Source organism: Paenalcaligenes sp. Me52, from assembly GCF_050487965.1.
Classification (GTDB): domain Bacteria; phylum Pseudomonadota; class Gammaproteobacteria; order Burkholderiales; family Burkholderiaceae_B; genus Paenalcaligenes.
Genome location: NZ_JBKQFO010000001.1, coordinates 2015425 through 2071569, shown reverse-complemented (window position 1 = coordinate 2071569; position 56145 = coordinate 2015425). Strand labels below are relative to the sequence as shown.

The following is a 56145-nucleotide window of genomic DNA, read 5'->3' as shown; positions in this document are numbered from 1 at the left end:
CCAACAACCAGAATTTTCTTTAATTCAGGACTTAAGGCTTCTACTTGTTCGGCGCTTAAGCCAAATTTTTCATTAATTTTCGGCAGTATTTGCAGCAATAGGGCAACGTCGGTACTAACGTCTAATCCAGGTATGGGAACGACGGCAGCAGCGGCTGAGATCAAGGCACGTTGACTCACCAACCTACGGCAGTCAGCACGTATTTGTTCGAGTTCGGCAAGGGAAGTGGCGGCCATAAGAGTTCACTATATAAGGGCGCAGAAGGCCTGCACGTCTTAATAATGCTAGCAGAAATAGCTAGGTGATGGCGGTGGTTTTGTGGGGAGGGGTAGGGTGAGGCTGCCCCTCCTGTAGGGGATTAGCGTTGTACGCCCAATGCGTGCAAACACTGCTCTAAAGAGCGTTGTGCGGTTTGTGCGTAGAGCTGCTGTTCATCAATCACGCTTTGACCCAATTGGGATTCAAAGATTTCTTGATTGGACAGTTGAGCGTAGCTGCTGTTGCTACCATCACCCAAATTGGATTGGAAAATACCGGCTGCACTGACGGGTAAAAAGTCTTCATAAACAATGGGGGACAAACGTACGTCGCCATTTTGTATCAGTTGAGCAATAGAGGTATTGGCTTCGTAATTGCCTGCTTTAGCCAACCCTTGGGTAGTGGGCAGATAGTTGAAATACACCAAGTCGTTGTTGAACATCTGTTCCAACGTGTCGGGGAAGTTTTCAAAGTGCTTGTGCATCAACTGGGTGTAGGTCTCTGCGTTGTGTTCGGCGGGGGCTTCACCTAGTTCAGCGCGTGCCGCGTTTAGCAGGCGGTCATAGAGCTCTCGGCCTTTGTGCGTGACGGCGGCACCACGCTGTTCTATTTCACCGAAACGGGCAGTGTGGCTGCCTTGCTCACTAGTGTCTTGATCAGAAAAACGCACGGGCTCATTTAAGGCTTTGAAGCTGGTTTGGCGCAGCAAAATAGGATGCTGGCGAGTAGGTGGGCCTTCAATCACGGCTTTGGGCGTAATACCGTACTTAGGCATGCTTTCTTGTACAGAGTCTATGTCTAAGGTGCGTGGCGTCAGGTGATTAATATGCGGGCCTTTGAAGGCCACCACGTCTGCAATCAATCGGTGCTGGTCATGCAGGTCTTTGTATTGGGCGCTAGATACGGTGGACTCGCCATGCCATCTGAAGGTTTTAATCGCTTCACTCACAAAGCGAGTGGCATCATCAGCGTTGAGGCCGCCGTCTTGTTCGCACTGGGCAATCAGTTTTAAGGCCTCAGGGCTGAAAATCTGACGATTAGCCAAAATAGCGCGAGCTTCTTCACGCAAGGCGGCATCTTCAATGAGCTCCAGGCGCAGCAACGAGGTGAATACGCGGAAAGGACTAACACGTAGTTCATCTTCGTGCAGTGCACGAAAGGCCGTAGAGTGTACGGGGACGCCAGCAGGGGTTAAGTCGTAGTAGCCTACAGGGTGCATGCCCATGACGGCAAACAAACGGCCAATGGTGTGCAGCTCTTCAGGTGTACCAACGCGAATCGCGCCATGACGTTCTTCGTCCAAGCGTTCCAGTTCTTTAGCTTGTTGTAGGTTTTTATGCAGGTCTTGGTCTGCTTGTAAGGTGTTCTGGTTGATGTCAGCGACCAGTTCCATCAGCGTACCGTAGAGTGGTACTTCGTCTTTGTACATGGCAGACATGGCAGCAGAAAATTGCGCACGAATCTGGCTAGGGCTTACAAAATTAGAGGATGTCATACAAGCTACTCCTTTGCGTGATGACGGCATAGATCAATAGGAAATTAGTGACATTCAGCTAAGCATTCACCCAGAATGCTCAGGCCTTTATCCAGCAGTTCAGGCTCAATGGTCAGAGGAGCCAACAGACGAATCACGTGACGTGAGTCGCCGCTAGGCATCAACAGCAGACCGCGTTCGCGAGCGCGTTGCAGGACTTTTGCGAGTTCTTGTGTGCCGGGGCCACCTTGTGGGTTACGCAGTTCAATGCCGCGCATAGTGCCCACACCTGTGAGGCGTTTGATTACCGGTAACTTTTGGGCTTCCCAGTGCTGATAGTGTTTGAGCACAAGGTTTTCATAGGTGCTAGCCCACTGCTGCAATTGCTGCTCATCGCTGAGTTGCTGAATGATTTGCAATGCAGCGGCACAAGCAACAGCGTTGCCAGAGTAAGTGCCGCCCAAGCTGCCCGAGGGCATGCTTTGGAACAGCACAGAACGGCCCATCACTGCGCCTAAAGGCAAGCCACCCGCAATGCTTTTACCTAATAGCAATAGATCGGGTTCTACGCCTAATTGCTCAAATCCAAAGCGTTTACCGGTACGACCAAAGCCAGATTGCACTTCATCCCACACCAGCAAAATGCCGTGCTCATCACAGAACTGACGCAGGTAACGGGCAAACTCCGGATCTAACATCTGGAAGCCACCATCGCCTTGTACCGGCTCCGCAATAATGCAGGCGATGTCGTTTACATCCAGTTCTACTTTGATTAAGCGCTGCAAGGCTGAGATGGCGGTTGCGCTGTCAACGTTGCTGTCGTGGCTGGGGTAGGGGATGTGATACACAGGCCCAGGCAATGCACCTAAACCTTTTTTGTACGGGGCTACTTTGCCATTCAGGTTGAGTGCTGCCAACGTGCGGCCATGAAATGCGCCATCAAAGGCGACCACAGCGCTACGTTGGGTGTTGAAACGTGCAATTTTTAAGGCATTTTCAGTGGCTTCGGCGCCGCAGTTGGTGAGCATGCCCAAGTACGGTTCTTTACTAGGAATAAACGCAGCCAAGGCATCCATCAGTTGGCTGTAGGGCTGATGCGGGATGGCATTGAACGCTGAGTGCGTCATGCGTTGTGCTTGATCGATAATGGCTGCAACTACAGCAGGGTTGCAGTGCCCCAAGTTAAGCACGCCAATACCGCCAATAAAATCAATGTACTCGCGGCCTTCGCTATCCCACACACGGGCATTTTTGCCTGATGTCAGCGTGATGGGATGAACAATAGACAGAGCAGGGCTGATGTGCGCGCTGGTTTGCATGGAAAATCCTTTGTGATGTTGTCTCGATATTCTTCTTGGAGTGCGAGCCTGTATCACAGCAAAAATCATGCAGTGCAGCAAACGAAAAAAAGGGAGTGTGTTATTCCTTTTTTTCGTGATCTTTAAGTTTCAAGTGTTGGGTGAGCCAGTTAATTAATTGGCGTATGCGAGGTTCATCTGCGGTATGTGCTTCGTAGGCGACATAGTAGGCCCCCAAACTAGGCAGTTCATGCTCCCACGGGCAGAGCAATAATTGCTGCTGTAGTGCGTCCGCTGCCAAAAATTTGGGTACTAAGGCGATGCCATATCCGGCTAAGGCTGCTTGTATACAGGCAGACCATGTGGCGAAACGGGGGCCGTGGTAGCTGTGCTCTACAGGATCATTTTGATCGGAAAAGTAGAGTTCCCACGCATTGGGACGTGAGTGGCATTGAATCAATCCGAAACGGGCTAGTTGCGAGGCCTGTCGTATGGTTTTTTTGCCTAACAGGCTAGGCTGGCAAACGGGAATCATGCCTTCTTCGAAAAGCTTAATGCATTCCAAATTTTCCCAGTTTCCATGCCCAAACAAAAAAGCGACATCAATGTTTTTTTGCGCCAAGCTAAAAGGTTGCAACGAGTCGTGCATATCTATCTGTATATGCGGATGCAGATCATGGAAATGCTTCAGCAACGGGATAAGCCAATGTGCGCCCAAGCTAGGGTGTGCGGCAATACTAAGCAGCTCACGCTCGTGGTCGTAAGACAGCATTTGCAGTGTGGATTGCTCTATGTGCAGCAGTATTTTGCGGGCTTGTTCCAGATACAGCTGGCCAGCGGGAGATAGGCTTAGTCGTTTGCGCAGCCGCCTAAATAGTGGGGTTTGCAGTGTGTCTTCTAGCAAAGCTACCTGTTTGCTGACTGCGCTTTGTGTGAGGTGTAGTTCTTTGGCGGCATGGGTGAAACTTAGGTGCCTAGCAGCCGCTTCAAAACATTGCAGCGATGTTATGGAAGGGTACTGGTTACGGGAAAGGCCCTGAAAGCTCATGCTAAAACCTACACAAACAAAGAGTAGGGGTATTTTAGCCTGTGAAAGGCAGAGAGGGGAAAAGGCGCACGCAATAAAAAAACCAGCCCGCAGGCTGGTTAAGAGGAGGAGACCACCACAGAAAACCTGAAAGCTACAGTGCTTGATTTCATTATGGTTGTATTGGTTATAGCGTCAAGGAATAAATCCCATTAAGTTTTTGTAAATGAAAATGGTCAGTAACGAGAAACAGCTATATGATGGTTGTAAAGCTACTGTTTATCTGGCTTTGTGGATTTTTCTCGTAATTTATTAAATTGCTTTTTGTTACGATATAGCGGTATATAAAAGCGAACTTTTGCGTGTTTTTCACTAAAGGAGTGCAGCAATGGCTAAAAAAATACTGATGTTGTGCGGTGATTATTGCGAAGATTACGAAACGATGGTCCCGTTTCAGACATTGCAGGCAGTGGGGCATAGAGTAGATGCCGTATGTCCGGGTAAGAAAAAGGGTGAAAGCATCGCAACGGCGATTCACGATTTCGAAGGGGAACAAACCTATTCGGAAAAACGTGGCCATAACTTTGTACTGAATGCCGATTTTGATGCCATTCAGGCTTCTGATTACGATGCTTTAGTCATTCCTGGTGGGCGTGGGCCTGAATACTTGCGATTAAATCCGCAAGTGATTGCAATCGTGCAGCATTTCTTTGTAGAAGATAAGCCTGTGGCGGCTGTGTGCCACGGAGCGCAATTGCTTGCGGCGGCTAAAGTGCTGAATGGCCGTACATGTTCGGCGTACCCGGCGTGTCGCCCTGATGTAGAGCTTGCTGGAGGCCGTTACGCCGATATTGCGGTGAATGCGGCGATTACAGAAGGCAACTTGGTGACGGCACCGGCATGGCCGGCACACCCAGAATGGTTAGCGCAATTCTTGAAGTTGCTAGGTACTAAAATCACGCTATAAGCGATTAACGTATCAGCGAGTAAACGTAAAAAAAGCCCTGCTGTTTTTGCAGGGCTTTTTTGTGGGTGCAGCGTAAGGTTAAGCGCTTTGTGCTGGTTCTACCAACAACATAGATCCTTCAATACCGACTACACGTACCGGATCGCCTTCAGCAATAGTGGCGGAGCATAGCGCTGTGTAAAAGCTGTCATCTAGACGTACACGGCCTTGGCCTTGAGTAAAGGCTGTAATAGCCACAGCCTGACGCCCTACATAGCTGTGCAGGCCACTGTTTAATGAGCTTTGCTCTGGGCTGAGTTTACGTTTGCGGTGTAATCGCAGTCCTACCCAAACCGATAGACCAATGGCTATGGCTAGCACCAAGAATTGTAAGCCTAAAGGAGCCTCTGGCCACGCGCTCACGAATAGGCCCACGACCATAGCTGCTACGCCTATCCAGAGGATAAATACGCCTGGAATCAATGCCTCCAGAGCCATCAGCAAGCAGCCGATAATAAACCATGACCATGGGCTAGCGAACATGTTGGAGCCTTCTCTTAGGGTTTAGTGGTAGCGTTGGTGGACAGGTTTTTCAGTAGTTCACCAATACCGGCAACCGCGCCAGTTACGCCTGTGGCTTCCAGAGGCATCATCACCAGTTTGCTGTTATCGGCACTACCGATTTTTTCCAGCGCTTCCACGTATTTTAAGCCTAAGAAGTATTGCACGGCGTGCAGATTACCTTCGGCAATCGCAGCGGACACATCACGTGTTGCTTTCGCTTCAGCTTCGGCTTGGCGCTCACGTGCTTCAGCGATCAGGATGGCGGATTCACGTTCACCTTGAGCACGCAACACGGCAGCTTGTTTTTCACCTTCAGCTTGCAGAATCTCGGCTTCACGTTGGCCGTTAGCTTTAGTCACCAGCGCACGACGATGACGTTCAGCAGTCATTTGCAGATTCATAGCTTCTTGCAGTTCGGGTGACATGGCCAAATCGCGAATCTCGATACGCGTTACCTTCACGCCCCACGGTGCGGTAGCGGAGTCTACAGCAGACAGCAGACGTTCGTTGATTTGTTCACGGTTGGACAGCATGTGATCCAATTCCATGGAGCCCAATACCGAACGTAGGTTGGTAGTAGTCAGGTTCACAATTGCACGTTGCAGGTTATCTACTTGGTAAGCGGCTTGTGCAGCGTTATCGATACGGTAGAACACCACGCCATCAGCGGTAATGGAAACGTTATCGCGTGAAATCACGTTTTGTGTAGGTACATCCAACACTGATTCCATAACGGAAAGCTTGGTACCAATGCGATCAATAAACGGAACAATAAAGTTTAAGCCGGGGCTTAATGTGCGGGTGTAGCGGCCAAAACGTTCTAGTGTCCACTGTCTACCTTGAGGGATAACTTTGATCCCAGCACCTATTACTACTACCGCTAGAATGACTAAAACGACAGTAAAATCAAAAAAACCACCTAACATATGAGAAATCCCATTTAAAGTACAGTAAATTGCTATAAATAGATTTTAGCGTATTGCGCGAGGAAGTTTTTATGCTTGAGATGGTAATTGAAACTCGGTTACACAATATAGGGGCATTTGACGTAGGCAGAGTATTGCCTTTCCGCAAGCGTAGAATGGTGGGGCCGTTTATTTTCTTTGACCGTATGGGGCCGCAACATTTTGCTGCACCTATTACAACTGACGCAGACGTATTACCACACCCGCATACGGGTTTGGCTACTGTCACGTATTTGTTTGAAGGCACCATGACTCACCGCGATAGCTTGGGCGTGCAGCAGCAAATACGTCCGGGCGAGTTAAATTGGATGAGTGCAGGTTCGGGCATTAGCCATTCCGAACGCTTTGACGATATGCGTGCAACGGGCGGCAATTTGGATGGCATCCAAGCGTGGGTGGCATTGCCTAAAGAGTTTGAAGAAAGCGATCCTAGTTTTCAGCACTTTGATGAGCAGCAATTGCCTTTGCTAGAAGACGCCATGTTCCGTGGTCGTTTGATCGCTGGTAAAGCCTTTGGTTGTGAGGCTCCAGTCGATGTGTTTTCACCATTGTTTTATGTGGATTTGCAGGTAAAAGCAGGCGGGCGCATCCCGTTGCCTATGCCTTATACCGAGCGCGCCATATATGTGGCTAAAGGCTGTATTGAATATGGTGGCCATCGCTACGAGTCTGGCCACATGCTGGTGTTTACACCGGGAGCAGATCCCGATGTACGTGCTGTAGGCGATGCAAGGGTAATGTTGCTGGGTGGTGAATCAGTGGGTGAGCGATTCATGTGGTGGAACTTTGTGGCGTCCAGCAAAGAGCGCCTAGAACAAGCTAAAGCGGACTGGCAGTCGGGGCGCATTGCTTTGCCCCCTATGGATAACGATGCGTTTATCCCGCTGCCTGAACAATAAATTAGGTTTTAGCTGAGGTGGATTCGGCTTGTTGCTGGCGTATAAAGCAGGGTTTGACCAGTAGTGTCAGTGTGATCGCTAGCACAGCCAACGACGAACAGAAACTAATCAATGCCGCATGCATACCAAAATGATCAGCAATATAGCCTATGGCTAGCATAGGCAAGATCGCACCTAAATAACCCATAATCAGATAGGTGGACATCAGCGCGGCACGTTGCTGAGGCTTGGCTACCAAACTGACCGTAGCCGTGCCCGAGGTTAGACACAAGCCATGACCTAAGGCTGTAGTTAGTACGCTCACAATAAACAACCACGACCAACCACTAAACAAGTTTGCCATGAGCAGTACGCCACTGATGGCAATAAACAGCATGCCTTGCTGCATATTTTGCTTGGGCGATCGGTGACGCAGCATAAGCTGGAACGAGGCTGATAAAAACAAAATAATGCCAATAGACAAGCCACTCACTGCTGGGCCATGCCAAGGCACCATGCTTTGCATGAAGCTAGGGGCGAGTGAGGCAAATAAACTGAAAATAGAAAACGCAATAAAAGCGGAGCCACCTGCAATCAAGAATAGAGGGCGGCAGTTACCTTTAGGTAGTTCGATCTTGGGCAACGGTAGGCGCTTAGCTACATTCAGCCTAGCGGATTCCGGCGTGTTGTGGCGCAGCGAGAATAAGGCGTAGGTGGCCAAACAACCCATCAAAATAGATGGAATATAGCTGCTACGTAGTGGCGCAGGGAAAATCTGCGCAATCAAGCCACCTATAGCGGGGCCCATACCAAAACCAAAGGCCAGCATCAGGCTGGTGGTAGAGGCGGCGCGTTGCAAGTCTCGCGATGGACTAAGCTGCGTTAAACCAATAGAAGCGGAGGTCACAATGAGGCTGGAAGCCAAGCCAATCATGACACGGCTCACAATAAAGATGCTGAAGCTATTTGCCACAGCTGAAAGAGTTAACCCCAATGTCACTAATACTAGGCCACCACGCAAAATAGGCATGTAGCCGTATTGGTCGCTTAACTTACCTAGAAACAGCAAACTGCACAGTGCCGAGAACATATAAATCACGTAGACCAACGTGATGTCTCCGGTGCGTAAGCCCCACAGTTCTTGGTACAGCGGGTACAGCGGGCTGGCTAATGCCGTGCCCATTACGCCCACGAACATGGCGTAGCACACCCACGCATAGGGGTTGCGATGCAAATGTCGTGAAAAAACAGAATGCGGTTTAGCAGGTGGATGAGAATGTGACATGAGTGGAGTATTATGGCGGTGTTGCGCATCTGCCTATTCAGGCAAAACTTTCATAGAATACAACCGCCTACATTATGAAAATAATTCCGTTATCTGTGTCCTTGGCTTTGGCGCTAGGGGGCGCTGTGGCGTCAGCACAAACTTTGAAAGCTCCTCATTTTACGCCTGAATTGGGCGAGGGGGGGCTAGGCCTACGAGCCGTTGTGGCAGATTTCGGCCAGAACGTCGCTGTATTGGGCCGCCAATCAGAGCCTCCCTTTATCGTACAGTGTGACGATCCCGAGGCTATAGGCGCGGGTAGATGGTTAGATGCAAGGCGATGGGTCTATGAGTTTGTGGAGCTGATATCAGCTGGGGCGAGTTGTACAGCGCAGACAAATCCGGTTTTTGTTGCAACACAAGATAGAAAGCTGTCACCGAACGTTTCGTATTCGTTCAACTCAGGCGGACCTAAGCTATTAAGCTCCAGACCTTACTACTATTCCGATATTAGTGAAGACCAGGCCGTGGTGATGCGCTTTGCTGCGCCGGTGGATCCTAAGGAGTTAGAACAACTGGGTGGCTGCGCGGTAGATGGCGTAGGGGAAATGATTCCTCTGAAAGTAATAGATGGCGAGCGCAGAACTGAACTGTTGAAAGCCGTGTTGTATGACTTTGATCCTGAGAACGATAGTGCAGCGGATCAGGTGGTGCAGTGCGCGCGATTGTTGCCCGCAGGGGCAGATGTCAAGTTTGTGGTGGAGGCAGGATTAGGCAGCGCGTTTGAAGGGCGTGAGCCAGTGCGCTACGCCGAGCCTATTTTATTGAACTTCCAAGTACGCCAACCGTTTTTGGGGCGTATTACCTGCGAGCGTAGTAATCCTGATGCGCCGTGTAATCCTTTGCTGCCTATACACGTCGTGTTTTCTTCCGTTGTGGAAGATGAGCTATTGAAGAAAGTGTATTTGGAAGGGGGCGGTAAACGTTGGGATCAGGCCAAGTCTGAAGACGACGACTACTACTATGGCAATACGCGCGTAGTGCGTTTTGAAGGGCCATTCCCTCCGGAAATCAGCGTTAAGGTCAATATTCCTGATGGCTTTGTGGACGACAGTGGTCGTACGCTAGAAAATGCACAAGCCATGAAAGACGCGACGGTGGCGCTAGCCAGTTATCCGCCACTCTTGAAGTTTGCCTCTGGCAACTTCGGTATTGTGGAGCGCTTTGCTCATGCTGGTGTGCCGGGTGAGGAAGATAACTATCCTGCTGCGATACCGCTGACTATACGTGGTTTAGAAGCTGATTTCCGAGTGAATGAGTTGCAGCGTAGTGCTGGTAATGTCAAAGACTACGCCACTCAAGACGACCAAGAAGTGTTGCGTTGGCTATCTCGCTTGCGTAGGTTGTACGAAGGCAGAATGATGCTGCATCAGGTCGATAATATTTTGGCCGATAGGGAATGGACGTACAGCAATGGTGGTACTGAGGTAGACACACGTTCTATTTCTGTATTTGAGCGTTTGGGGGTAGAGACTAAAGAGCTCACCTTGCCGGGTGTGCCTGATCAAGGCGAAACACCGTTTGAGGTTATAGGGGTACCGTTGACTGAGCCGGGTTTCCACGTTTTGGAAGCAGGTTCCGAAAAACTGGGTGAGGCTTTCTTAGAAAATCCAGCCCCTATGTATGTGCGTACTAGCGCTTTGGTGACTAACTTGTCCGTACATATGAAGCATGGTCGCGACGACATGCTGGTATGGGTGACAACGTTAGATGATGCAAAACCCGTCGCTAACGCCGAAGTGCGCGTGCTGGATTGTGATGGCAGCGAACTGATGCGAGGTACCACGAATGCTGACGGTGTGTTTCATCGCGAAGCGACTGTACAAAAACAATATTGCCCTCGACTAGGTACAAGCGCGCTGTATGCGTCAGCGCGTATTCCTGCGGATCACCCACAAGCCTATGGCAAAGCAGATTTCTCTTTCGTTTTATCTGATTGGGATAGGGGGATTGAACCATGGCGTTTCAACGTCGCGGTAGGGTATAGCGAGAACAAAGACCGCATTGCACATACCATTTTGGATCGCTCACTATTCAGAGCGGGCGAAACCGTGCACATGAAGCACTTGTTGCGTGAACAGACGCGTAATGGTTTAGAAAATCCTAGTTATGGTTCATTGCCTGAAACCGTGGAGCTAACGCACTACGGTTCAGGTGAAAGTTTTGAACAGCCGCTGCGTTGGTCTAACGACGAGCACGGTTCGCGAGCCTATTCCAGTTTTGATCTGCCTAAAAATGCACCGCTGGGCGAGTACATGATTATGCTCAGTGGTTCCCGTGATTGGCATACCACCGGCACACTGCGCATTGAGGAATTCAAGCTGCCATTTTTGAAAGGCAGTATTAAGTTGAGCGATGGTAGCGATGCTGCCAGCATGGTGCGTCCAGAGCAGTTACAAGCCGATTTGCAGTTGGGTTATGTAAATGGTGGAGCAGCCAGTGCGTTGCCCGTTACCGTGTCTGCTGTGTCACGTCCGTACTTCCCGAATTTCTCGCAATACGGAGAATACAGCTTTGGCAACGTACGTAACTACAGCTATGACGAGGAAGAAAACACCGCACCATCCGAACAGAAACTGTTCTTAAACAAACATGCGTTGGTGTTGGATGTAGAAGGTGGTGCTCGTGTACAAGTAGACGATGTGCCGGTGGATGAGAAACCTCAACAATGGTTGGTAGAGGCAAGCTTCCACGATCCTAACGGCGCTATCCAAACATTGAGTCAAACTACGGTGGTATGGCCGTCGGCTGTGGTGCCTGGCATCAAGTCTGATGGCTGGATGAGCAAAGGCAGCAAGAACACTGTGAAGTTGTTGGCGTTGGATACGCAAGGCCAGCCTATCTCTGGTCAAGCCATGACATTGCGTGGCCAAGTGCGTAAAACTTTGTCCACCCGTAAACGTTTGGTGGGTGGTTTCTATAGTTACGATAATCAGCAGCAAGTAGAAGACTTAGGTCAATTGTGCAAAGGCTCTACCAATGAAAAAGGTGAGCTGGAGTGTTCTATTGATCCCAAAAAAGGTGGTGAGATCGTCTTGATTGCCGAGGCCGAAGATGCAGCGGGCAACAAAGCAGATGCGTCCACCAATGTATGGGTGAGCAGTTCCGAAAGACTCTGGTTTGGCGGTGAAAATGATGACCGTATAGACCTGATTCCTGCAAAGAAAGTGTGGGCGCCAGGCGAAGAAGCAGAGTTCCAAGTTCGTATGCCCTTTGAGAAAGCCACTGTTCTGGTTAGCGTAGAGCGTGAGGGTGTGCTGAGTTATGAAATCATGGAAGTGTCTGCAGACAATCCGGTGATCAAATTGCCAGTGCTGGCTGAGTGGGGGCCAAATGTGTTTGTCTCTGCGTTGGTCGTGCGCGGTCGTTTACGTAGTGTGCCATGGACCTCTTTCTTTAGCTGGGGATGGAAGCAACCATTTGATTGGTATGACGCGTGGAGTAATAGCGATGACGAATATGAGGCACCAACCACTACCGTCGATTTGTCTAAACCTACATACCGCTTAGGCCTGGTTGAAATCGAAGTACGTACTGATGAAAACCAGTTAAAAGTTGAGGTGAAACCTGAACAGCCGCGTTACGCTGTACGTGAAAAGGTAGATGTAGAAGTACAAGTTAAGTTGCCAGATGGCAAGCCTGCGGCGGGTGCATTGCTGAGCTTTGCTGCTGTGGACGAAGCCTTGTTAGAGCTATCTCCTAACCGTAGTTGGGATGTGGTGAAAGCCATGTTGCAGCCACATGCTTATGGCGTGAATACAGCAACCGCACAGTCCGAGGTGGTAGGGCGTCGACACTATGGCCGTAAAGCCATTCCAGCAGGCGGAGGCGGTGGTAAAGCGCCTACGCGTGAGTTGTTGGATACCTTACTGTTGTGGCAGGGCGAGGTACGTACGGATGAACAGGGGATTGCACATATAGAGGTGCCTCTGAATGATGCGTTAACTGCCTTTAAACTGGTGGCCATTGCAGAATACGGCGAGCAGCGCTTTGGTACAGGCAGCGCCTCTATTGTAGTAAGCCAAGACGTACAGTTAATTTCTGGTTTGCCAGAGGTGGTACGTAATGGTGACAACTACCAAGCCACATTCACTGTGCGTAATAGCAGTGAGCAAGATCGCACAATAGTGTTGAAAGCCAGTATGCAGTGGGCAGGTCAAGACAAGCCGGTGGCATTGCCAGCGCAAGAAGTCGCGTTGGCAGCAGGGCGCGCACAAACTGTGCAGTGGCCAGTGGATGTGCCTGCAGGATTGGCTGGTGAGGGAGATGCGCAAATTACGTGGCGTATTGATGCCGAAGATGCTTCGCAGCCTAATGCACGTGACTCACTAACTGTGACACAGGTGGTGAAACCGGCTGTGCCTGTGATCACTCAGCAAGGTTTCTGGGCGCTGGTGAAAGAGGGTAAGGCTTACGATGCGCAACTGAGCACACCAGAAGGGGCATTGCGTGATAGCGCAGGTCAGTTCTTGGGTGGCATTGCTATTCAGTTGCAGTCAGGTTTGTCAGCGGATTTACCAGACGTACGTCGGTGGTTCCAGCGTTACCCCTACACATGCTATGAGCAACAAATGTCTCGTGCAGTGGTATTGGATGACACCGCCTTGTGGCAACAGCTTACGTTGGGGGCGGCAGCTTACATTGCGCCAGACCAATTGCTGCGTTACTTCCCAAGTCCTATGTTGAAAGGCAGCCCTGTGCTGACTTCTTATGTGATGAACTTGGCAGACGACGCCAAACAGCGCAATGAGGCCTTTAGCCTACCTAGCACTATGCAAGCGCAGTTGTTGCAAGGTTTGCGTAACGTGGTGTTGGGCCATACCGTACGAGAAGAGTGGTTGTCACCTGAGCAGCGTGCATTGCGTCAGTTGATGATCATTGAAACCTTGTCCCGTTATCAGTCGGCAACGGCCAATATGCTAGACAGCATCACCATTGAGCCGCAAAACTGGCCTGTAGAAAGTATCTTGGATTGGTTGTTAGTCTTGGATCGCGTTCCGAATATTGCGAATGCAGCAGAACATAAAGCTAAAGCTATAGAGATACTGCGTACCCGGTTAGTTACACGCGGTAGTTCCTTGCGCGTGAACGAAGGCGACTATCAGTGGTGGTTGATGCGTAGCCCTGTGACAGCACAAGCGAGATTGCTGGTGTGGGCGCAGCAGCAAGATGCTTGGCAAGATGATGTGCCACTGTTGTTGCAAGCGCTGATCAACATGCAAACCAAAGGTCATTGGCTGAGCACTACAGATAACGCACAAGCATCGCAGTCTATTGGGTTACTGGCCAAACAAGTGAAGCCCGCTGAAGGTATGGCATTGCTGAGCTTGGGTGAGAAAACTCGTATGGTGAATTGGGCCACCGTGAACAGCAAAGGGCCTGATTCCCGCAGCTACAACCAGCAGTTGGATTGGCCAGAGCATCAAGTGCCACTGCAGATACAGCAAGAGGGTGCGGGCGATGTGTGGGCGTTAATACGTTTGCAGGCCGCTGTACCTACTGCTAGACCGGTTATGTCTGGTTATTCCGTACAGCGTGAAGTGATTCCTGTCACGCAAGCGGTAGCCGGTGAGTGGACTGTAGGTGACGTGTACAAAGTGCGTCTGACTATTGATGTGAATGCAGCATCGGGTTGGACAGCAGTGAACGACCCTGTGCCTCCAGGTGCGGTTATTCTGGGCAGTGGTTTGGGGCGTGACTCGGCAATCGAAGCTGCAGGCACCCAGCAAACTGGCATGTGGCCAAATTACGTAGAACGCCGATTTGATGCATATCAGGCGTACTACGAGAATTTGCCTGCTGGTAAACATACGCTGGAGTACCAAGTGCGCTTGAATACGGCAGGTGAGTTTATCTTGCCTGACACCAAAGTTGAGGCGTTGTACGAGCCTGAAACGCACGCTTTGCAGCCTAACGCGCCTATGGTGATTGGTGAAGCAAAGTAAGGTGAAAAAAAGCGCACTATGGATGGTGGGTTTGGGCGCTATGCTGCTTACTACAAGTAGCATAGCGCGCTACCCAGACCTACCCACTCTACAGCACGAAAATCCTGCTTCTGAGTTTATTGTGCAAGACCGTAGTGGCTTGCCACTGCAAGCCTTGCGAGTAAATTTCCAGCAGCGACGTGGCGATTGGATACCCTTGTCGCATATCTCACCAGCACTGCAGCGTGCCGTGTTGGCCTCTGAAGATCAGCGCTTCTTTGAGCATGGCGGTGTGGATTGGTTGGCCGTGGCCAATGCAGCGTGGGATCAGTTATGGGATCAGCGTGTGCATCGTGGGGCATCTACGTTGTCCATGCAATTGGCCGACCTGATGGGCTTAAGCGAACGCCCAAGCATGCAACGACGCTCTTGGCAAGGCAAGCTGGATCAAGCCTATGCAGCCTACCAACTGGAATCCTTATTTACCAAAGCTGAAATACTAGAGGCCTACCTAAATTTGGCTCCCTTTAGAGGAGAGCTGGTTGGTATTGATGCAGTAGCTCGCGTGTTGTTTCAAAAACAAGCCAATGCGCTGACGATGCAAGAGGCAGCGTTGGCAGCAGCGATGTTGCGTGCGCCCAATGCCTCGGCATCAGTATTACAGCAGCGTGCCTGTTCATTGTTAATGAGCATGGGTAGAGCAGAGCAATGTGGGTCACTAGGGTATGTGTTGAGTACGGCATTGTCGCGTATGCAGGCACCCATGTGGGATCAGCCGCAGTCTGCCAGACACTATGCACGTCTTCTGCAAAATCAAGGGCTAACCTCCGATGGGGCTAACTTGCGTAGCAGCATAGATGCCACGTTACAGGCCGAGGCCAATCGTGCCGTGGATGACACTTTGCAAACCTTAAATGTGGCGCGTGTGAGCGATGCCGCGGTGGTGGTACTAGATAACCGCAGTGGCGAGGTATTGGCTTACGTGGGAGCAAGCTCAGGGTCTTCCGCTGTTGAAGTGGACCACGCTCGCGCTAAGCGACAAGCAGGTTCGACCTTAAAACCTTTTTTGTATGCTCAAGCTATAGGTGAAAAACGCTTAACCGCAGCATCGCTGTTAGATGATTCGCCTTTAAATCTGGCTACTGCTGGCGGGTTGTATGTGCCGCAAAATTACGACCAGCAGTTTTCAGGTTGGGTAAGTGTACGTACGGCATTGGCATCATCTTTGAATATTCCTACCGTGCGTACCTTAGAGATGGTGCAGGTAGATCGTTTTGCCAATCACTTACGCGCCTTAGGTTTGCCTTTAGATAAAGCAACTGAACACTATGGTTTTAGTCTGGCGCTAGGCAGTGCCGACATTGATTTGTTATCGTTAACCAATGCCTATAGGGCGTTGGCAAATGGTGGTTGCTACAGTCCTGTGCAGTTTGTGCCTAGCGATGCTGAGGGTAGTGTGGCATGCCAAAAAGTACTGGATGCAGATGCGTCTTGGATTGTGGCAGATATCTTGTCAGATAGACAGGCGAGGTCTTACACCTTTGGGTTAGATAGCGCATTGAGTTTGCCATTTTGGGCAGCTGTCAAAACCGGCACCAGCAAAGATATGCGTGATAACTGGGCTATAGGATTTAGCGATCGTTATACCGTAGGGGTGTGGGTAGGAAATAGTGATGGGTCGCCCATGCGCAATGTGTCTGGCGTAACGGGGGCGGCTCCTATATGGCATAGGATGATGCGTACCTTGCACGATAATGCCTTGTCAGTGCCACCCGCTATGCCTGATAACGTCGTCGCCCATGTGGTGCATTACGAGGGTGTGCCTGAAGCTGACCGTACCGAATATTTTCTGGCAGGCACAGAGCAAGAGCTGATACGTTTAGCGACAAAAAATAGTACGGTGCAGCAACAAGGGCGGGCACGCATCGTGTCGCCTGCTAGTGGTAGTATTTTGGCGTTTGATCCAGACATTCCACGGCAGCATCAATTGTTGCCGCTGCGCGCCACTGGAGGCGGTCAATTGTATTGGCGTGTAAATGGGCAGCCCTATGCGGAAGGTGCTGAAGCGTGGTGGGCTGTACAACCGGGTAGAATTACGGTGGAATTAGTAGATGAAAAGGGCGTAGTGCACGATAGCGTAACGCTGCAGGTTCGTGCGACTATTAATTAGAATTAACATTTAATCATGTTAGGTAACGTAGTATGCTGCTACACTCCCGACATATATTTACTTTGAGAGGAAAAGCCATGTCCGCGAAGCTCTGGATGAGCCGTACCCTTGCTCCAATTGGTTTGTTGGCTTTGGCTGCGTGCCAAACCGTACCGCAAAAAACGGATGCGGATGCTGCTAGCACAACAGCAGCCCCAACTACTGCTACAGCACCTGCACAGCAACCTGCTGCAGCACAAAACCAAAATGCAGAGCAGATGATGTCTCCTGTATTGGTTTTCCTTGCAGACACCAAACCTCAAACAGGTTGGGCAGAAGTGAAAGTAGGCGAAAACAGCAGTCTGTACCTAGAGCCTGAAGCCTTTTTGGCTTTGGAAGACTTCACTGGTGTAGAAGCTGGTCGTAGTGAGTCGGGCGAAGGTTTGTTAGCGTTGGATATGAGCGAACGAGCTATTGCTAACGTTACTCGCGTGACTTCTGCTAACCCAGGTAAACGTCTGGCATTGGTGGTAGATGGTACGTTGTTGGCCGTTCCTGGTTACTCCGAGCCTATTACCAGCAGCCGTTTGGTATTCATGGTAGGTAGCGAACAAAACGCCGTAACAGCTGCACGCATCATTGCAGGTGATACAGCTCCTGCACCAACTCAGGCTCCAGCTAGAAAGTAATACGTTAAGTAGCGTGTTATGAATAACGCCCCGGAATGTGCATAAGCACTTCCGGGGCGTTGTTGTATGCGCGCTGTTTGATTCCGTCTACAAAATAGCGGCAGAGATGTAAAAAAACGCATACTTCTTCGTGGTTTGATTATAAAATGTGCGCATTGCGTATAGTCCTATGGAGCGAGTGATGGCTGTTTCCCAACAAGTGTTTTTGCGCGATGCAATGCGTCGTCTGAATTTAACCAGAGATGTGTTTGCAGCTCGTGTGGGTGTGAAGCGTCGTGCATTAGATACCTGGTTGCTGCCAGAGGGTTCGCAAGAGTTTCGCTCTATGCCCGAAGTGGTACTGCGTTTTGTGACTGAAATTGTAGAGAACGACTCGCTTCTGACTAAGTATGCGCAGAGCGTACAGTCAGGCCCTTTGCGTGATCGCATTGCAGTGGGTGGCAAACATCAGTTGCTGTCTGTAGAACAGTTTGGTCGTGAGTCAGTAGAAGAGTTATTCCGAGTCGCTGACTTGATGCAGCCTATAGCACGACGCCAGAAAGTGTCGCGTGTATTAGAAGGCGCTGTGTTGGGTAACCTATTCTTTGAAGCCAGCACGCGTACTCGTGTGAGCTTCGGTGCCGCATTTTGCCGTTTGGGTGGTTCGGTGTGTGACACCACAGGTTTTACGTTTTCCTCCATGGCTAAAGGCGAGTCTATCTATGACACCAGCCGTGTCATGAGCGGTTATGTGGATGCCATGGTGATCCGTCATCCAGAACAAGGTTCAGTAGCTGAATTTGCGCGCGCAACCAATATTCCTGTAGTAAACGGTGGTGATGGCGCGGGCGAACACCCCAGCCAAGCATTGCTGGATCTGTACACCATTTTGACGGAGTTTTCTCGTCTGGGTAAATTGCTGGATGGCGCTCACATCGTGATGACGGGCGACCTGAAATATGGCCGTACTGTGCACTCGTTGCTGAAGCTGTTGGCTTTGTACCGTGGGCTGAAATTCACGCTGATTTCTCCGCTGGGTTTGGAAATGCCAGAAGAGATCATTGAGCATGTGGCCAAATTGGGTAATCACGTGATTGAGCAATCTCATGATTTGGCAGATGTGAAAGGCGCTGATGTGATCTACGCTACTCGTGTACAGAAAGAGCGTTTCTCGGATGAGCAGTTGGAAGGCTACACCGCAGAATTCCAAGTATCCAAGGCGTTGATCGATCAATACTGCGATGAAAACGTGATTGTGATGCACCCGCTGCCACGTGATAGCCGAGAGGGCGCGCACGACTTGAGCGTGGATTTGAACGACGATCCTCGTTTGGGTATTTTTAGACAGGCCGATAACGGTATCCCTGTGCGTATGGCGATTTTTGCCGTCTTGCTGGGGGTAGAAAATCTAGTACAGCACTCTATGCGTGACGTGACTTGGAATCCACCTTCACACGTGGGTCCAGACGATGCTGTCTTCCACGGCATGTACTAAATAGCAAAAGGGCACCAAACGGTGCCCTTTTTATATGCGGGGTGTGTAGCGACTTACACTACTTTTTTCTCGCCACCCAGCGCATTCAGCAAGTCATCAAACAGCTTAGTTAATTCAGCAGTCATGAGTGTCATGTCTGAATTGAACAATTCTGCTTCATCGCCTGCCAACACTTCGTTTTGCTCTTTCAGTACATCTAGAGGTGCGACGCGTTTTAGTTCTAGGCCATCGGTCAGAACGAAAGAAATGCGATCATCCCATGTTAGAGCCAAGCGTGTGCACTGTTTGCCAGATTCAATATGACGACGCAGTTCATCAGGCTCGGCGCTGTGGCGCACGTAGCGAACTACGGCACGACTCTCACTAGTGGAGCGCAGCTCAGTATCTTGGTCTATGCTGAAATTGGCCGGTGCCTCATCGTCGATCAGCCAAGAGGTCATCGCCGCGCCAGGAGATAGCTCAGTGTAGAGCGGTAAAACAGGGAAGGGGTTCAGGCTTTTCGCCAACAAACCCATGACCTCGTCGCCGGTTGCAGCCGACGCAGCATCTACCACTAACCACAGGTTTTTAGTGTCAATCCAGATGCGGGTGTCACGCGCAATACTAAAAGCGCGGGGCATCAACTCAGTGATGACTTGCTCTTTAATTTCACTCATTTGCTTGCGACCCGGTTTGTAGCCTTGTTCGGCTTCCATGTCGCGAGCTTTGGCGCGAGCCACCTGATTAATCACGGTGCTAGGCAGTAGTTTTTTCTCGCTACGCAGGCAGATTAGGAACTGGTCGTTCAGTGCGTGTACCAGTCCTTCACCTTCACGTGGCGCAACCCAACCCAAGCTTAGAGGGTCTTGGCTAGTGCCTGGTTGAAAAGCATGTTCTTGCAGTGCTGCTTCTAGCGTGTCTGCAGTGTAGTCCCACTCGGGGGAGAGGCGGAAAATTCGTAGATTTTTAAACCACATGTGCAAGTGTCTTTGTTGAAAATGATGCCTGCTATGGGTGCAGGTTGGTGAATAGAATGGATGAATTGTACGCGCATTTGTCAGGCTGTCAGGTGAAAAAGTCCATGCACAGGCATAAAGTTCAGGCCTGTGTTTTAATGGCTGATTTCTTGACTACGTAGCAGTATTGCATGATGTATACGTACAATCTTGCATGGCTTTATATAGTGTAATGCACGTTCAAGCTGGCTTTGGTGCGTTACGCTGCAACAGAAAATAGTTACGTAATTAGGTGTGGTGTAATACTGGATATCTGTTTATTTATACAGTATAATATTTTTTTGAATTTCATGCCTCTCTTTGAAGGATTACCCCATGGACGATAAGCGCAGTAAAGCGGTATCGGCAGAACGCGCCAAAGCGTTGGCAGCCGCCTTGTCTCAAATCGAAAAACAATTCGGCAAAGGCTCGGTTATGCGTTATGGCGATAACCAGATTGAGCACGATATTCAGGTTTGTTCTACCGGCTCATTGGGCTTAGATCTGGCGCTGGGCGTAGGCGGTTTGCCTCGCGGTCGCGTTATCGAAGTCTACGGTCCAGAATCCTCTGGTAAAACCACCTTGACCTTGCAAGTGATTGCAGAAATGCAAAAACTGGGTGGTACATGTGCATTCGTCGATGCCGAGCACGCGTTAGACGTACAGTACGCCTCCAAACTGGGTGTAAACCTGAGCGATTTGCTTATCTCTCAGCCAGACACTGGTGAGCAAGCATTGGAAATTACCGAAGCGCTAGTGCGTTCCGGTTCGGTTGACTTGATCGTGGTCGACTCCGTTGCTGCGCTAACTCCTAAAGCCGAGATCGAAGGCGATATGGGTGATGCATTGCCAGGTCTGCAAGCGCGTTTGATGAGCCAAGCTCTGCGTAAGCTAACTGCTACGATTAAACGTGCTAACTGCATGGTGATCTTCATTAACCAGATTCGTATGAAAATCGGCGTGATGTTCGGTAATCCCGAAACCACCACTGGTGGTAACGCGCTGAAGTTCTACTCTTCTGTACGTCTGGATATACGCCGTATTGGTTCTATCAAACGTGGCGACGAAGTGATCGGTAACGAAACGCGTGTGAAAGTGGTGAAAAACAAAGTAGCGCCACCATTCAAACAAGCCGAATTCGATATCATGTACGGCGCTGGTATTTCCCGTGAAGGTGAAATTGTAGACTTGGGCGTACAGGCTGGCATTTTGGATCGTGCTGGTGCATGGTACAGCTACGGCAGCACACGTATTGGTCAGGGTAAAGATAATGCACGTGACTTCCTGCGTGAGCATCCTGCCTTGGCAATTGAGATCGAAAACAAAGTACGCGATAAGTTTGGCGTGGCACAAGTTGCCGTGACAGAGTTCGTGCCCACAGAAGAAGAAGCTTCTGAAGGTACACCCGAGCCAGATGCCGAGTAATGTCTTGGGACGATGAGTTCGAAACGGACCCCTCCGAGCGCTTAGAGCGTGAGCAACGCAAAGAGCCTCAGGGGCCGTCCCTGAAAGCACGCGCCATAGACCTACTGTCACGGCGCGAGCATTCTAGGCTAGAGCTACAGCGTAAGTTGTCGCGCTATAGCCAAGATGCAGATGAAATCACGGCGTTGCTAGATTTGCTAGAGCGCGAAAAATGGCTATCTAACACACGCTTTGCGCAAAGTTTGGTGAATAGACGTGCCTCTAAGCACGGCACCTTGCGCATCGTACAAGAATTAAAACAAAGCGGTGTAGCACAAGAAGATATATCTTTCTTAACCGAAGAGCTGCGTGAAACTGAATTTGAACGCGCTGTAGAGGTGTGGTTTCGCAAGTTTGGTTGTTTGCCCGAAGATCAAAAAGCCTATACGAAACAGGCTAGATTTCTGGTGTCTAGAGGGTTTGCCTTAAGTACTTTGCATCGCATTCTAGATGCCGTGAAAGCAGGCGACATCGATCTGGAAGACTACTAGAAACTAACTGGGTAGGCTTCCTCAATATTATTCAAGGTGGCAAAACATGTTTTGCGTGCCTGTTCTAAAAACGCTTGTATGTAATCCGAATCGTGATCTTCATCGCGCAGAGCGGCGTAAAGGTTTCTCCATATCCCATGCTCGCCCAACTTAATGGTGCGCAGCCATCCCGAATGTGTAAATTCTGATAGCGCCCAGTTAGGCAGGGCGGTGACGCCACGGTGGCTGGCTACCAATTGCATAATCATGGGGGTTAGTTCGGCTTGCCGTATATGTAGTGGCTCTATGCCAGCCGGGTCTAAAAATTGCGTAAACACATCTAATCTGTTGCGCTCCACGGGGTAGCTAATCAAGGTTTGATCGCTTAATTGTGTTGCTTCTATATAGCGGTATTGCGCTAAGGGATGGCCTGAGCTTACGGCCAGCACTAACTCATATCTGAATAGTGGCACGTAAGTAACGCCAGGCAAGTCTTTGGGGTCTGACGTGATGACCACATCTAAGTCGCCGCGCAACAGGGCAGGCAACGGAGCAAAGGAAAAGGCCGCCGATAAGTCTAGGCTTACATCTGGCCAATCCTGCCTGAACTTATCTAAAGCAGGCATTAACCATTGAAAGCAAGAGTGGCAGTCAATAGCGACGTGCAGTCTACCTGTGCGCCCAGAAGATAGACGCTGTAACTCGCGTTCGGTGTTTTTGATGCGCGGCAGTATGTCATCTGCCAAAGCAATGATGCGCAGTGCTGCTGTGGTGAGACGAGCAGGGCGGGTGCGGCGATTGAGTAGTTTTAGCTTGAGCCGTACTTCTAAATCACGAATTTGGTGTGATAGGGCTGACTGCGTGACATAAAGCCGTTCAGCGGCTTCTTGCAAACTTCCTGTGTCACGTATGGCACAGAGGGTTTCTAGATGACGGATTTCAAGCATGGCAACACGTAAACATTAAATATGAAAATTACTCATTCTAAGAATGGTGTATTTGATTTTTTTTCATTTAATTGTACAGGCACAATGAATACATAAACGAATTTTTCCTGTAAATACGATTTTCAGTAGGCATAAGATGACAGTCATTCATAACTTGGGTTTTCCTCGCATTGGTAAGCAGCGTGAGCTGAAGCGTGCTGTAGAAGCGTATTGGGCGGGTGAGTTGCCACAAGGCGCGTTATTGCAAACTGGTAAAGAGCTGCGTAGCCGCCATTGGGCACTACAAAAAGCAGCAGGCTTAGACCTCATCCCCGTGGGGGACTTTGCGTGGTACGACCAAATTTTGGAATGGACGTGTTTATTGGGTGCCGTTCCTGCACGTTTCGAACACGCTGCTACTGCGGATGTTGATCTAGATACCTTGTTTAGAATGGCGCGTGGTCGAGCTCCACAAGGGAAACCAGCTGCTGCATGTGAAATGACTAAGTGGTTTGATACTAACTACCACTACATCGTCCCCGAAATTCAGCCTAACCAAAGTTTTCGATTGGCACGTACTGCGCTGCTAGAGCAAATCGCCGAAGCCGTTGAGGCGGGCTATAACGTGAAGCCTGTTATTCCGGGCCCATTGACCTGGTTGTGGTTAGCCAAAGGCGAGGCCTACACGCAGGGTGCTACGGATGCAGCGAAATTGGATTTGTTACCTGCGTTGCTGCCGGTATATCAAGACGTCTTAGCGCGTATTCAGGCTTTGGGCATAGAGTGGGTGCAAATTGATGAGCCTATCTTAGCGGTGGACCTACCAGCTGTATGGCGTGATGCATTCAAAGGCGTGTACAGCAGCTTACAACAAGGTAGCTTGAAAGTGCTGTTGGCGACGTACTTTGATGGGCTACGCGATAACGTATCGGTATTAAATGGTTTGCCTGTTGAGGGCGTACATATTGATGCCGTGCGTGCGCCAGAACAAATCGCAGCTGTGCGTGCTCAGTTGTCGGCAGAACAGGTATTGTCTGTAGGTATCATCAACGGCCGCAATATTTGGCGTACAGATCTAGATAAAGTGGCCCAGTTATTGAAGCCTCTTAAAGCAGAATTGGGAGACAAACTTTGGATCGCGCCTTCGTGCTCGCTGTTGCACGTTCCCGTGGATGTGGAAGGCGAAGAGGGCTTGGATGCTGAGCTCTTTAGCTGGTTGTCGTTTGCTACGCAAAAGCTAGATGAATTGCAGTGGTTGCGTGCGCTGGTAGATAACAAGGTAGATGCTACTGTTGAAGCTGCTTTGGAAGCGCAGCGCAAAGCGCTGAAAACACGAGCAGAGTCCCCACGTACACATAACCCTACTGTGGCTGAAAAGGTAGGGAAACTGACTACCCTGCAACGAGATCGCGCGCCATTTTCTGAGCGTATCGCTGCGCAGCAAGCGCGTTTGAACTTGCCCGCTTTCCCAACCACGACGATTGGTTCTTTCCCGCAAACTCAAGATATACGTAAGTTACGTCGTGATTGGCGTTCTGGTGCGTTGAGCGATACCGCGTACGAGAAAGAAATACGTGCTGAAATTGAGCGTGTGATCCGTTTCCAGGAAGACATAGATTTGGACGTGTTGGTGCACGGTGAGGCCGAGCGCAATGACATGGTGGAGTACTTTGGTGAGCTACTAGGTGGGTTCGCCTTCACCCAAAACGGGTGGGTGCAAAGCTACGGTTCCCGTTGTGTGAAACCGCCTATTATTTTTGGTGATGTGCTGCGTGTGATGCCAATGACCGTGGCATGGTCTCAATATGCGCAGTCTCTCACAACGCGCCCAGTCAAAGGCATGTTAACGGGGCCAGTGACAATGCTGCAGTGGTCGTTTGTGCGAGACGATCAATCTCGTGCCGATACCTGCCGTCAGTTGGCGTTAGCGCTGCGTGATGAAGTGCATGATCTTGAAGCCGCAGGGGTGAAAATCATTCAGATTGATGAGCCAGCCATTCGCGAAGGTTTACCACTGCGCAAAGCCGATTGGGATGCATATTTGCAGTGGGCAGTAGATTGCTTCCGTATTTCTACCAGCAACATCGAGAACGACACCCAGATTCATACTCACATGTGCTACTCAGAATTCAATGACATTATCGAAGCCATTGCGGCCATGGATGCAGACGTGATCACCATTGAGACCTCACGTTCTAATATGGAGCTGTTGGAGGCTTTTGAGAATTTCCATTACCCCAACGATATAGGCCCAGGTGTATATGACATCCATTCACCCAACATTCCAGACCAAGCGTGGATGGTTGAGCTGATGCGTAAAGCGGCTAAACGTTTACCTGCAGAGCGTTTATGGGTGAACCCAGACTGCGGTTTGAAAACACGTGGTTGGCCAGAAACTACGGAAGCGTTGAAAACGATGGTAGCGGCAGCCAAGGAGTTACGTCAGGCTTAATGCCAGCTTCCATGTGGGGGTAACGAACGCCATGCGTGCAGACGCATGGCGTTTCTTTATGCTTGAAATTTATGAATAGCGCGTGCTTTTGTCATCAGGTTGCATGAGTGGTCATCAGCTATTACGCCTAAGATCAATCTGATGAGCTGGGCATGATTGGTTTTCTTTTGTTGGTAGTACGCGCATGTTTCTAAATAGGTTTAGTTTACTTCGTCGATTCAGAGTCACGATTTGGGTGTTCTGGTGTGTGTTTGTGCTGGCCATGGCAGCAGGTATTTGGGGCTTGATGCAATCCAAGAAAAGCTTGGAGACGGTGTATCAAACTCGTATGAGTACGATGTCTCAGGTAGATAACATGGTGCGCAATTTCTACAACACCCGGCAAAGTGTGTTGTTGGCGTTTCAGCATGACCCTAATGGGCCCTTACACGCTTTGCATGACCATCCTACTTCTCTACATTTGGATGATGTATGGATGAATGTGCAGCGCAACGGTGAAATACGTAAATGGCTTGCCGAGCGTACGCAAGATCAGGATGAGCTGCAGTTGCTGGAACTTGCAACTAAGGCTCAGGCTGAGTGGCGTAAAGTGTTAGAGCAAGCGGTAGGGCAATTGGAAAAAGGCAACTTTGCACCTGAAGTCATGCAAGCGTTTTTGATCGGTGGACGCACTCAGGGTGAGCAGGCGGTCACGGCATTGCAGGGTTTGCAGTACTACCAAATGGCGCAGGCGGATCAAGAAGTGAAGCACGCCGAACGACGCTACAACCAAGGTCAGATGCTGTTTGCTGCGATTGCATTGTTGGGGGCATTGCCGGTAACCATCATCTTGTTGCTGACATTGCGTCGCTTGAGCAAAGGTTTTGCTGAAGTGAATTCAGCGGCGCAATCTATTGCTAAAGGCGACTTAAGCCGATCTGTGCAAACGGATGGTGAAGATGAGATTACTCAGTTGCTGCAACAAATACGCACGATGCAGCAAAACCTGCGCTTGTTGATTTCCCGCATTACTCGTAGTGCTGCGACCTTAGCGGATGTCACTAACCATGTGGCCGATAGTTCATTGTTGTTATCAGATAGAACGGATCAGCAAGCAAGCTCGCTACAAGAAACCTCTGCGGCAACAGAAGAGCTCAACAGCACGGTGCATCAAAACGCCGCTAATGCTCAAGAGGCAGAAGAGGTAGCAGATCAGGCTGCTCACGCCGCACGACGTGGTGGTGAGACTGTGGGTAGCGTTATTTCTACGATGGAACAAATTACGGCATCTTCCCAGAAGATCTCCGACATTGTGGGCATTATTGATAGCATTGCCTTCCAGACCAATATCTTGGCGCTGAATGCGGCTGTAGAGGCGGCTCGTGCTGGTGAGCAAGGTAGAGGTTTTGCTGTTGTGGCGTCTGAGGTACGAGCCTTGGCTCAGCGATCTTCCAGTGCCGCACACGAGGTGAAGTTGTTAATTGAAAGCTCTGCGCAAGTAGTGAGTCACGGCGCGGGCTTGGTGGGTGTGGCAGGCGATACCATGCACGAAATCGTGACCAATAACGAACGTATGTCCACGTTGATTCGTGAGATAGCGAGTGCTAGCCAAGAGCAATCGCTGGGCCTAAGTCAGATTAATCAGGCTATTACGCTGATGGATGACACTACGCATCAGAACGTATTGCTGGTAGAACAAACCAGTGAAGCCGCCGCCGCATTGCGTGCCCAATCTGACGAGTTGGTAGCGTATGTATCAGCGTTCAAGCTGGGCGAAACCGTAGATGTGGATGTGATTGAGTCCGTAGAGTCAGACCCACATGAAAGGGTAGCGCTAGCAGGTAATAGGGCGCAGTTAGCCTAATGCATGACAAAAGCCCCATGATGTCAATGGGGCTTTTTTTATACTCCACCAATCAGCTGCGGTATACTGGGGCGTTTATCGTTATTTTTACCCTTGGTGAGAGATGCCACTTCCACCGTCTACTGTATCCCGTAGTCTTCTGCATACCCGTACGTATCAGGCTCAAGCATTTGAGCGTGAGGACGGGCTATTGGATATAGAAGCAGAGATCATGGATGTCAAAGACTATGATTTTCCGTCGAAAATGTCGGAAAGCGGTGTGCATAATGCGGGCGACCCAGTGCATCACATGCTGATGCGCGTCACCATCGATAAGAATTACGTTATCCAAGATGTAGTGGCTACTTACGGCGCAGCGCCGTATAGACAACATTGCACGGGTATTGCGGATGCGTATCGCCAGCTTATAGGATTAAGCTTGGTCAAAGGGTTTAAACGTTCGGTAAGAGAAATTATGTCTCGTACCTCTGGCTGTACACACATGACTGAATTGACGGATATTCTGCCTACGGTGGCAATTCAGTCTATGGTGAAAGAGGCACGTAGCACCAAACAAGCTGCGGAATCAAATGAATCGCAACAGCGACCATTCCAGATTGATGGCTGCCACGCCTTACGTAGTTCAGGCGAGGTAGTGAAGATGTTTTACCCTAAGTGGTATGAAGCAGCTGAACACACAGAAGTTGTACCAGAGTAGTCAACAGTGGTGGATGTAGGCAAAGTTTTTTTTGTGTTTTTATTAAGACTGACAGGTAATCAATGAAAATTCATGAATATCAGGGTAAGGCCCTGCTAAGAAAATACGGAGTAGTTGTTCCGCGCGGCAAACCTGCTTTCTCGGTAGACGAAGCCGTTGCCGTAGCAGAAGAGCTAGGCGGCCCAGTATGGGTTGTGAAAGCCCAAATTCATGCAGGTGGTCGTGGTAAAGGTGGTGGCGTTAAGCTGGCACGTTCCATGGACGAAGTACGTCAAATCGCCGGTGAAATTCTGGGTATGCAGTTGGTAACACATCAGACTGGTCCTGAAGGTCAGAAAGTACGTCGCTTGCTGGTAGAAGAAGGCGCGGACATCAAGAAAGAATACTACGTTGGTATCGTAACCGACCGTGCTACTCAGCGCGTTGCCGTGATGGCGTCTGCTGAAGGCGGTATGGAAATTGAAGAAGTGGCTGAGCGTAACCCTGACGCCATTCTGAAAGAATTCGTAGACCCAGCTGTTGGCCTGACTAACGAGCAAGCTACAAAGCTGGCTCGCGGTATTGGTGTACCTGAGGCTTCTATCGAGAAAGCTGTTGCTGAGTTCCAGAAGCTGTACCAAGTGTACACAGACACAGATGCTGAACTGGCTGAAATCAACCCACTGATCCTGACTGGTTCCGGTGACATCATTGCATTGGATGCTAAGTTCAACTTTGATAGCAACGCGTTGTTCCGTCATGATGACATTCTTGAGTTCCGCGATCTGGACGAAGAAGATCCTGCTGAAATCGAAGCTAGCAAATTTGACCTGGCCTACATTCAGCTGGACGGCAACATTGGTTGCTTGGTAAACGGTGCTGGTTTGGCGATGGCCACAATGGATACCATCAAGTTGTTTGGTGGCGAACCTGCCAACTTCTTGGACGTTGGTGGTGGTGCTACTGCCGAGAAAGTGACCGAAGCTTTCAAAATCATGTTGGCTAACAAAGATGTTAAAGCCATCCTGGTAAACATTTTCGGTGGCATTATGCGTTGTGACGTGATCGCCGAAGGCGTGATCACTGCGTGCAAGGCCGTGAACCTGAACGTACCTCTGGTTGTACGTATGAAAGGTACCAACGAAGAGTTGGGCAAGAAAATGCTGGCTGAATCCGGCTTGCCTATCATCAGTGCCGACACGATGGCTGAAGCAGCCACTAAAGTCGTTGCCGCCGCCAAATAAGTACAGGAAGGGATTTTTCAATGTCGATTCTGATTAATAAAGATACCAAAGTAATTACTCAAGGTATTACAGGTAAAACCGGTCAATTTCACACACGTATGTGTCGTGAATACGGTAACGGTAAAGAAGCGTTTGTAGCTGGTGTGAACCCACGTCGTGCAGGCGAGGACTTCGAAGGCGTACCTATCTACGCAAACGTAAAAGATGCACGTGATGCAACTGGCGCAACTGTGTCCGTTATTTACGTTCCACCAGCAGGTGCTGCTGATGCGATCTGGGAAGCTGTAGACGCTGACCTGGATCTGGTAATCTGCATTACTGAAGGTATTCCTGTTCGTGACATGTTGCGTGTACGTAACCGTATGCGTGCTGAGAACAAGAAAACCTTGTTGTTGGGCCCTAACTGCCCAGGTCTGATCACTCCAGACGAACTGAAAATCGGTATTATGCCTGGCCACATCCACCGTAAAGGTCGTATTGGTGTGGTAAGCCGTTCCGGTACATTGACATACGAAGCTGTTGCTCAGGTAACTGAGTTGGGCTTGGGTCAATCCAGCGCGGTAGGTATCGGTGGTGACCCAATCAACGGTCTGAAACACATCGACGTACTGAAAATGTTCAACGACGATCCAGACACTGATGCCGTAATCATGATCGGTGAGATCGGTGGTCCAGACGAAGTGAACGCTGCTCTGTGGGCTAAGGACAACATGAAAAAGCCAGTAATCGGCTTTATCGCTGGTGTTACAGCGCCTCCAGGGAAACGTATGGGTCACGCAGGTGCTCTGATTTCCGGTGGTGCAGATACTGCAGACGCCAAACTGGAAGTGATGGAAGCTTGCGGTATTCGTACTACACGCAACCCATCCGAAATGGGCAAGTTGCTGAAGTCCGTACTGTAAGAGCTGTTCATGCCCAGTTGCGGTAAACTGGGCATAGGCATGCAAAAAGAAGTGCCCTGCATTGCGATGTAGGGCACTTTTTTGATGGTGGAACCATTACATGCGTGAATAGCTAAGCTTTGCCACCTAGAGGGCAGCGCAAAGCAAGCTATGACCATTATCTAGGTTGAGCACTACAGAAACGCAATGATCGAATTTTTCGAAACGCTCCACTGGGGCGCATTGTTTCAGATCGTTTTAATTGATATTTTGCTGGGCGGGGATAATGCGGTAGTTATTGCGCTAGCGTGTAGAAATCTTGACCATAAGCAACGCATCAAAGGCATATTGTGGGGTACGGTAGGGGCGATTATCCTGCGTGTACTACTGATCTTTTTTGCCTTAACGCTACTAGATATTCCATTTTTGAAGCTAGCCGGCGCTGCAATGCTGTTCTGGATAGGCTTGAAGTTACTGGTGCCTGATGAAGGTGGTCACGGTAATGTGCAAGCAGGCAGTAGTGTGTGGTCAGCCGTCAAAACCATTTTGGTTGCAGACTTTGTCATGAGTCTGGACAACGTGATTGCGATTGCTGGCGCTGCACAAAATACGCAGGCTGATCACCAAATGGTGTATGTGATCTTTGGTTTGTTGCTAAGTGTGCCCATCATTATTTGGGGTAGCACTTTAGTGTTGAAATTGATTGACCGGTTTCCTGTGGTTATCACTTTGGGCGCTGCCTTATTGGGGTGGATTGCAGGGGGCATGTTGGTAACCGATATCGCCGTTACACGCTATGTGGGTGATATCTCCTCTACAACGAAGTTGATTGTAGAAGCCTCAGTTGCCGTTATACTGGTCATATTGGGCAAATGGATGGCAATGCGCCAACCTACCACTAAATAAAGGATGAAATCATGAGTTTCTTACCTGACTCTGATCGTAAAAAACATGAATCAGGCCTGTCCTTGCTGCAAGGGCTGGCGATTTTGGCTATCTTGGGGATCGTAGGCGCCGCTGTGGCCCGTTACTTTGCTGGGTAGGAGTTGTTTTGTTGGTACCTGATCAGTTGATTATTGCAACACGTGCTAGCCGACTGGCATTGTGGCAGGCCGAGTTCGTACGTGACTCTTTACAGACGCTGTATCCTACCTGCAAGGTTGAGCTGCTGAGTATGACTACCCGTGGTGATCAAATCCTTGATCGCACGCTTTCTAAAGTGGGCGGTAAAGGGTTGTTCATCAAAGAGCTGGAAGTGGCTTTGTTAGAAGGCAGAGCTCATTTGGCAGTGCACTCCTTAAAAGATGTGCCTTTTGATCTGCAAAGCCCGTTTGCTTTGCCAGTGATCATGAAACGCGAAGACCCGCGCGATGCCTTTGTATCTAACCACTATGCGTCATTGGCTGATTTGCCTGAAGGCGCGGTAGTAGGTACAGCAAGTTTGCGTCGTGAAGCGCAAATACGTGAGCGTTACCCGCACCTGAACATCAAGCCTTTACGTGGCAACCTAGACACCCGCTTGGGCAAGCTGGATAACGGCGATTACGATGCCATTATTTTGGCAGCAGCTGGTTTGATCCGTTTGGGGCTAGGCGAACGCATACGCTCATTGTTATCTCCTGAAGACAGCTTGCCTTCGGCAGGCCAAGGCGCGCTGGGTATAGAAATTATGGAAGCTAATGTAGAGCTACAGGCTCTGTTGGCTCCACTAGCATGTGCAGAATCTACAGCGCGAGCGTTGGCTGAGCGCACCGTGTCACGCTTGTTGGGTGGCTCATGCCAAGTGCCAATGGCGGCGTATGCCACTATTGAAAACGATCAATTGCATTTGCGTGCGTTGGTTGCTGAACCTGATGGTTCACGCATTATTCGCGCAGAAGCCCGTGGCAATGCTGATGATGCTGTTGCATTGGGCACTCAAGTAGCTAATGCTCTATTAGCAGATGGGGCTAAAGACATTTTGTCTAGATTGTCCATTGCGAGTAGCGAGAACTAACGCGTGAGCGAGGGGCGTTCTGCTACCGCCATACTGACTCGTCCAGAAGGCCGTAACCAAGCCTTGCAGGAGGCCTTGCAGCAGCAGGGCTTGCAAAGCTTGGTACTACCTGCCTTAGTGCTAGAAGAGCAGCACCATAATTTCGACCCTCTTATTCATCACCCATCTAAATTTGATGTGGTGGTGTTTGTCAGCAGCCAAGCGGCACTCAGTTACCTCAATATCATTGCGCAGCACGGCATTGTTTGGCCAGATAGCGTACGAGTAGCTGGGGTGGGGCAGGCGAGCATTGTGCCGTTTCGTGAACAGCGCGTGGTATCGGAACAACTGTTGCTGTACCCCGCTAGTCATACAGCACAAGATTCCGAGGCATTATGGCAAGTGTTGCAACCTCATCTCTCAGCACTCAGTAATGTGCTTGTAGTGCGCGGCCAAAAAGGCCGTGAATGGTTAGGTGCTGCACTAGAGGCAGAAGGAAAGCAGGTACAGCGTTTAACAGTCTATCAGCGCCAACCAGTGCTATGGACAGGCAATGAAGTCGTGCAGTTGCAGCAGGCTTTGTCGGCTACACAATGCTCCATCTTATTTAGCAGTTCCGAAAGTGTCACAGCGATTTTGGATAACATGTGCCGCCTGGGTTTAGAGCAGTATTGGGCCAAGGTAGGTGGTGTAGTCATTCACGAACGCATAGGGAAACGACTACAATCGGAACAAGAGAAGCGGAATTTGGCCCCGCTACATAGGCTGCGTTATGCTTCACCTAGTGTGGAGTCCATGTGCGCGGCCTTTAGTGAGCTGGCCAGCGTCAACAAAACGTAATCGGATTACATCTTGCTATGACAGATAAAACAGAGAAAACACCTGAAATCGATCCGTCTCAGCCCGAGAAGGCCACTGTGCAGGATACGCCTGCCACAGTAGCCGCTGAGCATACCGGCAAGAAAAGCACCTATTTTTCGCAGAATGACACTGCCAAGCAACAGCCAGCTGCTAAAAGCAAGCATGGCTTAACGGTATTGGCAGCAGCGATTGTGTTGGCATTGGTTGGTGGCGGTGTATGGTATGGCCAGCAACAGCAACAAAAAGACTACGTTGACCTTGAGCGTCAATTGCAGGCCAATATTCAGGCTAGCAACAAAGCGGTAGATCAAGTGCAGCAGGTGCAGTCCCAGTTACGTGACCTGCAACAAAAATACCAACAATTGCAGCGTGAACTGGCTGACAGCCAAGAGCGCACGCAAGATCTGCACCAAGCCTTTCAAACACTCACGGATGCAGGCGGGCAACAAGCTCTGTTGAATGACGTAGAGCATCTGGTGAATTTGGCTCAGCAGCAATTGTTGATAGGCGGCAACGTCAATAATGCCATTGTGTCCATGGAAACAGCACAAGCGCGTTTGGCTCGTGCCAATCGACCTACTCTGGCCTCGCTACAGCAAACCATTAACGGTGATCTGCAACGTTTGCGCGCCATTACTGTGGTCGATGTGTCCTCGCTATCCCGTCAATTAGATACCTTGCAGGCAGAGCTAAATCGCGCTGTGTTGCTGGCGCCTGATGCCGCGGTGGAAGCTGGGGAAGAAACCGTACCAGAACCTACTGTTCCAGAACCTGTGTTTACAGAAGAAACACCGTGGTGGGAACGTACTGCAAAACAAAGCTGGTACTGGGTAGAACGCGGCTGGGATGCTGTGTCTCAAGATTTGGGTGATCTGGTATCCGTACGCCGTATTGATGACGCGTCAGCCCTGTTGTTGTCACCTGAACAGGCTGATCGCTTGCGAGATAACCTGCGTTTGCGCATTACTACAGCGCGTTTGGCGTTGATGACAGGTCAACCGTTGGTGTGGCAGTCTGAAATGAATGCTGTGTTGGCTGTATTGCAGCAGCGTTTTGATGTGCAAACTGGCGCCGGTGCAGAAGCGCTGCAATTGACACGCAGTCTGCTCGAAACCCCCATTGTGACTCACTTGCCTACACTGGATAACAGCTTGCAAGCATTGGAGTCCATGATGCAGAAAGAAGCTGTAGACGATGCGGCAACTGCAAATGAGGCTGATGAACCCGCCGAAGCGGGCACAGAGGCAGTGGAGCAAGAGGAAGCAGGGGATGCAGTAGAAGGTCAGCCTGACGCCACTACTGATAATGCGACTCAAGCTGCATTGCGCACACTGGCCACCCCTTTTCAAGGATAAGTCATGAGAGCCTGGATTTGGACGCTGGTAGTATTAATTGCGGCGGTGACTCTGGCGCTGGTACTGCGTGAGCACAGCGGGAACGTGGTGGTGTTGGTGCCGCCATATCGTGTGTCGTTCGGCTTGAATTTTGCCGTGGTCGCTGCAATCGTTATTTTTATCGTCTTGTATGTGACACTGCGTTTTATCAGTTGGATTTCCGGTAGCCCTGAACGCTTCCGCTTGTGGCGTGGTCGTAGAGCACAAAACCGTGACCGAGCTTTGCTGGAAAGTGGGTGGTTAAATGTGCTGGAAGGCCGATACGATCAAGCCGAGAAAGATCTCTCTAAGTTGTTGGCTAAAACACGTTCGCACAGCAGTCGTGTGTTGGCAGGTTTGGCCAGCGCTCGAGCCGCTCATAATCAAGGTGAATATCAGCGCCGCGATGAGCAATTCAAACAAGTACAAGATGAAGCCGCTAAAGACGAACGCCTGAAAGTGGCGGCCGCAACAGCGATGGCTGAAATGTGGTTGGATCAAGGGAATCCTCAAGAAGCTGTCGCGTTGTTGCAGCCTTTGCAAGACGTCAATGCACGCTTTTTGCACACGACTCGCTTGCTGTTACGTGCGTACCGTCAGTTAGGTCAACACGATCAAGTGTATGAGCTGACTCGTCTCTTGGTGCGTCGTAGTGCCATCGACCGAGACGAAGCTCTAGCTGCTATAGAAGAAGCTGCTGCAGCACGCATTAAAGCGGGTGGCATTGAGCAGTTTAAAACGGTTTGGAGCGATCTGCGTGCCGACGAAAAAACACTGCCTATAGTGGCATTGGCAGCGGCACAAGTGAAAGCCGAGGCCGATGAATACGACGATGCAGCTCGTATTCTAGAAGCCGCTATCAATGTGCGTTTCGAACCGTCATTGATCATGGCCTATGCGAATTGCACGCCTGAACACTATGCACGTCGTTTGAGCAAAGCCGAAGAATGGCTACGCAAGTACCCTAATGATGCCGATTTGTTGGCTGCATTAGGTCAGTTGTGTTTGACTGGCCAGTTGTGGGGGCAGGGCGAACACTACCTGAAACGCAGCATGAAAATCCGCAACGACATGCGCATTCATGCGCTGTTGGGTAACTTGTACGATGGTTTAGGCCGCAGCCAAGATGCCATGCGTCATTGGCAACTGGCTTCTGCAGTGGTTGTGGGGGCGTTGCCTAGCGTGCGTACTAGCCGCTCGTTACCCGCAGCCGACACCCAAGCTGATCCTGATATTGTCGATACAGCATTTGTACCTGATGCCGTGATCGCTGATCCAGCGGATGAGCAACCTATGGCAGCCAGTGCCGCTGATTTTTATTCTGACGATCCAGCTAGCCCAACACCGGCAGTTGACGTGATAACTCCATCTTCCACAACACCGGCAGCAAGCTCATCTAACGATGACGACGAGTATTTTGACTCGGCTCTGCCGCCAGGAGTGGATACCAGCATTATTTCTGACCGCCCTGATCGCAGGGTTGATTAATCATTATTTGAAGGTTCGCTCATGAGCTTAAATCTCGTCACCCCAGGTGCTAATGCACCGGAAGAGTTCAACGTCATCATCGAAATTCCTATGAATTCCGATCCAGTGAAGTACGAAGTGGACGACGAAACTGGTGCGATCTTTGTAGATCGTTTCATGCTGGCCGCTATGCACTACCCAGTGAACTACGGTTACGTGCCACAAACTATCGCTGACGATGGAGATCCAGCTGATGTGTTGGTATTGGCTCCATTCCCAATCCAAATTGGTGCAGTGGTGAAATGCCGTGCGATTGGCGTATTGATGATGGAAGATGAAGGTGGTGGCGATTCCAAAGTATTGGCTGTACCAGTAACTAAACTGTACCCCCCATACCGTCACATCAATGGTCCAGATGATTTGCCAGAAGAAGAGTTGGCTCGTCTGAAACACTTCTTTGAGCGTTACAAAGACCTGGAAAAAGGCAAATGGGTCAAAGTAAACGGTTGGGAAGGTGTTGAATCCGCAAAACGCGAAATCTCCAACAGCATCGCTCGCTTCCAAGAAGGACAAAAATAAAATGACTTGGGCAATCCAACCACAGGACGTTGTTGGGCTAGAGGTGACAGGTAGTGAGCAGCGTTTTCCGGTGAACCGTATTTTTTGTGTAGGCCGGAACTACGCTGAGCACGCTCAGGAAATGGGTCATAGCGGTCGCGAAGACCCATTCTTCTTTGCCAAGCCAGCAGGTGCCGTATGGGCCATGGGTACTGATTCAGCCCCCGTATGGCCTTATCCGGTACAAAGCCAAGATGTACACCACGAAGTAGAGCTTGTGGTGGCATTGGGCTCTGGCGGCAAGAACCTTAGCCTAGAGCAAGCTGAACAGAGCATTTGGGGTTATGCCATTGGTTTGGACATGACCCAACGCGACGTGCAGACGCAGTTGAAAAAACAAGGTAGACCTTGGGAAGTAGGTAAAGCATTTGATGCATCTGCTCCTATGGGGCCTTTGCACCCACGTGCGGCGCTTGGTGTGCTGACCAAAGGGGCTATCAGCTTGGATATCAATGGTGAGCGTAGACAATCTGGTGATATTAACCAGATGATCTGGCCTATCGTTGAAACCATTGCCTACTTGTCTACGCGCTTTACTTTGCAAGCAGGTGACTTGATCATGACAGGTACGCCAGCAGGCGTAGGCCCTGTGCAGGTCGGTGACGTGCTGACGGCAACGGTAGAGGGGTTAGGCAGCGTACAGTTAACTGTAGGGCGTTCGTAACTAGCGAATGCTACAGTAGCAACCCGGTTTTGCAGCACAGCTCAACCGGGTTTTTTTATGGATGACACATGAAGCACGCAACACAGCAACGTGGTTGGAAAGCAGTACCGGGCGGCGTTTGGGCACTAGGCTTTGTCTCTATGTTGATGGATATTTCATCAGAAATGATCCACGCTTTATTACCTATCTACATGGTAACGGTGCTGGGGACATCAGCACTTAGTGTGGGCTTTATTGAAGGTATAGCCGAGGCAGTGGCGTCCATCACTAAAGTGTTCTCTGGGGCGGTAAGTGACAGGTTAGGCAAACGCAAGATTTTGGCGGTATGTGGTTATGGCTTGGGCGCCTTAACCAAACCAGTCTTTCCCTTGGCAGGCACCTTAGGGTGGCTGGTAGGAGCAAGGTTCGTAGATCGTATAGGCAAAGGCATACGTGGTGCGCCACGCGATGCGCTGGTAGCGGATATTACGCCTGCTGAATTACGCGGTGCCGCCTTTGGCTTACGCCAAACCTTAGACACTATAGGTGCATTCTTAGGGCCTTTGCTGGCCATAGGGTTGATGTGGCTCACTGCAGATTCTTTCCAAAGCGTATTTTGGATTGCAGTCATTCCAGCATTTTTAGCGGTATTTGTGCTGATTGTGTATGTCAAAGATCCTGCGCCAGGATCATTGAAAAAAGATCCTAAAAAGGTCTTGAAATGGCGTGATTTAGTGAAGTTGGGCAGTGATTACTGGTGGGTGGCCGGTGTAGGGGGCGTATTTGCCTTAGCGCGTTTCAGCGAAGCTTTCTTGATTTTGCGCGCCGAGGCAGTAGGCATAGAAATTATGTGGACGCCCATAGTGCTAGTGTTGATGAGTCTAGCGTTTTCGGTCTCTGCGTATCCCGCTGGCGCCTTATCTGATCGCATCAATAGAATCAGCGTGTTGGGCATAGGTTTGACGCTATTGATTGCAGCTGACGTAGTGATTGCGTTAGTGCCGGGCTTAACCGGTTTGCTAGTAGGTGTAGTGCTATGGGGGCTGCACATGGGCTTTACCCAAGGGTTGTTTGCCGCCTTGATTGCCGATTGCGCACCAACAGAATTGCGCGGTACAGCTTTTGGTATGTTCAACCTGTTAACGGGTATTGCGTTATTTATTGCCAGTGTAGTGGCCGGTTTGTTGTGGGACGTGGTGGGCTTCCAAGGCACGTTCTTGGTAGGGGCGGGCTTTGCTGTACTGACGGCAGTAGGGTTGGTGGCATTAAAACGCAAAACGTCCTTATAACGCTGTAAGTATTACCGTGTCGCAACACCCGGAAACCATGCCTAGTCATAGTGCATGGTTTCTTTATTTGGCTACGTGTAAAGTAAAGAGATAGTGAGCATATCAATGGGTTTCTATAGGCCAGAGGGGCATTTAGCATGAACGTAGTCGTACAAGAAGAAACCACCGGGTGTGGTATTGCATCGGTCGCCAATATTTTGGGTAAAACATACGCGGAAATGAAGGCTACTGCCAATGCGATGGGCATCTACGCGGAAGACACGTCGCTGTGGTCAGATACTCACTATGTACGTAGGCTACTCAGTCATGCAGGCATCAAAACTTCTGCAGATGAGCTACCTTTTGAATCGTGGGAAACACTGCCCAATACTGCGTTGCTATCCATTAAACACCACCAAGAAAATGGGAAAGACTTCTGGCATTGGGTAGTGTTTAAACGTGCCCAAGGCGAAGCTGCTGTGTTGGATTCTGCTAGTTATTTACCGTCGAATATACGTAAAGATTTTGATGATATGCAGCCTAAGTGGTTTATTGCCGTAGACGCGTAGCTCGTCGCTAAGGTTGTTATTCGTTGCAGAGCGTGACGATCTTGTCATGTGCATACGCAGGTCTGCGCTGTATACTGAGCCACTTTTTAGGTAAACGACTAACGCGGGCTAGGGGTATACATGTTTTCTAGGATATTTGGTTCACTGGATAGAACCTATTTGATTAGAGCGTATTGCGTAGGTGCTCTGTATTTTGCCTTGTTTCTATTCATGGAAAACAATATAGGGTGGAGCACCAATGGGCTGTGGAATCGCATTATTCCTGGTGTGGTTTGCTTAATCCTTTTCCCATTTTCCAAATTGGTGTACGACGAACTAAAACGCTTTGTGTTTGGCGATAACGTTTTCTACATCAACACGTGGGTGATGTTGGTAGGGAAGATCATCATTAACCTAGTCTTGTTTGTGATGGCGTGGATTATTGCTCCAGTAGGTATTGCCTACATTTGGTTCAAAACACGCGGGCGTTAATGCTACGGACAATAGGTAGCCTGCCCTAGGCGTATCTGCTAACCCTTCCTAACTGTACAAAAGGTTCGTTTCGCATGACACCCAAGCTAATGCGTGTACTACGCAAGCTGTATAAGTATCAAAATGGTGAGTACGATGCAGAGCGTCGTGTGTCTATCTACAATGAGCAAATACTGAGCGATAAAGAGCGCGATATTTTGCAAGAGCATCAGTGGCAAAGTAATACCATCACGTATTTTGCTGATCATAATGATGTGATTGGAAAACTGCTGTCGCTAAAAAACAGTCCCGAAATCACGCAAGAACGCATACTGACTACTTTCATTGCGGGAGTCGGCGGCAGCTATTTGCGAGGGCGATCGGTACTATCGGCATGGTACAAACTGAGTAATATTGCTGCCCATCATTATCTAGAGAGGCCCGAATACCGTTGTTGCTGGGTGTGTGCTGACTATAACGAACCTAAATGTTTGCATGACTCCCATTTTCAGTACTGTTTGTATGCAGGGAATGCTTACAGTAGTACGCCTACCTACGCATATTTGAACTTAACCCATTTGTTAACTCAGCCAGCAGTGGTCGCGACAGCAGAGGATAAACAGGCCTTTCTCAGCTTGATTGATTTGCTGCGCAATGCGCCTGATGACGAGACGCCTGGACAGTTTGAAAAACGCTTAACTGCAGCGAAGATTATCAAGGGTGATGTCCATACTAAACGCGGCATACTAGATAGTTTGGCAAGGCTAGGCGTGATACCCAATCAGTTCATTGTGTTAAGCGATAGTGCATGGGCTAACTTTGGAGACATCGTGAGTTGTGAAAATCAGCTGAAGAACACTAAAGGGCGATCGGATATGGAAATGCCCTGGGCTGGTTGGAAAGGGCATTTAAAAGTCGACGAGTCTCAATTACATAAGCTGTTTGGCGTATACATGTAAAGAGCGGGGTTGTTAGCAATAGGGTGGGTTTCATATCATACTGATTTGGTGATATTCGTCACATGTATTGTTGCTAGCAGTGCTATACCCATCACATAGTATTTTGAGGAGCAATTATGTACCGCATTGGAATAGTAGTTGCAGCAGTGTTATTGGCAGGCTGTGCGCCAATAGAGCAAAAAGCCGGTATGGCGAACCCGGCTTCTGCCTATTGTGTGGATATGGGTGGGACAGTAAGCATTCAAGGCCAAGCGGGTGGGCAAGTGGGGATCTGCACCTTGCCAGATGGTAGCGTGGCCGAAGAGTGGGAGCTTTTCAGGCGTAATAACCCTCAAAACTAAGATAATCACTTTAGTGCTTGACAGGATATCTTTTAGGCCTCATAATACTGTCTATCGATACAGTAATGGTTGATAAAGATTTTTAAAGCCTCGCTTTTGTGGCGAGGTTTTTATTTGGTCAGACGCGGGATGGAGCAGCATGGTAGCTCGTCGGGCTCATAACCCGAAGGTCGTAGGTTCAAATCCTGCTCCCGCAACCAATAAGAAACCCCAGCATGAGAAATCATGCTGGGGTTTTTCTTTTTCTACTGCCAACTGTCTTAGCGTTAATTAGTTTGGCGGTATTTCTTAGCTTTCATATGATTTTTCTATTTAATATGGACTGCTAATAAGGGTTCTTAATAATGCGACGGTTGCTTTTGCCATGATGTGTCATAAGTTACTGTGCTGGGACAGTATATAGAGTAATAAGATGTTATTTATAGGCTGTAGCTGTTTTGTTTTGACTTCAAATGATACATAATAGTAACCGCATGTTTTTTCATTCTTGAGAAGGAATGGAAAACTTTACGCCACCAGTCCGAAAGGGTTGGTGGCGTTTTTTCTTGTCTAAACGTCTGCATAAGCTTTGTAGCAATGACACACTATAAGGCTGTGGTTCTATGGGTGGCAGTGAAGGATAACAAACCATCAACCACCATTGGTTATTGTGTGAACTACGATGTGAATAGAGTGGAGAATGCTAGGCCCACCTCTCAAGATGCTACAGGCAATGTCCAAGAACATTTTATTTATGTAGCAAAAGATAAGCCCGTATCGGCAACCACAGCTAATGCAGACTTCGTTAAACGCATGTGTGGTGAAGACTTCTTTAATCGGTATAAAAAGCCAAACCCTAGCACCCCCGCTTCCTTAATTTAGTCCCCTACATCACTTTATCCGCCCTCAATCTTACGAATTGAGGAGGGCGCTGCTTTGTTCCAAACTGCTGCTACAGACAACAGGAGAGTCGTATGACAGCAGAAAAGAAACAAAGCGGACAAGGGATGGTCGAGTACATGACCTATTTTTAACCTATTGAAATATAGGGGGCTTTTTTGGGTTTTGTCTAAGATTCTAAAACCTGTCTAATACTTAGACGTTTTTACCTTGCTTTCTGGTGGGGCCAGAAACAACCTGAATGGTCTTATCACGCAGGTAAATTTGGGTGGTTTTTCTGTCGGTATGACCTAGCAAGAGCATCGGGTCTTTACCTTCACGGTCAGCGTCAGTGCCTGACATTGCCCGGAGGTCGTGCAGCGTTACGTTTTCTACACCAGCCTTAGCTGCGCTTTCTTTGAAAAACCGCCATACGTTTGTGTGTCGTCGCGCAGTGCCCTTGTATGTAGGCACTATAAACTCAGATGAAGGATTCTTCGTGATGAGGGCAGCTCTTTCTATTGTAGCCTGTAAGCCTTCAGACCATCCTACAGTTAGTTTTTTACCTGTTTTTTGCTGCTCGAAGTAGATGCCTTCCTCTGTTATGTCGGCGTAGCGGATGGTTAGCACATCGCCAATCCGTTGCCCTGTGTAGTAACAGAGGTCCATAACAACCTGTAGCCAGTCCGGTGCTGCTGCATGAATCTTGTCGAACTCATCTTGTGTAATGAGGCGATCGCGTGATTCCGTGGTCAGGCGTTTCACTGACTCACAGGGGTTTCTATCTACTATTTCGCGGTCAAGTGCCCATTGAAAAATCTGCTTTAAAACTGTTAGCAGTCGATTGGCAGTTGCTGGGCTGTGCCGCCATACATCAAGCATTTGCACTACGCTGCCATGGGTTACTTGCTCCGGAGTAAATTCAGCAAACATTTCTTTAAGGATTCGTTCGCAATACTGATACTGCTTACGTGTGGAGGGGGCGACTTTTTCAGAGATGAATGGCATGGCTTTGGTGATAAGCGATGCTACACCTTCTTTTGGAATGGCAACAATGCGGGCGTGGGCAACCAGTGCATCGTGCAAATTGTCCCCCAGGCGTGTCCACTTATTGTTTTTGACATAGTAATAAGCCCCGTGCTTTAGGTATACGCAGGCGGGGAGGTGCCGATTGTGTTTCTTTGGGCGCATAGCCTAACTCCACTTCAATAACAGCTTTAAGCACTACAAGTGAACCATCAGGGCGAATACGGAATGGGATGCCCATTTGTGTGAGCACCTCAATTCGCCCTTTGTTGCGGGTCTTCCCTGTGATTTCTGTTAACTCAGGGTCATTTAGCGTAAGTGAGTTTTTCCTTACTCTGGTGCTCATAATAGCTTTGTCCTTTAGATATCATGGCGTATCCAATAAAAACCCCGCAGCTGCGGGGCGTTAGTCTGTGTCTGTTGTTGGGGGGGATTTGTATTTAGTTACATTTGATGTGCGGTGTATAAAAAGTTGCTAAGTAGACTATTGCTGAGCCTTACAGTTGAGGTTCTAAGTCACGCATTTAAATCACAATAACCCTTTCATTTATGCTGCTGTCCAGATATGAGCTTTGGGCAGATATTTGGTTTCAAGAGGTGAGTATGCAGACGTTAGTAGCGAAATATGAGGATGACCCGCCCGGGGTGGTGTTTACATTTCTTGTTTCAGGTGAAAAAGTGTGGGGCTGGGTGCCTCAGGACAAGCTGGAGGTTTTAGCTGGGCAGCAATTGAGTATTCAGGGCTGCATAGAGACATACCACACTCATAGAGACAAAATTCAACGCTTCGTACTCAAACAAAAACAGCAGCAAGAGTCCCGCCAAGAAAGCCTGACGTCTAGGCTAATAAAAGGCTTATTGGAAGCTTGGCGATAAAAAGCAAGGACCTGTATCTCTAAGCGTCACTTTTTATAGGTGGAGAAAACGTAGGGTTTCGCGTTTGAAAGGCATCAGGTTTTGATGCCTTTTTTCATGGAAAAAGTAACAAGACCTCACCTATAAGCATCAAGTGTGGGTAACATAATATTAGATTGGTATCAGGTTTTGACTTTTAGACATCGCGTCATTGGGGGCGATATGTTCCATATCAGTCAGTGGTTGTTTCTTTGGTTGAGAGTTTTCGCCTTTTTTATATTGGTATTTTTACTCTACCTCCTTGTTCTGTTTATTTTCTTCCTATTGAAGAAGTGGAGAAAAAGAAGAGACTAGGGATACTCCACGTCTGACAAGTGGAGGGGGTAATGTTGTAGACTGTTCATCAGTTGGTGGAAATCATAATTTACGAGACTCTGTGTGCTGAAAAGGAGGGCCTCATGGGTGTGGATGAATCAGTTAAGTATCAAATAAGTCCGGCTCGAATCATATTTTCTTTTCATACTGCAGAAAACCAAAAGGTTATAGCGCAAGTGTCGCTTTATGCATTAGAAAGGCTGGTGGGTAGAGAGTTGCGCAATGCAGATATGTGCTTAGAGGCTTATGTATTGCACAAAGAGGCTATCCACTCTGTTGTTTTAGACAGGCGTGGCACTAGCGATAGTGAACTTATTACAGTGACACTACCTGATGTTCTGAAAATCAAACTAACGGCTAATGAGGCATCCTTAGATGCATCGTGAATTTCAGTTTTAAATCACACCATCTTCAGGCGGATGCACAGGGCAAGGCCATCGCAGTGAGCCGTCGCCAGAGCCTGGGCAGGTGCAAGCGCTAAGCGGTACAGAGGCAATGTAGATCGAAGCCTCGGCATCAGTGGCTAACGAGAATACGCGAGCCTCAACGCTGTATGGCGCACGCGGGATTTGTGGCGCAACAGGGGCGATAGGGGACATTGCAGCAACAGCGCGCATTAGTTGGCGAATAAACTCCGAAAGCGCAGTGTTGCTATAAAAGCCAACATGAGACAACGCACCTTCTTCGATCTTGTTAGCGATCACGCCGCATACTCTCAATGTCTCAGCGGGAACGGTAGGTGCGGCAGGGGTAGGGCTACTAACCTTTTCCAGCCAAGCCTTATATGCCTCAAGGTCGGTTGGTGCGCCGTACTGCAGGAAATTATCGGCTTTAAGTTTGCCTAGCTCGATGCGGTCTTGTTCCCGTTTCTCGTTGGTCACAAAATCATAGTGACGAGCAGCTGCATCAAGGACGGTGGATGCCTTTATGCCTACACCAAAACGGCCGCAGCCAATAGCCATGGGTCGATCAATCTTAGCGTGGGGGCGCTCAGCCAACTCTTTAGACAGCATGTCCATATCATCTGCATGCTGCTGGCGTTCGGTTTGGACTAGCTTCACCAGCTCAGGCTGGCTTAGGTTTTCGAGTGCTTGTATCTGTGTCATGTGTGCCTCATGGCTTAATAAAGGTGATCCAGTGGGTTTTGTTCAGCCGACCTGAGCGGTGGCCATATAAGGGGGCTACGTCGGTGCAGGCCAGAACATTACGCACAGGTATCTGTGTTTCGTTCCATTTGAAATTCAGCGTGCCGTGGGGGCGCAGTACGCGGAAGCACTCTGCAAACCCTAGGCGTAAATCGTCGCGCCAGTCGTCACCCAGCTTCCCGTACTTGGCCGCCATCCAGCTACGCTTGCCTGCCCGTACCAGGTGTGGCGGGTCAAAGGCAACGTGATAAAAGGTGTTATCGGGAAAGGGCAGCGCACGGAAGTCCATTTGCATGTCAGGGTGCACATGAATGGCCCTTGTGCCGTCCTCTTTGTGGGTGCGGTCGGTAACGATTAGGGATTCGTGCCGCATGTCGCCAAACAAACAGCGTTGGTCCTGGCGGTTGAACCACATCATGCGGCCACCGCAGCAGGGGTCTAAAACAGTAGCTGTCATTCCGGCCTCACGTCGATAGCGAACACCTGCACAGGCTCAGGGCCGAAATGCGGGTGAACGATGGTTTTGATGGTGTAGCCGCGCCAGGGCCGAACGATGCGGCGCTCGGTGTCGTCTTTGCGCGGGTATCCTAGCGTCAGGATGATGCGGTCGTAGGGGCCGCCACGGTGAAGCCGCTTGCACCAGTATTCGTTGCTGAGCCGGTATTCAAACCACTTTTCACCGGCCTTGATCTGCTCGAAGTATTCGCGCTTCAGGGGTAGGACCAAGTCACTCATGGCCTGTTATCCGTCTGGCACCGTGGGCAACATCCGCCCCAAAAGTTGGTCTCGGAAATAAATGAGCCGCAGCCCTGGCAGCGGACCTGTTCCTTTCGTCTGGGTTTTCTCTCAGCTAGGACAATCCCCGTCCCGGCCAGAGCCTCAGTGCGTTTGACGTACTGCATGTCCACGGCTGGCCGCGTCTTTGCGTCGATGTATTCCTTGGGCCAAGGGATGTCAGTCTCTCGGTTGTTGTGCATCGACTGGGCTTGTTCTTGGGTGTAAAGCTGGGCTTTCCTTAGGTCGGTGGTGTAGCCATTGCCGTTCAGCCCCCAAAACAGCATGTCGTTCCCAACGTAGCTGCGGCTATCTTGTACATAGAAGAGGTTGCTCATGGACTGGCTTGCGCACTCAGGCATGCTCAGGTTCTGACGCATTGACGGCCTCCGTTAGAGTTGGTTGAGAGTGGGTAAAGAAAAACCCCGGTTGAGTAAATCAGGCGGGGTTATGGGGTGTTGCTGTAGTAGTGATACTTCATAGGGGTGGGGGCCTATGCATTAGTCACAGAGGTTCGGTTATGATCCTTACGGGTATAGGCGAGAAATTCTTCATAGTTGGGCCCGCAACCGCAGCTTTCGGCCAGGAGCGGAAGCTCAGAAGATACAATTGATGGACTGTTTTGCAGACCTTACCTAAAGGTGTATTAATGACAGTGGCCCCTGCATTCTTTTTAGTTGGTGTGATCTTTGTAATAGCATTCGTTGTTATTACTTGTATTGCAGGCCTCGGCCTGTCTAGGCTAGGTAAGCAATACCCTAGCATCAAGTTACGCCGTCCATTATTAAGTATTTATCTAGTTGCGGGGCTCGCGTTTGTTCTTCACTTGGTTTTTGCTTTGCCACATATAGCTATATCATCGGTCGTCTCAACTTCTGTTAATTTGGTGCCACCTTATTATCTTTGTTTTTTTATTGTTGGCAGCATCGTTTTCAGCATACGCATGGAAGGCAACCATTCGGGAAAAAGAACTGCACTCTACGCTTCATGCTTATCCCTGGCATGTGTTCTTTTCTTCTATTTAATAGAAATGGCTTTCCTTTTTTACGCAACTCCTTAATCAAGGTTTACTTACGTCTCCGTGCCAGTGATGGTTTTCACACCCGGTCGGGTAATGTGGAATAGCGCTCGGGGGGCATAGTGAGCATGTGATTGGCAGTCCATTAGATTGTGAACTCATTCGGATTCATTCTTAAACGGGTTTATAGGGTGTTGCTGTAGCCGTGGTTCATTTTTACCGCTCGCCGCCTAGTGCCTCGACCAGATCGCTGATCATCTTGGCCAGCTCGGCGGTCATCAAGGTCATGTCAGCATCAAAGATTTCGTCATCGTTGACGGCTGTCACGTCTTGTTTTTCAGTCAGGATGTCCAGTGGAACCACGCGTTTGACGTCCAGCGCATCGGTCAGCACAAAGCTGATGCGATCCGCCCAGGTCATGGCCAGGCGGGTGCATTGCTTGCCAGCTTGGATGTGTCGACCGAGTTCTTCAGGTTCTGCGCTGTGGCGCACGTACTTCACTAATGCACGGTTCTCGGTTGTGGAGCGAAGTTCGGTGTCTTGGTCGATGGTGAAGTTGGCGGGTGCCTCATCTTCCAGTAGCCAAGAGGTCATGGCCCCACCAGGCGAGGTTTCTGTATAAAGTGGCAGCACAGGGAATGGGTTGATAGTCTTAGCTAACAACCCCATCACTTCATCACCAACACTGGCAGCCGCTGCATCAACACATAGCCAGCGGTTTACTGGATCAATCCAGACTTGGGTATCACGGGCAACGCTAAAGGCGCGAGGCATCAGCTCGGTGATTACCTGCTCTTTGATTTCCTGCATTTGCTTGCGACCGGGCTTATAACCCTGTTCTTCGGCGATTTCAGTAGCCTTGGCACATGCCACCTGATTTATTACGGTGCTTGGCAGCAGTTTCTTTTCACTGCGCATGCACAGTAAGATTTGCTCGTTGTTTTGGTAGACTAGGCCGTGTCCTGCGCGTGGTTCAATCCAGCCGAGTGATAGAGGGTCTTGGCTGGTACCGGGCTGGAACTGGTGCTGTTCAAGTAATTTGGAGAGTTGGGCAGCATCAAGCGCCCACGCGGGATCTAAACGGTAGACCCGTAAATTTTTGAATAACATTAAATTTTCCTGTCTTAGGTACTAGAGCTCTTATGAAGAAAAGCGCCAGTGTTTTATTAGTAATGCTGTTAGCAGGTTGTGCGCAGCCAAACCCAGATCTAGTAGTTCAAAAGGATGTTGATCTCAGTAAGTACGCTGGAACGTGGTATGAGCAGGCAAGATTGCCTAATCGTTTTCAAAGTAAATGTGCGGGCGATGTCCAAGCGGACTATGTTTTACAAAGTGGTAGCGTCTTACAAGTAACTAACCAGTGTCGTTTACAAGACGGTAGTGTTGAGGTTGCTATAGGAGAGGGCAGGCTTGCGGGTGGTGACAGTACGTCTAAGTTGGAAGTGCGCTTTGCACCTAGTTGGCTATCTTGGTTGCCAATGGTTTGGGGGGACTACTGGATTATTCAGTTGCAGGATGATTATCAATATTCACTAGTTGGTACCCCGAATCGTGAATATCTCTGGGTTTTGTCCCGAGACAAGGAGGGCGACAAAGCAAAGGTTCAAGCATTGCTTGAGTTTGCGGAAGAGCAGGGTTTCGATACTAGCAATGTAGTCACTGCTCTTTAATCTCAGATGTTTCTCAGAACGGAATATCGTCATCTATATCAGCGAGATTATCGACAGGGGCTTGGTACGGATTAGCCGCGGGTTGCTGACGTGGGGCTTGTTGGGGAGCCGCTGCACGTTGTTGTTGCTGTTGTGGTGCGCTGTAGGCACCACCGCCATCACGACCACCCAACATTTGCATTTGGTCAGCGATGATTTCAGTGGTGTAGTTATCTTTACCGTCTTGGCCTTGCCATTTGCGTGTGCGCAAGCGGCCTTCAACGTAGACTGAGCGGCCTTTTTTTAGGTACTCGCCAGCGATTTCGGCGAGGCGGTTATAGAGCACCACGCGATGCCACTCTGTATCGTCTATGCGTTCACCAGAGCTTTTGTCTTTGCGTGTTGATGTAGTAGCGATTGAGATATTGCAGATGGCGTTACCTTCTGCGCCGTATCGTACTTCTGGGTCACGGCCTAAGTTGCCCACCAGAATTACCTTGTTAACTGAAGCCATGAATTAGTGTCCGGGATAGGGGCCGGTGAAGGCCAAGATTACGTAGAGAGTGATACAGACCAGCCAGCTCCAAAAGTAGGCTTGGGTTGGGATTACTTCGCTGGGGTCAATAGGTGGTCGGATGTGGTGTTGCCAAACCCATGAGGCGGTACCGCACACAGCAAATGCGGCCGTCCACAGGAACAGGCTAGCAAGCATGCTCATGATGTATTTCCTGTTGAGTTGTGGGTGGTATGCCCGATGGATAGTAAATGGCCAGCACCGTGCGGAGCCGCTGTAGTAGTGGCTCTGGCTGTGCTGTTAAGAGAGTGTCCCCAGCGTTATCAATAGATAGTGGGGATAAATGTTTGAAGCATAAAAAGTGCGCGCTATACTTGCCAAAGTTTCTTGGAGTAACCAGCGATGAAAAAACTACTAATTTGCTTACTTGCTTTTGGGTTAACGGCCTGTGCGGTGTATACGCCTAGGGGTTCCGTTGTGGTCGATCCTGATGGGAACTTACAGCAAAGACACTGCCCACCGGGTCAGGCCAAGAAAGGCAATTGTTAATCTGGCGCGTCTGACAGGATTTGAACCCGCAACCGTTGGTGTAGAAGACCAATGCTCTATCCGTTGAGCTACAAACGCTGAATATGGAGCGGGATAGGGGAATCGAACCCCTGTAAACAGCTTGGAAGGCTGCTGCCTGACCACTCGGTCAATCCCGCAGGGTGCCCCGTTTCCTGGGGGGGCTTACGCTAGGAGCAGTAGCTTTATTGCTATGTTGCATCTATCGACAATCAGTATTGACCCAAGCGTAGAAGTAATTGTTTTTTGACTGCTTATGTAGCAGATGTTTGGTTCTGAGCTAGAGTTTCGTTTTGATTTTTCAGGATGTAGCCGTTTACATAGGCATTAGAGAGAGCAAACATGAAAATCAAGATACTTAGGAAAATTAGAACCCTGTGTATAGCCATAGCAACCTCTTTGAGAGCGTACTCAACAGTAGTTTAAGGATAGTAGTTGATGAGCTGTAACTACCGTCAATTAAGGTTAAACCCTACCTAGACGATTTAGATATAAGGCAAGAATATTACCCCCTATGGAGGAGATTAGTGCTTAGGGCTCTAACGGTTACTGTTAAGGCGTGCTATGGATAACAGGGTGTTAACATTTTTAGGTTGGGTGGCTACATTTACTGCTGTGGCTATGTACATATCTTACATTCTACAGATTAGTAATAATCTAAATGGTATGAAAGGTAGTTGGTTACAACCCTTAGTGGCTGGGATTAACTGCTCTCTTTGGGTCACTTATGGCATGTTTAAGAGGCCAAAGCGTGATTGGCCTATAGCTGTAGCCAACTTTCCAGGTATTGTTTTTGGTTTTATTGCATTCGCTACATCGTTGTGAGATGAGGTTTTCCCTGTTTTTGTGAGGATCGCGTCAAAGTGATGTTCAGTATGGGATAAGTAGCGCTGCTTACTTTGTAACAGTGCTATCTATTGTTGGCTAAATAGACGATAGTGGGTGCAGGGATATTTTTCCCTGATAATTTAGGATTTATATTGAAAACAGAAATCGGTATTGTGAAGTGGTTTGATAACACACGTGGCTTTGGCTTTATCATGCCAGAGGATGGTAGTAAGGACCTCTTTGCACACCATAGTGAAATCCAAGGAGATGGGTATCACAAAACGCTTGATGAAAACCAACGAGTATCTTTCGTTGTTGGCCAAGGTCAAAAAGGACCATGCGCTACAAGAATTCAAGCTGTCTAATACAGTGGTTCTTGCATAACACAGCAAGAACATAAAAGAGCAAAGACCGGTAACTTTACGAAGTGCCGGTTTTTTTGTGCCTACTGTAGAGAACACTGTTACAAAGTATAGGTGTACTTAAGTACCTCAAAGCCCCATAGTGTCTGAGTGCGTTAACACACATCTACAACAATCATAAAAAAGGCCAGCACCCTCGCTCGCCTATAACTTTTTACTACGCGTTCACTTTTTTCTACGCTACGCTTTTGGCAGCACCAGCTCCCGACCGCTCTCAATGATCAATATGAAGAAGCGTTGGAGATCTTAATGATTTACCACAAACTGAATCAGGGTGGCATGAGCCCCCTGCACGTATCCCCTTTGCTTGAACCTAAACAAACTGCTAAACAGCAAGAAGAACAAGCTCAAGAAAGGCGGCTCACTGAAATCCGTCGTAACTTTGTCCGCAACCTGAAAAACAGGTTTCCTGGGCTACCTTACTAATTAGCAAGTAATAACACCTTGCCACCTAAGCCGCCTTTCTAGGCGGTTTTTTCTTGGTACAAGCTTCTTAAGGTTACTCGTACTGACTTTCTATTAATCACAGTTTGACGCGCTCCATTCCCATAAAGCAGGGTGGTGTAAACACGGTCTATAGACAGGTGGTTGTATATCGGTGCTAAGGCGATATTGAAACGCGCCAAACTGTGCCGACAGATACCCTCAGTCGGGAGGTGCTTATCAGTCATTAGGTATTAGAAAGTAGGGTGATCAGTCCCGATTCGATATGATTGAGTTTCCACACAACAACCATTGTTAAAAGGGAACTGATCATGGAAAAATTCTGCAGAGAACGACAAAAAGCTATTCTTAATGCTGCACGTCAAGCATTCCCTGAGTTTCATGACTGCTCTGAAGATATTGCTGACATGACAGCAGAAGAAGCTATCGCGGATATAAGATACCTTGAGGGCCACGGCCTTCTGAAAGTGCAAGGCCCTCGCTACCTGAATCAAATGGACTGGGATGTTTCTATCCAAATCACTTCTGAAGGTATTGATTTCATTGAGGCTGATGGCGGCTTGTCGGCGATCCTTGGTGTAGTGACGGTTAGGCTTCATGATGAAACTATCAAAAACTTGATTGAGGCTAAGATACTGGCAGCTGATTTGCCGCAGCCTGATAAGCAGAGATACATTGATGAGCTGCGAAAGCTGCCTGCCGAGTCCACAAAACACCTTGTAATGAAGCTGATTGATGCTGGTCTAACGAATGCGCCGGCAGCATGGACCGCAATACAAAACGCCCTAGCGCCTTACCTGTAACACCGCTGAGCTCGGTGTCAATGCGTTCAAATTCCCCAACAAGAATGGGGGACAAAAGAATTAACAAGTTTGGCTTCTCGCTGTCTATCAATAGCACCATGTGGTTATTACAGAAAATCACTGCCTCAGGCCGTAGTATCAGCATCTTCTATTCCTTTACTTTCTTCGCTTCAGTAAGCACCACCATTGATGCTTACCAAAGCGGCCTATCACTAGGCCGTTGGTGCTACGTGGTTCCGTAAATGCTGCGGTACGGTTTCCTTACCGCCCCCTACCAACAACATCAGGGGGGCGCCGAACCCTGCGCATGTTTAAGGCCTCACGCCAATCGCAGGAATACCGGTTTTTTGCTTTTCTTTGTGCCTGGGCGCAGCCGTTTCCCTTCCGCACCCTAAACACTTCACAGCGGGGCGCGTGGCGTCTTTGTGTGCCGTTATTCGCCGCCCCCGATAATGCTGGGGTGGTGTGGTCCACACTGCTTGTTGTTAAAGATCGTTTGCAACTCTGTTTGGCTGCCCTTTGGGCTAGGCTTTGGTGAGTTGTTAAATATAGATTAGCGCAGAGCTAAACATTATGTCAATAGCGCTGCGCTAATCTTTTGTTTTGTGGAGATGTTTAGCGCATCACTCAGCAGAAGCGAAGCCGGAGAGGTGTGGTGTTAGCGGTTAAGGGGTGGCAAGTCGATCTTGCTAGCGTGCTATACGAATAGGGGAGAGGATGCTACATATCAGCCATAGCAACAGGCGCAAAAAAGCCCTCGGAGGAGGGCTGGGGGGTAAGGGTGTTATGTGGCTAGAAAGTGTCTAGTAAACTCTGGTCGATTTAGTATTCACCGGAGGCTTACTATTGAGCTGCATGGCAATTAGGCAATGTCGAAGATCGGGTCGTTTGCAACTCTTGAGCCGGACTGAATGCTGATACCGCAGAAGCAAGATTGTATGCTATTTCCTGAAATAGTATTCCACCCTTGTTCATGAATCGACATTTGAAGTGAATCGAGAGTTCCTTTTAAGCGGACACGGTCGAACGCCATATCAATTCTTTCGATGGTTAGACGGCTGGCTTCTGGTTCTAGGTAAAGCTGCAATGCTACATTTCTAGATGCAGTTCTGACAGTGATTCTTGGCCCCTCGCACTCAATATCCCAATTAGATGCTCGCGCCTGCCAAGCATTTTCTTGAATGGTGAGTGCGATCCGACCAAGTTCATCAGTGAAGATGCCTGAAATCAAAAATGACTGACCTTCTTGCTTAGGCGGTGTCAGTGACAAAATTGGGGTTCCGTTGATCTCAATGATGTGTTTGCAGTCAATGAACTGGTTGCCTGCAAAGTTTACTTCGATTGGGTTTAAGCCAAAATCAAATAGCTCGCTAGTGAACCCTTGCTGTAAGCACTTAGGGTTAGCGTTGGCCGCTGCCACGGTGGCTGCTGAAAGCCGCTTTCTCGCGCGTTTCTGATTGCACTGTGAGCATAGCAAAGTCATGCCTTCGGGAGAATGGACTTTGGCGTCTACAAAGTCCGGATCAAAATGCTCATAGTCATAAAATCCGAACCCACAGATCACACAACCGAACCCACAACGCTGACGAATTTCTCTTTTTATATGACTAGGTATGCGTCTAGACAGTCCATGTTTGTTCACGTGGCTAGCCATTTCACTCCCCTCTTTTTTTGGCTGATCTTACGTGGCTTTTGATTTAAGAATGTACAAAATAGCTAAGGCAAGATAGGTTGTTAAGAAGCTATTGGGTACAGATTGCCTAATTATATACATGCAAAAACCAGCTTACAGGCTAGCATTATTGCCACAGTTCCCGATAATTGACACTTATCGCAGTGTTGGCTTCTGGCCGACAGCAGCCATTATAAGGTCTAGCTAAAAATAGAGCAGCCCACAAAAAAGCCGCCTAGAGAGGCGGCCTTGTCTTTATGTGGCAGGGATTGTTAGGCTAACAGATCAACCTTTAGCTTGTTGTGTATGTCTGCTATCGACCCAAAGCAGACACTCAAATAACTGACACTTGAGTTAAGCCGCGCCGCGAAGCCGCGTCGGCTTGAGTGAATGGTTAGGCACCAACCGTGCCACTGGAGGAGAGTGGCTTGGGCGGAACCAGAGCGCGTAACTCTGCGAAGTCGCTGTTGGAGCGGGCAGCGACTTCCGACCATGCGCGCTCAAAAGCTGGATGCTTGAGGTTCGATACGATGCCCTCCAGCCAAAACCGCCAAGTTTTGTCGGAGACACGACCGGACTGCTTAAGAAACGCTTGTTGATTGCATAGATCAAAGTACCGGTAGAACTCATCGAAGTTGTCGATGTGCTCTGACTCACTAAGCCTCTCGCCAAGCAGCGCTTTAACTGGCAGAGTGACTGCAATATCAAGGTACTCCTTGGCCAAGTAGTCCTCAAAGGTCGTGACAGCTTGTCTCTGCGACAGGACTAGCTGCCCGCAGCCACGATGACCGCACAGGCCGTCGCAATGTTCGCTAGCGCGGAAAGAACTTCGAACATCGATAACTCCGCCATTGGCACCTAACGTGAGAGCTCAGCGGCGCCGGCACGAATTTTTAAGTTTATTTCGTAAGCTCACGTTCAAACAGACTCACAAAAAGCTCTTTGTTGCGTTGGATTGCTACGCTGGCATCAGCTTGGCTAATTACGTTGAAGTTTCGATAGAGAAAAACCTCAAGAAGCAAGGCATAAGCAACTTGCAGTATGAAATACCCGTGGGCATAGGTTTTCAGCTTCGCAGCACTACTTCTAAAAGGCGGAAATGTGGTTCCGTGAAAGCGCTCATTTCTGAATTGCGGCATTACGATAGAGACTAGAAATGACGTTTTTTGCTCTTGCGAAAGAGTGTACTTTTCACCATTTATATCCATCTCATTGCCTAGAACTAATTTCCTAAGAAATGCACCAGATTTTCTTTGAGCTTCATCTGGTGAGGTAACCCAAATTGGCTCATATTTTGATAGAAATGCCGAGTACAACGCATTTCCGAAACAGCTTTTAACGCGCTTTAGGAATGCTTCCGAGTGTTGATCCGGTGTTGCTTTGCTTTTGAGAATTCTCTTCGCTGCAAATTCGCATGTCTGCATGGGAATGACATTGGCGAGAGGGAGAAACGCTTTACAAGTATTCTGGTCAGTGGTGACTTTATTAACAAAGCTGTCAAATCGTGATTCATGCTGTGGCGCGGACACTTCATCTTTCACGCGAAAAAACTCAGCGTCTAACGTCTTCCAAATGGCATCAAACGCCACGTCAGGCCTGTATGGAAGTTGATCTAGGCACTCTAAAAAATGTCCAAGCAAAGAGTGGAACTCTTGATCGGTCGAGGGTGCCAGCTTGGCGGGGATAAATCCCTGTTGGACATTATTTTCATCAAGGATTTTTTTGAGTTGCTGTTCGGCCGGGAATAGAAACTGACTGGGCCATTCATTGTTGTACTTAATTCTTAGACGCTTTGTGTCTTGCATAAGGATACCGTGGAGATCTAACTAGATTTAGACGACAGACAAAAAAATTGTCGTTCTCATAAAACTGAATCTATTCGAATTTATGTGAGTGAGCAATCGCAAGCAAACTTTTTAGACAAAACTAAAAAATTCGAGATTGTCCGCTTGTAAGTAGTCCAAAGAGCAATGATGGATGACTGCTTATGGCCGATAGCTGACATTATAAGGTTACCTACAGAGAATAGAGTAGCCCATAAAAAATCCGCCTAAAGAGGCGGCTGTATTTTTAGTGGAGCATTCCGCCAACTAAGTTAGAAAACTGAGTTTGATGAAAAGTGACCGTCTTATCAGTATAGTAATTTGCACGTTCAAATTGTTTTGGGCCTACATGCTTTTGGCTTTCAACTGCCGCTAAAATGAAGCCCGGCAATTCCTCATTGCGATATTGCATGTGAATAATTTCAGCCTCAAGTAGACGCTGTACGCCAGTTGCGGCAATAACAATCAAAGGCTTGGATGGGGCATCAATTAAGAAGTCTGCTACAAACTCACCTGCAATAGGTAGTATGGCGTCAGTATGATAAGGGACTTCAAAACGGCTACATGCTGTATTGACAGCTTGACCGACAAGCTCTTTGAATTGTGCTGAGCTTTGACGTTCTTCATATGATGTCGCGATAGCAAAGGCTTGTTGGGCTGCCTCAGCGACGCGAAATATCAATGCCGGAATGGAGTCGGCGTTAGCTGTTGTTGTTTTAATTGTGTCATTTTCATCAATTTCAACAGGAAGGATTGTGTTGAGGGCTCCCTTCCAGCGTGATAGTCCCATGGATTCAGTGTTTCCGCCAGATAGCTCAGCTTGAAAAAGAGAGTCCCCATTTTCATCAATTTGGAATGAGCCATTTTTTTGACGAATACGAATGACAATATTATGGCTTGTCCCTGGGTACTCTAGAGGTGTAACCACACGCCAAACGCCGCCTTCAT

58 protein-coding genes and 3 tRNA genes (2 of these 61 cut by a window edge) are annotated in these 56145 nt (G+C 49.1%); 37 read left to right on the top strand and 24 right to left on the bottom strand.

Annotated elements, in window-relative coordinates:
- From ACLO87_RS09805 to ACLO87_RS09790, 4 genes are all read right to left on the bottom strand, one after another.
- Nucleotides 1–236: the 5' end (the start) of a hypothetical protein gene (locus tag ACLO87_RS09805; protein ID WP_135863132.1), read on the bottom strand. Its footprint begins 298 nt before the window's first position; 236 of the gene's 534 nt are visible here — the first part of the coding sequence; the start codon lies at nucleotides 234–236; the stop codon falls past the left edge of the window.
- 122 nt (nucleotides 237–358) lie between these two features.
- Nucleotides 359–1753 carry a 2-oxoadipate dioxygenase/decarboxylase HglS gene (hglS, locus tag ACLO87_RS09800; protein ID WP_430223559.1) on the bottom strand — a complete coding sequence of 465 codons (1395 nt, stop codon included), beginning with the start codon at nucleotides 1751–1753 and terminating at the stop codon, nucleotides 359–361.
- A gap of 44 nt (nucleotides 1754–1797) precedes the next feature.
- Nucleotides 1798–3051 carry a 2-aminoadipate transaminase gene (locus ACLO87_RS09795; protein WP_430223558.1) on the bottom strand — a complete coding sequence of 418 codons (1254 nt, stop codon included), beginning with the start codon at nucleotides 3049–3051 and terminating at the stop codon, nucleotides 1798–1800.
- Nucleotides 3052–3151: 100 nt separating this feature from the next.
- Nucleotides 3152–4078, bottom strand: coding sequence for a LysR substrate-binding domain-containing protein (locus ACLO87_RS09790; protein ID WP_430223557.1), 927 nt, complete (start codon nucleotides 4076–4078; stop codon nucleotides 3152–3154).
- 367 nt (nucleotides 4079–4445) lie between these two features.
- On the opposite strand from ACLO87_RS09790, the gene ACLO87_RS09785 reads away from it, so the two are divergent.
- On the top strand, nucleotides 4446–5024 hold the full coding sequence (locus tag ACLO87_RS09785; RefSeq protein WP_135863126.1) for a DJ-1/PfpI family protein: 579 nt from the start codon (nucleotides 4446–4448) through the stop codon (nucleotides 5022–5024).
- 78 nt (nucleotides 5025–5102) lie between these two features.
- Here the strand turns inward: ACLO87_RS09785 and ACLO87_RS09780 are convergent, their stop codons facing one another.
- Both ACLO87_RS09780 and ACLO87_RS09775 read right to left on the bottom strand, forming a co-directional pair.
- The gene (locus ACLO87_RS09780) at nucleotides 5103–5546 is read right to left on the bottom strand and encodes an NfeD family protein (RefSeq protein WP_430223556.1); all 444 of its coding nucleotides are present in this window, start codon (nucleotides 5544–5546) and stop codon (nucleotides 5103–5105) included.
- Nucleotides 5547–5560: 14 nt separating this feature from the next.
- The gene (locus ACLO87_RS09775) at nucleotides 5561–6493 is read right to left on the bottom strand and encodes an SPFH domain-containing protein (RefSeq protein ID WP_430223555.1); all 933 of its coding nucleotides are present in this window, start codon (nucleotides 6491–6493) and stop codon (nucleotides 5561–5563) included.
- 71 nt (nucleotides 6494–6564) lie between these two features.
- On the opposite strand from ACLO87_RS09775, the gene ACLO87_RS09770 reads away from it, so the two are divergent.
- Complete coding sequence (locus ACLO87_RS09770) at nucleotides 6565–7431, top strand: pirin family protein (RefSeq protein WP_430223554.1); 867 nt, start codon at nucleotides 6565–6567, stop codon at nucleotides 7429–7431.
- A 1-nt stretch (nucleotide 7432) separates the two neighbouring features.
- Here the strand turns inward: ACLO87_RS09770 and ACLO87_RS09765 are convergent, their stop codons facing one another.
- The gene (locus tag ACLO87_RS09765) at nucleotides 7433–8695 is read right to left on the bottom strand and encodes an MFS transporter (RefSeq protein ID WP_430223553.1); all 1263 of its coding nucleotides are present in this window, start codon (nucleotides 8693–8695) and stop codon (nucleotides 7433–7435) included.
- 74 nt (nucleotides 8696–8769) lie between these two features.
- Between ACLO87_RS09765 and ACLO87_RS09760 the strand changes: the two genes are divergently transcribed.
- From ACLO87_RS09760 to ACLO87_RS09745, 4 genes are all read left to right on the top strand, one after another.
- Complete coding sequence (locus ACLO87_RS09760) at nucleotides 8770–14679, top strand: alpha-2-macroglobulin family protein (RefSeq protein ID WP_430223552.1); 5910 nt, start codon at nucleotides 8770–8772, stop codon at nucleotides 14677–14679.
- A 1-nt stretch (nucleotide 14680) separates the two neighbouring features.
- A complete protein-coding gene (gene pbpC, locus ACLO87_RS09755; RefSeq protein WP_430223551.1) occupies nucleotides 14681–16828 on the top strand; it encodes a penicillin-binding protein 1C in 2148 nt (715 codons plus the stop codon).
- Between the two features lie 77 nt (nucleotides 16829–16905).
- A complete protein-coding gene (locus ACLO87_RS09750) occupies nucleotides 16906–17496 on the top strand; it encodes a hypothetical protein (RefSeq protein WP_135863114.1) in 591 nt (196 codons plus the stop codon).
- Nucleotides 17497–17677: 181 nt separating this feature from the next.
- The gene (locus ACLO87_RS09745) at nucleotides 17678–18970 is read left to right on the top strand and encodes an aspartate carbamoyltransferase (RefSeq protein ID WP_135863112.1); all 1293 of its coding nucleotides are present in this window, start codon (nucleotides 17678–17680) and stop codon (nucleotides 18968–18970) included.
- Between the two features lie 53 nt (nucleotides 18971–19023).
- On the opposite strand, the gene ACLO87_RS09740 is transcribed toward ACLO87_RS09745, so the two are convergent.
- Nucleotides 19024–19926, bottom strand: a complete 903-nt coding sequence (locus tag ACLO87_RS09740; protein WP_135863111.1) for a recombination-associated protein RdgC — start codon at nucleotides 19924–19926, stop codon at nucleotides 19024–19026.
- 354 nt (nucleotides 19927–20280) lie between these two features.
- Between ACLO87_RS09740 and recA the strand changes: the two genes are divergently transcribed.
- Both recA and recX read left to right on the top strand, forming a co-directional pair.
- Nucleotides 20281–21369 carry a recombinase RecA gene (gene recA / locus ACLO87_RS09735; RefSeq protein WP_135866963.1) on the top strand — a complete coding sequence of 363 codons (1089 nt, stop codon included), beginning with the start codon at nucleotides 20281–20283 and terminating at the stop codon, nucleotides 21367–21369.
- Nucleotides 21369–21899 carry a recombination regulator RecX gene (gene recX / locus ACLO87_RS09730; RefSeq protein ID WP_430223550.1) on the top strand — a complete coding sequence of 177 codons (531 nt, stop codon included), beginning with the start codon at nucleotides 21369–21371 and terminating at the stop codon, nucleotides 21897–21899. Before recA ends, recX begins: the two co-directional genes overlap by 1 nt.
- On the opposite strand, the gene ACLO87_RS09725 is transcribed toward recX, so the two are convergent.
- On the bottom strand, nucleotides 21896–22825 hold the full coding sequence (locus ACLO87_RS09725) for a LysR family transcriptional regulator (protein ID WP_430223549.1): 930 nt from the start codon (nucleotides 22823–22825) through the stop codon (nucleotides 21896–21898). The two genes, recX and ACLO87_RS09725, sit on opposite strands and share 4 nt — an antisense overlap.
- Before the next feature lie 136 nt (nucleotides 22826–22961).
- Here ACLO87_RS09725 and metE point away from each other — a divergent pair, with 136 nt between their 5' ends.
- The 20 genes from metE (at nucleotide 22962) to ACLO87_RS09625 (ending at nucleotide 41285) form a co-directional block, all read left to right on the top strand.
- A complete protein-coding gene (gene metE / locus ACLO87_RS09720) occupies nucleotides 22962–25256 on the top strand; it encodes a 5-methyltetrahydropteroyltriglutamate--homocysteine S-methyltransferase (RefSeq protein WP_430223548.1) in 2295 nt (764 codons plus the stop codon).
- A gap of 184 nt (nucleotides 25257–25440) precedes the next feature.
- Nucleotides 25441–27099: a methyl-accepting chemotaxis protein gene (locus ACLO87_RS09715; protein ID WP_430223547.1), complete on the top strand. Its 1659-nt coding sequence runs from the start codon at nucleotides 25441–25443 to the stop codon at nucleotides 27097–27099.
- 103 nt (nucleotides 27100–27202) lie between these two features.
- On the top strand, nucleotides 27203–27796 hold the full coding sequence (locus ACLO87_RS09710; RefSeq protein ID WP_430223546.1) for a DUF2889 domain-containing protein: 594 nt from the start codon (nucleotides 27203–27205) through the stop codon (nucleotides 27794–27796).
- A 62-nt stretch (nucleotides 27797–27858) separates the two neighbouring features.
- Entirely contained in the window at nucleotides 27859–29019 is a 1161-nt protein-coding gene (gene sucC / locus ACLO87_RS09705) for an ADP-forming succinate--CoA ligase subunit beta (protein ID WP_135866075.1), read from the top strand.
- A 20-nt stretch (nucleotides 29020–29039) separates the two neighbouring features.
- Nucleotides 29040–29921, top strand: coding sequence for a succinate--CoA ligase subunit alpha (gene sucD, locus ACLO87_RS09700; protein WP_135866077.1), 882 nt, complete (start codon nucleotides 29040–29042; stop codon nucleotides 29919–29921).
- Between the two features lie 186 nt (nucleotides 29922–30107).
- Nucleotides 30108–30806 carry a TerC family protein gene (locus tag ACLO87_RS09695; protein ID WP_135866079.1) on the top strand — a complete coding sequence of 233 codons (699 nt, stop codon included), beginning with the start codon at nucleotides 30108–30110 and terminating at the stop codon, nucleotides 30804–30806.
- Between the two features lie 11 nt (nucleotides 30807–30817).
- The gene (locus ACLO87_RS09690) at nucleotides 30818–30943 is read left to right on the top strand and encodes a hypothetical protein (RefSeq protein ID WP_430219521.1); all 126 of its coding nucleotides are present in this window, start codon (nucleotides 30818–30820) and stop codon (nucleotides 30941–30943) included.
- 8 nt (nucleotides 30944–30951) lie between these two features.
- Nucleotides 30952–31896: a hydroxymethylbilane synthase gene (gene hemC / locus ACLO87_RS09685; RefSeq protein ID WP_430223545.1), complete on the top strand. Its 945-nt coding sequence runs from the start codon at nucleotides 30952–30954 to the stop codon at nucleotides 31894–31896.
- Nucleotides 31897–31899: 3 nt separating this feature from the next.
- On the top strand, nucleotides 31900–32715 hold the full coding sequence (locus tag ACLO87_RS09680; protein WP_430223544.1) for a uroporphyrinogen-III synthase: 816 nt from the start codon (nucleotides 31900–31902) through the stop codon (nucleotides 32713–32715).
- A 17-nt stretch (nucleotides 32716–32732) separates the two neighbouring features.
- Nucleotides 32733–34091: a uroporphyrinogen-III C-methyltransferase gene (locus ACLO87_RS09675; protein ID WP_135866084.1), complete on the top strand. Its 1359-nt coding sequence runs from the start codon at nucleotides 32733–32735 to the stop codon at nucleotides 34089–34091.
- Nucleotides 34092–34094: 3 nt separating this feature from the next.
- Nucleotides 34095–35597, top strand: a complete 1503-nt coding sequence (locus tag ACLO87_RS09670) for a heme biosynthesis HemY N-terminal domain-containing protein (protein WP_430223543.1) — start codon at nucleotides 34095–34097, stop codon at nucleotides 35595–35597.
- A gap of 21 nt (nucleotides 35598–35618) precedes the next feature.
- Complete coding sequence (gene ppa, locus ACLO87_RS09665; protein ID WP_135867027.1) at nucleotides 35619–36155, top strand: inorganic diphosphatase; 537 nt, start codon at nucleotides 35619–35621, stop codon at nucleotides 36153–36155.
- A gap of 1 nt (nucleotide 36156) precedes the next feature.
- Nucleotides 36157–36858: a fumarylacetoacetate hydrolase family protein gene (locus tag ACLO87_RS09660; protein WP_430223542.1), complete on the top strand. Its 702-nt coding sequence runs from the start codon at nucleotides 36157–36159 to the stop codon at nucleotides 36856–36858.
- A 68-nt stretch (nucleotides 36859–36926) separates the two neighbouring features.
- Nucleotides 36927–38126, top strand: a complete 1200-nt coding sequence (locus ACLO87_RS09655) for an MFS transporter (protein WP_430223541.1) — start codon at nucleotides 36927–36929, stop codon at nucleotides 38124–38126.
- A gap of 137 nt (nucleotides 38127–38263) precedes the next feature.
- On the top strand, nucleotides 38264–38674 hold the full coding sequence (locus tag ACLO87_RS09650; protein ID WP_430223540.1) for a hypothetical protein: 411 nt from the start codon (nucleotides 38264–38266) through the stop codon (nucleotides 38672–38674).
- Nucleotides 38675–38794: 120 nt separating this feature from the next.
- Complete coding sequence (locus ACLO87_RS09645; RefSeq protein WP_135866739.1) at nucleotides 38795–39145, top strand: hypothetical protein; 351 nt, start codon at nucleotides 38795–38797, stop codon at nucleotides 39143–39145.
- 74 nt (nucleotides 39146–39219) lie between these two features.
- On the top strand, nucleotides 39220–40083 hold the full coding sequence (locus tag ACLO87_RS09640; RefSeq protein WP_430223539.1) for a hypothetical protein: 864 nt from the start codon (nucleotides 39220–39222) through the stop codon (nucleotides 40081–40083).
- Nucleotides 40084–40199: 116 nt separating this feature from the next.
- The gene (locus ACLO87_RS09635) at nucleotides 40200–40424 is read left to right on the top strand and encodes a putative hemolysin (RefSeq protein ID WP_430223538.1); all 225 of its coding nucleotides are present in this window, start codon (nucleotides 40200–40202) and stop codon (nucleotides 40422–40424) included.
- A gap of 123 nt (nucleotides 40425–40547) precedes the next feature.
- Nucleotides 40548–40624: transfer RNA gene (locus ACLO87_RS09630), tRNA-Met, on the top strand.
- 376 nt (nucleotides 40625–41000) lie between these two features.
- Nucleotides 41001–41285: a hypothetical protein gene (locus ACLO87_RS09625; protein ID WP_430223537.1), complete on the top strand. Its 285-nt coding sequence runs from the start codon at nucleotides 41001–41003 to the stop codon at nucleotides 41283–41285.
- A gap of 213 nt (nucleotides 41286–41498) precedes the next feature.
- Here the strand turns inward: ACLO87_RS09625 and ACLO87_RS09620 are convergent, their stop codons facing one another.
- Both ACLO87_RS09620 and ACLO87_RS09615 read right to left on the bottom strand, forming a co-directional pair.
- A complete protein-coding gene (locus tag ACLO87_RS09620; RefSeq protein WP_430223536.1) occupies nucleotides 41499–42368 on the bottom strand; it encodes a tyrosine-type recombinase/integrase in 870 nt (289 codons plus the stop codon).
- A 22-nt stretch (nucleotides 42369–42390) separates the two neighbouring features.
- Nucleotides 42391–42654 (bottom strand): DUF4224 domain-containing protein, encoded by a 264-nt coding sequence (locus tag ACLO87_RS09615; protein ID WP_135865856.1) that lies wholly within the window; start codon nucleotides 42652–42654, stop codon nucleotides 42391–42393.
- Between the two features lie 257 nt (nucleotides 42655–42911).
- Here ACLO87_RS09615 and ACLO87_RS09610 point away from each other — a divergent pair, with 257 nt between their 5' ends.
- Together ACLO87_RS09610 and ACLO87_RS09605 are read left to right on the top strand one after the other, a co-directional pair.
- Entirely contained in the window at nucleotides 42912–43184 is a 273-nt protein-coding gene (locus tag ACLO87_RS09610) for a DUF1488 family protein (protein ID WP_168246889.1), read from the top strand.
- Nucleotides 43185–43621: 437 nt separating this feature from the next.
- Nucleotides 43622–43924: a hypothetical protein gene (locus tag ACLO87_RS09605; protein ID WP_135865859.1), complete on the top strand. Its 303-nt coding sequence runs from the start codon at nucleotides 43622–43624 to the stop codon at nucleotides 43922–43924.
- Between the two features lie 9 nt (nucleotides 43925–43933).
- Here the strand turns inward: ACLO87_RS09605 and ACLO87_RS09600 are convergent, their stop codons facing one another.
- The 4 genes from ACLO87_RS09600 to ACLO87_RS09585 are packed head-to-tail and all read right to left on the bottom strand — an operon-like array spanning nucleotide 43934 to nucleotide 45837.
- On the bottom strand, nucleotides 43934–44644 hold the full coding sequence (locus ACLO87_RS09600) for a hypothetical protein (protein WP_135865861.1): 711 nt from the start codon (nucleotides 44642–44644) through the stop codon (nucleotides 43934–43936).
- 7 nt (nucleotides 44645–44651) lie between these two features.
- A complete protein-coding gene (locus ACLO87_RS09595) occupies nucleotides 44652–45140 on the bottom strand; it encodes a class I SAM-dependent methyltransferase (protein ID WP_430223535.1) in 489 nt (162 codons plus the stop codon).
- Nucleotides 45137–45418 carry an ASCH domain-containing protein gene (locus ACLO87_RS09590; RefSeq protein ID WP_430223534.1) on the bottom strand — a complete coding sequence of 94 codons (282 nt, stop codon included), beginning with the start codon at nucleotides 45416–45418 and terminating at the stop codon, nucleotides 45137–45139. The genes ACLO87_RS09595 and ACLO87_RS09590 overlap by 4 nt, the downstream gene beginning before the upstream one ends.
- A complete protein-coding gene (locus ACLO87_RS09585; RefSeq protein WP_430223533.1) occupies nucleotides 45415–45837 on the bottom strand; it encodes a hypothetical protein in 423 nt (140 codons plus the stop codon). The genes ACLO87_RS09590 and ACLO87_RS09585 overlap by 4 nt, the downstream gene beginning before the upstream one ends.
- A 269-nt stretch (nucleotides 45838–46106) precedes the next feature.
- On the opposite strand from ACLO87_RS09585, the gene ACLO87_RS09580 reads away from it, so the two are divergent.
- Nucleotides 46107–46517: a hypothetical protein gene (locus ACLO87_RS09580; RefSeq protein ID WP_135865867.1), complete on the top strand. Its 411-nt coding sequence runs from the start codon at nucleotides 46107–46109 to the stop codon at nucleotides 46515–46517.
- A gap of 174 nt (nucleotides 46518–46691) precedes the next feature.
- Here the strand turns inward: ACLO87_RS09580 and ACLO87_RS09575 are convergent, their stop codons facing one another.
- Entirely contained in the window at nucleotides 46692–47585 is an 894-nt protein-coding gene (locus ACLO87_RS09575; RefSeq protein WP_135865868.1) for a recombination-associated protein RdgC, read from the bottom strand.
- Between the two features lie 32 nt (nucleotides 47586–47617).
- Between ACLO87_RS09575 and ACLO87_RS09570 the strand changes: the two genes are divergently transcribed.
- Complete coding sequence (locus tag ACLO87_RS09570; RefSeq protein WP_430223532.1) at nucleotides 47618–48145, top strand: lipocalin family protein; 528 nt, start codon at nucleotides 47618–47620, stop codon at nucleotides 48143–48145.
- 13 nt (nucleotides 48146–48158) lie between these two features.
- Here the strand turns inward: ACLO87_RS09570 and ssb are convergent, their stop codons facing one another.
- The 4 genes from ssb to ACLO87_RS09550 all read right to left on the bottom strand — a co-directional run bounded on the left by ssb (nucleotide 48159) and on the right by ACLO87_RS09550 (nucleotide 49345).
- The gene (gene ssb, locus ACLO87_RS09565) at nucleotides 48159–48638 is read right to left on the bottom strand and encodes a single-stranded DNA-binding protein (RefSeq protein WP_135862798.1); all 480 of its coding nucleotides are present in this window, start codon (nucleotides 48636–48638) and stop codon (nucleotides 48159–48161) included.
- A gap of 3 nt (nucleotides 48639–48641) precedes the next feature.
- Nucleotides 48642–48842 carry a hypothetical protein gene (locus tag ACLO87_RS09560; protein WP_135862800.1) on the bottom strand — a complete coding sequence of 67 codons (201 nt, stop codon included), beginning with the start codon at nucleotides 48840–48842 and terminating at the stop codon, nucleotides 48642–48644.
- A gap of 347 nt (nucleotides 48843–49189) precedes the next feature.
- Nucleotides 49190–49265: transfer RNA gene (locus ACLO87_RS09555), tRNA-Arg, on the bottom strand.
- Between the two features lie 6 nt (nucleotides 49266–49271).
- Nucleotides 49272–49345: transfer RNA gene (locus ACLO87_RS09550), tRNA-Gly, on the bottom strand.
- A 424-nt stretch (nucleotides 49346–49769) separates the two neighbouring features.
- On the opposite strand from ACLO87_RS09550, the gene ACLO87_RS09545 reads away from it, so the two are divergent.
- The 5 genes from ACLO87_RS09545 to ACLO87_RS09525 all read left to right on the top strand — a co-directional run bounded on the left by ACLO87_RS09545 (nucleotide 49770) and on the right by ACLO87_RS09525 (nucleotide 51944).
- Complete coding sequence (locus tag ACLO87_RS09545; protein WP_430223531.1) at nucleotides 49770–50030, top strand: SemiSWEET family transporter; 261 nt, start codon at nucleotides 49770–49772, stop codon at nucleotides 50028–50030.
- A gap of 155 nt (nucleotides 50031–50185) precedes the next feature.
- Nucleotides 50186–50398 carry a cold-shock protein gene (locus ACLO87_RS09540; RefSeq protein WP_430223530.1) on the top strand — a complete coding sequence of 71 codons (213 nt, stop codon included), beginning with the start codon at nucleotides 50186–50188 and terminating at the stop codon, nucleotides 50396–50398.
- A 306-nt stretch (nucleotides 50399–50704) separates the two neighbouring features.
- On the top strand, nucleotides 50705–50881 hold the full coding sequence (locus ACLO87_RS09535) for a hypothetical protein (protein ID WP_166409716.1): 177 nt from the start codon (nucleotides 50705–50707) through the stop codon (nucleotides 50879–50881).
- Between the two features lie 329 nt (nucleotides 50882–51210).
- Nucleotides 51211–51702, top strand: coding sequence for a hypothetical protein (locus tag ACLO87_RS09530; RefSeq protein WP_430223529.1), 492 nt, complete (start codon nucleotides 51211–51213; stop codon nucleotides 51700–51702).
- A gap of 20 nt (nucleotides 51703–51722) precedes the next feature.
- Nucleotides 51723–51944 (top strand): hypothetical protein, encoded by a 222-nt coding sequence (locus ACLO87_RS09525; protein ID WP_430223528.1) that lies wholly within the window; start codon nucleotides 51723–51725, stop codon nucleotides 51942–51944.
- A 620-nt stretch (nucleotides 51945–52564) separates the two neighbouring features.
- Here the strand turns inward: ACLO87_RS09525 and ACLO87_RS09520 are convergent.
- The 4 genes from ACLO87_RS09520 to ACLO87_RS09505 form a co-directional block, all read right to left on the bottom strand.
- Complete coding sequence (locus ACLO87_RS09520) at nucleotides 52565–53356, bottom strand: hypothetical protein (RefSeq protein WP_430223527.1); 792 nt, start codon at nucleotides 53354–53356, stop codon at nucleotides 52565–52567.
- Between the two features lie 412 nt (nucleotides 53357–53768).
- Entirely contained in the window at nucleotides 53769–54098 is a 330-nt protein-coding gene (locus ACLO87_RS09515; RefSeq protein WP_430223526.1) for a hypothetical protein, read from the bottom strand.
- Between the two features lie 175 nt (nucleotides 54099–54273).
- Nucleotides 54274–55179 (bottom strand): hypothetical protein, encoded by a 906-nt coding sequence (locus tag ACLO87_RS09510; protein WP_430223525.1) that lies wholly within the window; start codon nucleotides 55177–55179, stop codon nucleotides 54274–54276.
- 265 nt (nucleotides 55180–55444) lie between these two features.
- Nucleotides 55445–56145, bottom strand: the 3' portion of a protein-coding gene (locus ACLO87_RS09505) for a hypothetical protein (RefSeq protein ID WP_430223524.1). Its footprint extends 46 nt past the window's final position; the window shows 701 of its 747 coding nt (coding positions 47–747); its start codon lies beyond the right edge, outside the window; its stop codon occupies nucleotides 55445–55447.

Bases quoted from the DNA above. Each gene is read 5' to 3' on its own strand.
- hglS (WP_430223559.1), bottom strand. From the start codon at position 1,753: ATGACATCCTCTAATTTTGTAAGCCCTAGCCAGATTCGTGCGCAATTT.
- ACLO87_RS09795 (WP_430223558.1), bottom strand. From the start codon at position 3,051: ATGCAAACCAGCGCGCACATCAGCCCTGCTCTGTCTATTGTTCATCCC.
- ACLO87_RS09790 (WP_430223557.1), bottom strand. From the start codon at position 4,078: ATGAGCTTTCAGGGCCTTTCCCGTAACCAGTACCCTTCCATAACATCG.
- ACLO87_RS09785 (WP_135863126.1), top strand. From the start codon at position 4,446: ATGGCTAAAAAAATACTGATGTTGTGCGGTGATTATTGCGAAGATTAC.
- ACLO87_RS09780 (WP_430223556.1), bottom strand. From the start codon at position 5,546: ATGTTCGCTAGCCCATGGTCATGGTTTATTATCGGCTGCTTGCTGATG.
- ACLO87_RS09775 (WP_430223555.1), bottom strand. From the start codon at position 6,493: ATGTTAGGTGGTTTTTTTGATTTTACTGTCGTTTTAGTCATTCTAGCG.
- ACLO87_RS09770 (WP_430223554.1), top strand. From the start codon at position 6,565: ATGCTTGAGATGGTAATTGAAACTCGGTTACACAATATAGGGGCATTT.
- ACLO87_RS09765 (WP_430223553.1), bottom strand. From the start codon at position 8,695: ATGTCACATTCTCATCCACCTGCTAAACCGCATTCTGTTTTTTCACGA.
- ACLO87_RS09760 (WP_430223552.1), top strand. From the start codon at position 8,770: ATGAAAATAATTCCGTTATCTGTGTCCTTGGCTTTGGCGCTAGGGGGC.
- ACLO87_RS09750 (WP_135863114.1), top strand. From the start codon at position 16,906: ATGTCCGCGAAGCTCTGGATGAGCCGTACCCTTGCTCCAATTGGTTTG.
- ACLO87_RS09745 (WP_135863112.1), top strand. From the start codon at position 17,678: ATGGCTGTTTCCCAACAAGTGTTTTTGCGCGATGCAATGCGTCGTCTG.
- ACLO87_RS09740 (WP_135863111.1), bottom strand. From the start codon at position 19,926: ATGTGGTTTAAAAATCTACGAATTTTCCGCCTCTCCCCCGAGTGGGAC.
- recA (WP_135866963.1), top strand. From the start codon at position 20,281: ATGGACGATAAGCGCAGTAAAGCGGTATCGGCAGAACGCGCCAAAGCG.
- recX (WP_430223550.1), top strand. From the start codon at position 21,369: ATGTCTTGGGACGATGAGTTCGAAACGGACCCCTCCGAGCGCTTAGAG.
- ACLO87_RS09725 (WP_430223549.1), bottom strand. From the start codon at position 22,825: ATGCTTGAAATCCGTCATCTAGAAACCCTCTGTGCCATACGTGACACA.
- metE (WP_430223548.1), top strand. From the start codon at position 22,962: ATGACAGTCATTCATAACTTGGGTTTTCCTCGCATTGGTAAGCAGCGT.
- ACLO87_RS09715 (WP_430223547.1), top strand. From the start codon at position 25,441: ATGTTTCTAAATAGGTTTAGTTTACTTCGTCGATTCAGAGTCACGATT.
- ACLO87_RS09710 (WP_430223546.1), top strand. From the start codon at position 27,203: ATGCCACTTCCACCGTCTACTGTATCCCGTAGTCTTCTGCATACCCGT.
- sucC (WP_135866075.1), top strand. From the start codon at position 27,859: ATGAAAATTCATGAATATCAGGGTAAGGCCCTGCTAAGAAAATACGGA.
- sucD (WP_135866077.1), top strand. From the start codon at position 29,040: ATGTCGATTCTGATTAATAAAGATACCAAAGTAATTACTCAAGGTATT.
- ACLO87_RS09695 (WP_135866079.1), top strand. From the start codon at position 30,108: ATGATCGAATTTTTCGAAACGCTCCACTGGGGCGCATTGTTTCAGATC.
- ACLO87_RS09690 (WP_430219521.1), top strand. From the start codon at position 30,818: ATGAGTTTCTTACCTGACTCTGATCGTAAAAAACATGAATCAGGCCTG.
- ACLO87_RS09675 (WP_135866084.1), top strand. From the start codon at position 32,733: ATGACAGATAAAACAGAGAAAACACCTGAAATCGATCCGTCTCAGCCC.
- ACLO87_RS09670 (WP_430223543.1), top strand. From the start codon at position 34,095: ATGAGAGCCTGGATTTGGACGCTGGTAGTATTAATTGCGGCGGTGACT.
- ppa (WP_135867027.1), top strand. From the start codon at position 35,619: ATGAGCTTAAATCTCGTCACCCCAGGTGCTAATGCACCGGAAGAGTTC.
- ACLO87_RS09660 (WP_430223542.1), top strand. From the start codon at position 36,157: ATGACTTGGGCAATCCAACCACAGGACGTTGTTGGGCTAGAGGTGACA.
- ACLO87_RS09655 (WP_430223541.1), top strand. From the start codon at position 36,927: ATGAAGCACGCAACACAGCAACGTGGTTGGAAAGCAGTACCGGGCGGC.
- ACLO87_RS09650 (WP_430223540.1), top strand. From the start codon at position 38,264: ATGAACGTAGTCGTACAAGAAGAAACCACCGGGTGTGGTATTGCATCG.
- ACLO87_RS09645 (WP_135866739.1), top strand. From the start codon at position 38,795: ATGTTTTCTAGGATATTTGGTTCACTGGATAGAACCTATTTGATTAGA.
- ACLO87_RS09640 (WP_430223539.1), top strand. From the start codon at position 39,220: ATGACACCCAAGCTAATGCGTGTACTACGCAAGCTGTATAAGTATCAA.
- ACLO87_RS09635 (WP_430223538.1), top strand. From the start codon at position 40,200: ATGTACCGCATTGGAATAGTAGTTGCAGCAGTGTTATTGGCAGGCTGT.
- ACLO87_RS09625 (WP_430223537.1), top strand. From the start codon at position 41,001: ATGACACACTATAAGGCTGTGGTTCTATGGGTGGCAGTGAAGGATAAC.
- ACLO87_RS09615 (WP_135865856.1), bottom strand. From the start codon at position 42,654: ATGAGCACCAGAGTAAGGAAAAACTCACTTACGCTAAATGACCCTGAG.
- ACLO87_RS09610 (WP_168246889.1), top strand. From the start codon at position 42,912: ATGCAGACGTTAGTAGCGAAATATGAGGATGACCCGCCCGGGGTGGTG.
- ACLO87_RS09605 (WP_135865859.1), top strand. From the start codon at position 43,622: ATGGGTGTGGATGAATCAGTTAAGTATCAAATAAGTCCGGCTCGAATC.
- ACLO87_RS09600 (WP_135865861.1), bottom strand. From the start codon at position 44,644: ATGACACAGATACAAGCACTCGAAAACCTAAGCCAGCCTGAGCTGGTG.
- ACLO87_RS09595 (WP_430223535.1), bottom strand. From the start codon at position 45,140: ATGACAGCTACTGTTTTAGACCCCTGCTGCGGTGGCCGCATGATGTGG.
- ACLO87_RS09590 (WP_430223534.1), bottom strand. From the start codon at position 45,418: ATGAGTGACTTGGTCCTACCCCTGAAGCGCGAATACTTCGAGCAGATC.
- ACLO87_RS09585 (WP_430223533.1), bottom strand. From the start codon at position 45,837: ATGCGTCAGAACCTGAGCATGCCTGAGTGCGCAAGCCAGTCCATGAGC.
- ACLO87_RS09580 (WP_135865867.1), top strand. From the start codon at position 46,107: ATGACAGTGGCCCCTGCATTCTTTTTAGTTGGTGTGATCTTTGTAATA.
- ACLO87_RS09575 (WP_135865868.1), bottom strand. From the start codon at position 47,585: ATGTTATTCAAAAATTTACGGGTCTACCGTTTAGATCCCGCGTGGGCG.
- ACLO87_RS09570 (WP_430223532.1), top strand. From the start codon at position 47,618: ATGAAGAAAAGCGCCAGTGTTTTATTAGTAATGCTGTTAGCAGGTTGT.
- ssb (WP_135862798.1), bottom strand. From the start codon at position 48,638: ATGGCTTCAGTTAACAAGGTAATTCTGGTGGGCAACTTAGGCCGTGAC.
- ACLO87_RS09560 (WP_135862800.1), bottom strand. From the start codon at position 48,842: ATGAGCATGCTTGCTAGCCTGTTCCTGTGGACGGCCGCATTTGCTGTG.
- ACLO87_RS09545 (WP_430223531.1), top strand. From the start codon at position 49,770: ATGGATAACAGGGTGTTAACATTTTTAGGTTGGGTGGCTACATTTACT.
- ACLO87_RS09535 (WP_166409716.1), top strand. From the start codon at position 50,705: ATGATTTACCACAAACTGAATCAGGGTGGCATGAGCCCCCTGCACGTA.
- ACLO87_RS09530 (WP_430223529.1), top strand. From the start codon at position 51,211: ATGGAAAAATTCTGCAGAGAACGACAAAAAGCTATTCTTAATGCTGCA.
- ACLO87_RS09525 (WP_430223528.1), top strand. From the start codon at position 51,723: ATGCGTTCAAATTCCCCAACAAGAATGGGGGACAAAAGAATTAACAAG.
- ACLO87_RS09520 (WP_430223527.1), bottom strand. From the start codon at position 53,356: ATGGCTAGCCACGTGAACAAACATGGACTGTCTAGACGCATACCTAGT.
- ACLO87_RS09510 (WP_430223525.1), bottom strand. From the start codon at position 55,179: ATGCAAGACACAAAGCGTCTAAGAATTAAGTACAACAATGAATGGCCC.